Here is a 40,481-nt window from a genome sequence, read left to right on the forward strand (position 1 = left end):
GCCCCGGGGTCCGGGGGCCCGCCCCCACCCACCCCCGGAGGGTTTAGGGAAGGGGCGGGGTGGGGGAACTGACCGCCGACGCCACCGCACCCGCGTCGTCCAGCATCACCAGGTGCCCCGCCCCCTCAGCCACCCGCAGCACACCCCCCAGCACATCCGCCAGGTCCCGCTGGCGCGCCAGCCACCCCGCACCCCCCGCCCCGCCCGCCAGCACCGTCACCGGCACCCTGGGCAGCGGCACACGGTCGCGCAGGCAGAGGAGTTCCGCCGCGACCGGGCGGTAGCGGGCGTTCTCCAGGAGCACGCCCCGCCACACCCGCGAGGAGCGGTAGCAGCGGACCAGACGGGCCGCCGCCGGATCGCCCCCGCCCGTCCGCGACAGCCGTACCGCGGCGCGCCGCAGCAGCGGGCCCACGGCCGCCGGCAGGCCCAGCCCCGCCAGCACCGCCCCGCCCGCCCGCGCCGAGGCCACCCGCGCCCCCGCCGCCACCGGCACCCGTACGTCCGGCTCCACCGAGGAGTCCACCAGGACGAGCGCGGCCGTGCGCTCCGGGTGCAGCCGCGCGAACGCCTCCGCGTGGAAGCCCGCGATCGAGTGCCCCACCACCGTCACCGGTCCGGCCACCCCCACCGCGTCCAGCACGGCCGCGATCCGGTGCGCCTCCCCCGAGACCGTGGGCGGCGCCGGGAACGGGCCGGAGAGGCCGTGCCCGGGGCGGTCGAAGCGGACCACCGTGCAGTGCGGCGCCAGCAGCGCCACCACCTCGTCCCAGTCGAACCAGGCCATGCCCAGACCCGCGCTGAGCAGCACGGGCGGACCGCTCCCCTCGACCAGCACGTGGTGCGGGACCCCGTCGATGCGTACGAACGTCATACGCGATTCTCGCGCGCCACCGCGTACGCCAGCACCCCCAGCCACACCGCCACGCACAGCACCTGTGCCCGCTGCCCGGCCCCCAGCGCCCAGGTCCCGCGGCCGGCCTGGAACGCGGCGATCGCGGCCAGCGTCCAGGCGGTGGCGGCCAGTTCGAGGGCGGCCAGCACCGGCCCCACCCGGGCCAGCGCGGCCCAGCGGCGGTAGCGGCGGGCCGCGACCGTCAGACAGCCGACGGCCACCAGGGCGCCCGCCATCGCGAGGCTGCTGCTGACCGCGTGCGCGGTGTGCGTGGCCGGGACCAGGCCCGCCGTCTCGCGGGCCGCGCACTCGGGGTCGACGGTCGGCGCGCAGCTCAGCGGAAGCCGCGAGTCGGCCACGGTCGCCGCGCCGAACAGCACAAGCCCGGACCACCCGGCCAGCGACCAGGCCCGCCGCTCGCACCGCCACAGCGCCCACGCCGACCCGGCGAGCACCAGCACCCCGGCCGTCAGATCGGTGGCCCGGAAGAGCCCGCCGAGCGGCTGGTCGGCGGCGGCGAGCTCGCTGACGTACGTCCGGACGGGGTCGAGGCCGGTGTGCAGGAGCACTTCGAGCACCCAGGCGGTGTACGCGAGCGCGCCGAGCGCCAGCAGGACCACCGCGGGCCGGACGCGTGAACCAGCTAGGGGCATAGTGGCGCCAAGGGTACTTATGGCGTCCCCGCCGTCCGGCGCTCGCGGGGGGCCACGAGCTCTGCCACTTCGGTCGCGTCCGTGGTCGTCATGGGCTCATGCTCGCCGGGGCGCCCCGGCCCCGCACGTCGAGCCATACCGGGTGGGGGTAAGGTGCGGTCCATGGGGAGCGCGCGGAGGACCACGGCGTACGGGCAGTTGCTGCTCTGCGCCGCGCTGCTCTTCGGGATCTTTGCGATGCACACGCTCGGGCATCCGGCGGAGCACTCGGCACCAGCCGGGGAGCATGCCGCGAGGGCCGCCGGGGGGCACTCCCCCGCCACCGCCGGGGCGCACGCGCCGACGCCGGCCATGGAGGCGCCCGCCCCCGTCACGGCCGCTCTCCACGGAGCCGCCGCCGCTCCCCGCCATGAGCCGATGCGCGGGATGGACCCCGGGTCCGTGTGTCTCGCGGTGCTCGGTGCGTGGGGGCTCGCCCTGCTCGCCGTACGGCTGCTGGCGGTGCGCGGCCGCACCCCGGGAGCGGTGGTCGCCCGCGGCCGGACCCTGCGGCCGCTGTGGCCGAACCCGCCCCCTCCCTACGGGAGTTCCGTCGCCGCCTTGTCGGTACTGCGCCAGTAGGAGCGCGCGAAGCAGGAGACGCGCCCCTACTTCCGCATGCCCACACCACGAGGTGCATCCCGTCATGTCCGCACACCCCACCCGACGCGCCGTGCTCGGCGCCACCACCGCCGTCGCGGGCGGCACCCTGCTCGCCGCCTGCTCGTCCGGCTCCATGGACGGCACGGCCCACGGCTCCCGGCCTTCGGCCGCTCCCGGCGGCTTCGTCGACCCGGCCGGTCCGGAGGTCGCCGCCGCCGAGGCCCGGCGCGGCTCCGGGCCCGTCCGCGACGTCAGGCTGACCGCCACCGCGGCCCCGCTCGACCTGGGCGGCCCCACCGTCCGCTCCTGGGCGTACGGCGACCGGCTGCCCGGCCAGGAGGTGCGGGTGACCGCGGGCGACACGCTCGCGCTCACCCTCGCCAACCACCTTCCCGAGCCGACCTCGCTGCACTGGCACGGCCTCGCCCTGCGCAACGACATGGACGGCGTGCCGGGGCTCACCCAGCGGCCCGTCGCGCCGGGCGCGTCCTTCACGTACAAGTTCGCCGTCACCCGCCCCGGCACCTACTGGTTCCACCCGCACTCCGGCGTCCAGCAGGACCGGGGGCTGTACGCCCCGCTGATCGTCGAGGACCCCAAGGAGCCGCTGGCGTACGACCGGGAGTGGGTCGTGGTCCTGGACGACTGGGTCGACGGGGTGGACGGCTCGACCCCGGACGCGGTCCTCGCGGAGCTGCGGGCCGGGATGGGCGGCGGGTCCGGCGGCGGCATGGGCGACATGGCGGGCATGGACCACTCCGGCCACGACATGCCCGGCACGGCCTCGCCGAGCGCCACCGGCCGCGGCGGCCCCTCCCGGATGCTCATGGCCGCCACCAGCCCGCTGCTGGGCGGGGACGCGGGTGACGTCGCGTATCCGTACTACCTCATCAACGGCCGTACGCCCCAGGCCCCTTCCTCCTTCACGGCGAAGCCGGGCGAGCGCATCCGGCTGCGGATCGTCAACGCGGGCGGCGACACCGCCTTCCGGGTGGCGCTCGGCGGCCATGAGCTGACCGTGACCCACACGGACGGCTTCCCGGTCCGCCGCACCACGACCGACGCGCTGCTGCTCGGCATGGGCGAGCGGTACGACGTGCTCGTCACGGCGGGCGACGGGGTGTTCCCGCTGGTGGCCGAGGCCGAGGGGAAGAAGGCGGCGGCGCTCGCGGTGCTGCGCACCGGCGCCGGGTCCGCGCCCGACGCCTCGGTACGCCCCAAGGAGCTGGCCGGGCGGCTGCTGACGGCCGACCGGCTCTCCCCCGACGCGTCCGTGGCGCTGCCCCCGAAGGCGCCCGACCGGACCGTGAAACTGACGCTGACCGGCGGGATGGCGAAGTACGACTGGGCCTTCGACAAGCAGCCGTACCGGCCGGACCAGCGCCACCCGGTCCGGGCGGGCGAGCGGGTGCGGCTGGTCTTCGCCAACACCACCTCGATGTGGCACCCGGTGCATCTGCACGGCCACACCTTCGCGCTGGCGGGCGGCGCGGCCGGGGCCCGCAAGGACACCGCGCTGGTCCTGCCCGGCAGGACGCTGACCGTGGACTTCGACGCCGACAACCCCGGCCTGTGGATGGTCCACTGCCACAACGTCTACCACTCGGAGGCCGGGATGATGACGGTCCTGGGGTACCGGAAGTAGGCCGGTGAGGGGGTGGAGCCGGGCGCGGCGCGCCGCGCTCCACCCCCCATCGCGTCGCTTTGACGATTACACTGGCGGGGTGCCTCAACTACGTCTCGCTCTGAATCAGATCGACTCGACCGTCGGCGCCATCGCGGCCAACGCCGAGGCGATCGTGCACTGGACCCGGCACTGCGCCGAGCAGGGCGCGCACCTCGCCGCCTTCCCCGAGATGATGCTGACCGGCTACCCCGTCGAGGACCTGGCGCTGCGGTCCTCGTTCGTCGAGGCCTCCCGGCAGGCGCTCACCGACCTGGCGGCGCGGCTGGCCGCCGAGGGCCTGGGCGAGCTGCCGGTGGTCGTGGGCTACCTCGACCGCTCCGGCGACCGGCCCCGCTACGGCCAGCCCGCGGGCGCCCCGCGCAACGCGGGCGCCGTGCTGCACCGGGGCGAGGTCGTCCTCAGATACGCCAAGCACCATCTGCCCAACTACGGCGTCTTCGACGAGTTCCGGTACTTCGTGCCGGGGGAGACCCTGCCGGTGATCCGGGTCCACGGCGTCGACGTGGCCCTAGCCATCTGCGAGGACCTCTGGCAGGACGGCGGCCGCGTCCCGGCCACCCGCTCGGCCGGGGCCGGGCTGCTGCTCTCCATCAACGCCTCGCCGTACGAGCAGAACAAGGACGACACCCGGCTCGAACTGGTCCGCAAGCGCGCCCAGGAGGCCGGGTGCACCACCGCCTACTTGGCGATGACCGGCGGCCAGGACGACCTGGTCTTCGACGGCGACTCCATCGTCGTCGACCGGGACGGCGGGGTCGTCGCGCGCGCCCCGCAGTTCAGCGAGGGCTGTGTGCTGCTCGACCTGGAGCTGCCCGCGGCGGGCCCGGTCCCGTCCGGGACGGTCGACGACGGGCTGCGGATCGAGCACGTGACGCTCTCCGAGGACCCCGTCCCGGCGTACGAGCCGGAGCTCACCGGCGGGCAGGCGGAGCGGCTCGACGACGACGAGGAGGTCTACTCGGCGCTGGTCACGGGGCTGCGCGCGTATGTCGTCAAGAACGGCTTCCGGTCCGTCCTGATCGGCCTGTCCGGCGGCATCGACTCGGCGCTGGTCGCCGCGATCGCCTGCGACGCACTGGGCGCGGAGAACGTGTACGGCGTGTCGATGCCGTCCAAGTACTCCTCGGAGCACTCCAAGGAGGACGCGGCCGAGCTGGCCCGGCGCACCGGGCTGAACCTGCGCACGGTGAGCATCGAGCCGATGTTCAGCGCGTACATGGACTCGCTGGGCCTGACCGGGCTCGCCGAGGAGAACCTCCAGTCGCGGCTGCGCGGCACGACGCTGATGGCGATCTCCAACCAGGAGGGCCATCTGGTGCTGGCGCCGGGCAACAAGTCGGAGCTGGCGGTGGGGTACTCGACGCTGTACGGCGACTCGGTCGGCGCGTACGGCCCCATCAAGGACGTCTACAAGACGACCGTGTTCCGTCTCGCCAAGTGGCGCGACAAGGCGGCGGCCGAGCGCGGCGAGGTCCCGCCGATCCCGGAGAACTCGATCACCAAGCCGCCCAGCGCCGAGCTGCGCCCGGACCAGGTCGACACGGACTCGCTGCCGGACTACCCGGTCCTGGACGCGATCCTGGCGATGTACGTCGACCGCGACCAGGGCCGCGAGGCGATCGTGGCGGCCGGGTTCGACGCGGAGCTGGTGGCGCGGACGCTGCGGCTGGTGGACACCGCCGAGTACAAGCGGCGCCAGTACCCGCCGGGCACCAAGATCTCGGCGAAGGGCTTCGGCAAGGACCGGCGGCTGCCGATCACCAACCAGTGGCGCGAGTCGGTCTGACCCGCACCCGGCGGCCGGCGGCTCGGGTGCCGCCGGCCGCCGGGCCTTCGGCCTGTCGGGGTCAGATCTTCAGCCGTGCGGCGATCGGCAGGTGGTCACTGGGCGTGCGGCCCAGCGTCCACGACGACTTCGGCTCGACGCCCTTGACCATGATCTGGTCGATCCGGGCCATCGGGAAGGACGCGGGCCAGGTGAAGCCGAAGCCGTTGCCGGCCGCGCCCTGGGTGGAGCGCATCTGCGAGGTGATGTTGTTCAGGGCGCGGTCGTTCATGGTGCCGTTGAGGTCGCCGAGCAGGACCACCTTCCTGACCGGCTCGCTCGCGATCGCGTCGCCCAGGGCGTCCGCGCTGGCGTCCCGCTGGCGCGCGGTGAACCCGGCGCTCAGCTTCACCCGCACCGAGGGCATGTGCGCCACGTACACCTTGACCTGGCCCGCGGGGGTGCTCACGGTGGCCCGCATGGCGCGGGTCCAGCCCATCCGGATGTCGACCGGCTCGGCGTCGCTCAGCGGGTACTTCGACCACAGGCCCACCGTGCCCTGCACCGAGTGGTGCGGATAGGTCGCGGCCAGCGCCTTCTCGTACGCGTCGACGCTGCGGCCCGGCAGCTCCTCCAGGGCGAGGACGTCGGCGCCGGAGGCGATGAGGTCGCGGGCGGTGCCGGCCGGGTCGGGGTTGTCGGCGTTGACGTTGTGCGTGGCGACGACCAGGTTGCCGCCCTTGCTCTCCTTGTCGGTGAGCAGCCCGCCGAAGAGGTTGAGCCAGACGAGGGCCGGCAGCACCAGGGCGATCAGCGCGGTCGCCGAGCGCCGCCACAGGGCGAGGCCCAGGAGCACCGGAACGAACACGCCGAGCCACGGCAGGAAGGTTTCCGTGAGGCTGCCGAGGTTGCCGATCCGGTTGGGGATCTTCGCGTGGACCAGCATGACCAGCGCGATCAGCACCGCGAGCCCGGCCAGGACGAGGCCGCGCCGCCAGATGCCCGGATCGTTCTTCCAGCCGTCCAGCAGGCGTCGGACCCGGGATCCGGAGCGCTCGCCCTCCGCGCTGCCGTTCCCCGTCTCCGCCACGTACGCCCGCGTCATACCGCTGTCCTCACTGCCTTGCCTTCGCACACCGTCGCCCCGATGACCCTAGGCGATGGGGGGTGCCTTTCCCTGCTGTCGTACTGCCTGTCGTACTGCCTCGATGACGACGGGGCGCCGCGCCGGGTTCCAGCCGGTCACGGCCACGGCGCCTGCTGTGACAAAACGCGCATATTTGCGGCCCAGAGTGGTTTAAAGCTCATGTATTTGCGTGACTGAGGCACCCACTTCCCGTCGACGGGGGTGGGATGCCACCATGGAAGTGGTCCGGAGACGCCGTCAGGGCGCTTCGAGATGACGAACAGGAGCCGTTGCGATGACGCAACAGATCAAGGCTGCGCAGAATCCGCCCGCGGAACGTTCCGACAGCAGCAAGGCGCTGTACGGGGGCAAGTCCACGCGCCGCGTCACGGTCCACGACATCGCCGCCGCCAAGGCGCGGGGCGAGAAGTGGCCCATGCTCACCGCCTACGACGCGATGACCGCGTCCGTCTTCGACGAGGCCGGGATCCCGGTCCTCCTCGTGGGCGACTCGATGGGCAACTGCCACCTGGGCTACGAGACCACCGTCCCGGTCACGCTCGACGAGATCGCCATGCTGTCCGCCGCGGTCGTACGGGGCAGCAAGCGCGCCCTCGTCGTCGCGGACCTGCCGTTCGGCACCTACCAGGAGGGCCCGGTGCAGGCGCTGCGCAGCGCCACCCGCCTGATCAAGGAGGCCGGCGTCGGGGCCGTCAAGCTGGAGGGCGGCGAGCGCTCGCTGGCCCAGACCGAGCTGCTCGTGCAGTCCGGCATCCCGGTCATGTCCCACCTGGGCCTTACCCCGCAGTCCGTGAACGCCATGGGCTACCGGGTGCAGGGCCGCTCCGACGAGGCCGCGCACCGGCTGCTGCACGACGCGAAGGCGGCGGAGTCGGCGGGCGCGTTCGCGGTGGTGCTCGAACTCGTACCGGCCGAGGTGGCCGCCGAGATCACGCGCTCGCTGCACATCCCCACGGTGGGGATCGGGGCGGGCGTCTCGTGCGACGCGCAGGTGCTGGTGTACACGGACATGGTGGGGCTGACCGGCGGGAAGGTGCCGCGGTTCACGAAGCAGTACGCGGATATGCGCCGGGTCCTCGGTGACGCGGCCAAGGAGTTCGCGGGCGAGGTCGTGGACGGGGCGTTCCCGGCGGAGGAGCACACGTTCCACTAGGCCTGGTCGTTCGACTGCGGGCCGTCTTGGGCTGGTCGCGCAGTTCCCCGCGCCCCTAGGTACTCAGGGGCGCGGGGCTGTGACGTTGTGCGGCTCTGCCGCGTGGGCGCGCTCGGCCACCGACGGCCCGCAGCCGAAGCAGCGACCGGTCACCCAGGAACACACGGCCCAGCCGTGCCCGTGTCGGCGGGCTGTCGGCCCTTGTAGGCGGGCTGTCGGTGGATTGTCGGTGGCGGCTGGCACCTTTGGGGGCATGACGCGAATCGACGACAACCCCGAAGGCGGCGCGGCCAACGCCGTCACGGTGCGGGGGCTGGTGAAGCACTTCGGCGACACCAAGGCGCTGGACGGCGTGGACCTGGACGTACGCGAGGGCACGGTCCTCGGAGTCCTGGGTCCCAACGGCGCCGGCAAGACCACCCTCGTCCGCTGCCTGTCCACCCTGATCGTGCCGGACTCCGGCACCGCCACCGTCGCCGGGTACGACGTGGTGAAGCAGCCCCGCCAGCTGCGCCGCACCATAGGCCTCACCGGGCAGTACGCCTCGGTGGACGAGAAGCTGTCCGGCTGGGAGAACCTGTACATGATCGGGCGGCTGCTCGATCTGTCCCGCAAGGACGCCAGGGCCCGCGCCGACGAGCTGCTGGAGCGCTTCTCGCTGACCGAGGCCGCCAAGCGGCCCGCGATGAACTACTCCGGCGGTATGCGCCGCCGCCTCGACCTCGCCGCCTCGATGATCGGCAACCCGGCCGTCCTCTACCTGGACGAGCCCACCACCGGTCTCGACCCGCGCACCCGCAACGAGGTGTGGGACGAGGTCCAGCGGATGGTGGCCGAGGGCGCCACCGTCCTGCTCACCACGCAGTACATGGAAGAGGCCGAGCAGCTGGCCAACGAGCTGACGGTCATCGACCGCGGCAAGGTCATCGCCAACGGCGGCATCAACGAGCTGAAGGCGAAGGTCGGCGGGCGCACCCTGCAGATCCGGCCCGCCGACCCGGCCCAGCTGGGCGCCATGGCCCGGGCCATCACCGAGGCCGGTCTCGACGGGGTCTCCGGCACCCAGGCGATCCCCGACGAGGGCCTGCTGAACGTGCCGATCCTCAGCGACGAGCAGCTGACCGCCGTGGTCGGCCTGCTGGGCGCGCGCGGCTTCGGCATCGCCCACATCGGCACCCATCTGCCCAGCCTGGACGAGGTGTTCCTGGCCATCACCGGCCAGAAGCCCACCCACCAGGAGTCCGAGAGCGACGAGCACACCGAGGAGGTCGCGGCATGAGCACCGCCACCACCGCCAAGGCGGCCCCCACCAAGGCGCCGACCGGCATCCGCCCGCCCGCGGCCGACGCCGACGGCCGGATCGGCCCGCGCGCCAACCTGCGCCACATAGGCGCCCTGGTGCGCCGCAACGCACTCCAGATCAAGCAGGACCCGGAGTCGATGTTCGACGCCGTGTTCATGCCGATCATCTTCACCCTGCTGTTCGTGTACGTCTTCGGCGGCGCGGTCTCCGGCAAGGGCAACCAGGACGCGTACGTCAACTACCTGATCCCGGGCCTGATGGCGATGCAGGGCCTCAACATCGCGATGGCGGTGGGCACCGGCATCAACGACGACTTCAAGAAGGGCGTCATGGACCGGTTCCGGACCATGCCCATCGCCCGGTCGTCGGTGCTGATCGCCAAGATCGTGGTCGAGATCGGCCGGATGGTCGTGGCCACCACGATCCTGCTCACCATGGGCTTCATCCTCGGCTTCTCGGTCGAGACCTCGGTGTTCGAACTGCTCGCGGCGGTCGGCCTGTCGCTCCTTTTCGGCGCCTCGCTGATGTGGATCTTCATCCTGCTCGGTCTCACCATGAAGACGGCGCAAGCCGTCCAGGGAGTGGCGATGCTGGTGCTGATGCCGTTGCAGTTCGGCTCGTCGATCTTCGCCAAGCCGACCACGATGCCGGGCTGGCTCCAGACCTTCACGGACTACAACCCGCTCTCCAACCTCGCCGACGCGGCCCGCAACCTGGTCAACGGCGGCCCGGTCGCCCACTCGGCCCTGATGACGCTGGGCTGGGCGGTGGCGATCACCGTGATCACGGCGCCGCTCGCGGTGGCCAAGTTCCGCAAGCGGACCTGATCCTGACGTGTTGTCAGTCGCGTTCGCGCTGTGCCAGGGCGGCGGCCTCCTCCAGGGAGAGGCCGCCGCCCTCGGCGTACGCGGCGGCGTAGGCGGCGGGGTCGAGCAGCGGGCGGACCGCCGCCTCGACCCTGTCGCGCATCTCGACCTCCATCGGGGAGGCGAAGTGGACCGCCGGCAGCAGCGCGTCGTGCGCGCCGACCAGCCGGGCCGCGTCGGCGGCGGTCGCGCTGCCCGGCTCCACCAGCCCCGCCCACGCCCAGGCGACGGAGAGCAGATGCACCGGGACCATCTGCGGCGCGACCATCCGGGCCATCGGCTCCACGGACCGCCGCAGCGCGGCGCGGGCGTCCACCAGGCCCTTGTCGTAGGCGCCCTCCAGGTTCTCCAGCCAGGCCCGGATGCCGATCACGAAGCCCTCGAAGAGCGCGAGGTTGCTCGACTTGAACTCCTCCAGCATCAGCGCGAGCTGCTCCCGCGCCTCCGGGATCCGCTGGGTGCGGCCCAGCCACATCGCCAGGAACATCCGGGCGGCGGGCTGCGCCTCGTACCCCGCCGGGCGGCCCGCCGCGACGATCTCGCGCAGCATCGCCTCGCCGCGCTCGCCCTCGCCGGTCTCCAGGAGCACCGAGGCGAGCCGCGCCTTCAGGAGCGACACCTGGCTCTGGGCGCCCAGCCGTTCGGCGTACCGCACGGCCTCGCTGTAGTCCTCGCCGGCCAGGGCGTACTCGCCGCGCCGCTCGCGGGCCTCACCGCGTGCGGAGAGCGCCTCGGCGGCGCCCCAGTCGTCGCCCAGGCGCCGGAAGATGTCGAGCCCGGCCTCGGCGTCGAGGGTGGCCTCACCGGCCCAGTCGCTGCGGTTGGCGAGGACGTTGGCGCGCATCTGGAGGGCGTTGGCGAGCTCCCACTCGTAGCCGAACTCCTCGCAGGCCGAGACCGTGGCGTCCAGCAGCTCCTTGAGCGCCTCCGCGTCACTGGTCATGATCACCGGGAAGAACCAGAGCGCGCCGGGCATCTTGCAGGTCTGCGGCAGCCCGGGCCGGTAGACGTCCACGATGGTGCGCAGCCGCTCCTGGGCCTCGGGCGTCGTCCAGTCGTCGCCGGTGTGGTCCATGGAGGCGAGCAGGAACAGCCGCACCCCGCGCCGGGCCTCCTGGAGCACCTCGGGCTCCATGGGCGGCGGGCTGTCGGTACAGCGCGCGAAGACCGGGGGCGCGGGCTCGGCGGGCGGCGCGAACGGGTCGGGGCCGAGCTCCGCGACCGCCCCGGCCCAGCGGTGGGCCTCGCCGCGCAGATCGCGCATGTGCCAGTACGAGCCCAGCGCGTGCACCATGCAGAGCGCCTCCTGCTCGTCGGCGAGGTCCACGGCCCGGCGCAGCGCGGTGCGCAGGTTCTCGTACTCCCGCTCCAGGAGCGCGACCGCGGCGCGCTGCCCGGCGCCGCGCAGCAGCGGGTCGGTGGTCCTGGCCAGCTCGCGGTAGTGCACCAGGTGGCGGCGCTCGGTGGCGGCCCGGTCCCCGGCGTCGTCGAGGCGCTCCGCGGCGTACTCGGCGACGGTCTCCAGCAGCCGGTAGCGCATCTCGCCGCCGTCCCCGGGCGCGGCGACGACCAGCGACTTGTCGACGAGGGAGCCGAGTAGCGGGGCGACGTCGCGGGCGGCGACGCCCTCGCCGTCCGCGCACACCTCCTCCGCCGCCGCGAGCCCGCTGCCGCCCGCGAAGACGGAGAGGCGGCGCAGCACCGTACGCTCGGGGGCCTCCAGCAGCTCCCAGGACCAGTCGACGACCGCGCGCAGGGTCTGCTGGCGCGGCAGTACGGTACGGCTGCCGCTGGTCAGCAGGCGGAAGCGGTCGTCGAGCCGGTCCGCAATCTGACGCGGCGTCAACATCCGTAGCCGGGCGGCGGCGAGCTCCACCGCGAGCGGCAGCCCGTCCAGGCGGCGGCAGATCTCGGCGGCCGCCCCGGGGTCGTCCTCCACCCGGAAGCCCGGCCGCGCCGCCGCGCCCCGGTCCGCGAGCAGCCGCAGCGCCACCGGCCCCGGCAGCGGCTCCACCGGCCGCACCAGCTCGCCCGGCACCCCGAGCGGCTCCCGGCTGGTGGCGAGGATGGTCAGCCGCGGACAGCGGGCGAGCAGGTACTCGGCGAGCGCGGCGGCCGCGTCGATCACATGCTCGCAGTTGTCCAGGAGCAGCAGCATCCGGCGGCGCTCGCAGTGCGCGGCGAGGTGGACGAGCGGGTCGCCCACCGTGCGGTCGGCGGCCCTCAGCTCCTCGGCGCCGGCGCCGTGCAGCACGGTCTCGCGGGCGCCGACCGAGGTGAGGACGGCGGCGGGCACGGCCGCCGGGTCGGCCACCGGGGCCAGCTCGGCCAGCCACACCCCGTCGGGCCAGCCGTCGCCGGCCGCGCCGACGGCCTCGGCGGCCTCCTGGGAGAGCCGGGTCTTGCCCGCCCCGCCGGGCCCGAGCAGCGTCACCAGGCGCGCGGCGCCCAGGTCGCCCCGGATCGCCTCGATGTCGGCCTCGCGCCCCACGAAGGAGGTGAGCCGGGCACGCAGATTGCCCGGCGCGGCGGGGCGGGCGGCGGGCCCGGGGTCCGGGGCGGGCGCCGATGGCGCGTCGGGGGTGTGCAGCAACTCGCCGTGCAGTGCCCGCAGTTCGGGGCCCGGGTCGGCGCCGAGTCGGTCGGCGAGGGTGCGGCGGACGTCCTCGTACGCGGCGAGCGCCTCGGCGGTGCGGCCCGCCGCGCGCAGGGCGCGGATGCGCAGGGTGTGCAGCGGCTCGTCGAGCGGGTGGGCGGCGCAGAGCGCGGCGAGCTCGGGCAGCACCTCGTCGGCCCGGCCGAGGGCGAGCGCGGCGGCGAGCCGCGCGCGGCGGGCGTCCAGGCGGCGGGCCTCCCAGCGGGCCGCCTCGGCCGCGCGGTCGGGCAGGTCGGCGAGGACCGGGCCGGTCCACAGCGCCAGCGCGTCGTCCAGCCGGGACAGCGCCTTGGCCGGGTCGCCCTGCTCCAGGGCGCGGGTGCCCTCCCCGGCGAGCCGCTCGAAACGGAAGAGGTCGACGTCGTCCGGTTCGGCGTCCAGGCGGTAGCCGCCGCCCTCCACCGAGGCGATCGCGCCGTGCCCGGCGACCCGGCGCAGCCGCCCCACCAGCGCCTGGAGCGCGCCGGCCGCGTCGGCGGGCGGCTCGCCGTTCCACACCTCGTCGACCAGCAGGCCGACCGGGACCGTACGCCCGGGGCGCAGGGCGAGCACGGTCAGCAGGGCGCGCAGCCGCGCCCCGCCGACGGCCACGGCCGTTCCCTCGGGGTGGAGCAGTTGGGTGGTGCCGATAATCCGGTAGCGCACGGGCCCATTCTCCGTGACCGGCGGCGCGCCCGTGCCCCCGCCTGCCAACTCCCGGCCAAGGGCCGGTGGCCAGGGGTGGAACTCGTACGGGATCGCCGGACGTTGCCGGGGTATCAGATGTACGGTCGGGCCGTCCGACCGCACCTCCACCCCGGGAGCCCCGCACATGGCCACCGCCACCTCGCGCCGCAGCGACCGGAGGATCAGCCCGGTCTTCCTGGGGATCGTCGCCGTCACGGCGGTCGGCGGATGGGCGGTGTGGACCGGGTTCTCCACCGCCCCCGGCTTCGCCGTCTTCCTCTTCGTGACGGGCGCCTGGATCGTCTCCCTGTGCCTGCACGAGTACGCGCACGCCCGCACCGCCCTGCACGGCGGGGACATCACGGTGGGCGCCAAGGGCTATCTGACGCTCAACCCGCTGAAGTACACGCACGCGATGCTGTCGATCGTGCTGCCGGTCATCTTCGTGATCATGGGCGGCATCGGTCTGCCCGGCGGCGCGGTGTTCATCGAGCACCAGCGGATCCGGGGCCGCTGGAAGCACAGCCTGATCGCGGCGGCGGGCCCGCTCACCAACGTGCTCTTCGCCGTCGTGTGCACGGCGCCGTTCTGGCTGCACGCGCTGGACGGCGTGCCCGCCGAGTTCCGCTACGCGCTGGCGTTCCTGGCGCTGCTCCAGGTGACGGCGGCGATCTTGAACTCCCTGCCGGTCCCGGGCCTGGACGGGTACGGGGTGATCGAGCCCTGGCTGTCGCACGGCGTGCGCCGCCAGATCGAGCCGTTCGCGCCCTTCGGGCTGCTGGCGGTCTTCGCGTTCCTGTGGCTGCCGTCGGTGAACGACGTGTTCTTCGACGCCATCCACGCCGTCCTGCGCGCGCTCGGCGTCACCGAGTGGGACACCTACTGGGGCCAGCGCCTCTACCGGTTCTGGCAGGGCACGCCGGACATCCCCTCGCTCACCGGCTGACGGCCGCGGCCCGCTCGGCCTTCGCCCTGCGCAGGTAGTACCAGGCCATGTTGGAGGAGAGCCCGGCGAGCAGGATCCAGACGACGCCGGTCCAGTTGCCCTGGACGAAGGAGACCACGGCCGCGGCGACGGCGAGGACGCAGACGACGAGGGCGTACAGAGCGAGGCGGGGCATGGGGGTCGGCTCCTGTCCGGGTACGGCGCTGATGCCCGTCCAGTGTCCCCCATGCCCCGGGCGGACCTACACGTCGGTCACGCGCAGCCCGGCGTGCGCCTTGTAGCGACGGTTGACGGAGATCAGGTTGGCGACCAGCGACTCCACCTGGTGGGCGTTGCGCAGCCGACCGGCGAAGACGCCCCGCATCCCCGGGATCCGGGCGGCCAGCGCCTGCACCAGGTCGGTGTCGGCGCGGCTCTCGCCCAGCACCATCACATCGGTGTCGATCTCCTCGATGGAGGCGTCCTGGAGGAGCACGGCCGAGAGGTGGTGGAAGGCGGCGGTCACCCGCGAGTCCGGCAGTAGGGCGGCGGCCTGCTCGGCGGCGCTGCCCTCCTCGGGCTTCAGGGCGTACGCGCCCTTCTTGTCGAAGCCGAGCGGGTTGACGCAGTCCACGACCAGCTTGCCCGCGAGCTCCTCGCGCAGCGCCTGAAGGGTCTTGGCGTGCCCGTCCCACGGCACGGCGACGATCACGATGTCGCTGCGGCGCGCGCACTCGGCGTTGTCCGCGCCCTCGACCCCGAGGCCGAGCTCCTCGGCCGCCGCGCGCGCCCGCTCGGCGGCCCGCGAGCCGATGATCACCTTCTGGCCGGCCCGGGCCAGCCGGTAGGCGAGCCCGCGCCCCTGGTCCCCGGTGCCCCCGAGCACGCCGACGACCAGGCCGGAGACGTCGGGCAGCTCCCACGGGTCCCTGGCGGCGGGCTTCGGGGTGTTCTCAGCGCTGTCAGTGGAAGTCATGGGCCGACCTTACGCCGGGCATTACCGGGTGGTACGCGCCAGGTGCGGCCGGATGCGACCGGGTGCACCCCGGGGTGGCGGCGGCCCCCGTTCGGGTGAGGAGTGGCGGATGCGCCTCGCCGGGGCGCTTGGTGCGGCAGGATGCCGGGGCATGGATGCCGTACGCGTCGCACTGTTGCGGGAGGTCCTCGCGGGGACGGAGTGGCTGCGCGGGACCCGCCGTTTCGCCGGGGTGCTGCGGGGGTCGGTGGTGCCGAACGGCGGGGGCCTGCTGCTGGTGGGCACCGAGGCGTACGAGCCCTGGCACCTGGCCGCGCACCTCACCGACGAGGCCGCGTGGTCGGGCGTGCCCGAGCTCACCCCCACGCTGGTACGCCACCGGGTCGAGCCGGGCCGGGGCCCGCACCTCTCGGTCGGCCTCGGCCGCCTGGAGGCGGCGGGCCGGGGCGCGACCCTGCTGGTGGTGGCCCCCGACCGCCCGGACGGCGGCCTCCTGGAGCGCGTCCACGACGCCCGCCGGGCCGGGGCGCGGGTGCTGGCGCTGGACGCGGGCGACCCGGAGGTACGGGACCTGGTCCACGAGTCCCTGACGGTCCCGCCCGGGGCGGAGGTGGACCTGGACACGGTGCAGCATCTGGTGAGCGCGGCGGCGGGGGAGAACGGGGTGCCGGCGCAGCGGGCCCGCCGGGGTTTGCGCGACCGCCTCTCCCACTTGGCGGACCACCTGACGGCCCCACCCCGCCCCCGCTGGTAACCCGGCCCGGCGTTTGTCTGCGGCGGTGTGGGTGGTTGCTCGCGCAGTTCCCCGCGCCCCCTTTTCGGCCCGGGGTTTGTCTGCGGCGGTGTGGGTGGTTGCTCGCGCAGTTCCCCGCGCCCCTAGGGGGTCCGGTTCGTTCGGCGGGTTGCCCGTGCCCCTGGGTAGTCCGGGTCGTTCGGCGGGTTCCTCGTGCCCCTGGGTAGTCCGGGTCGTTCGGCGGGGTCCCGCGCCCCCTGGAAAGCCCTCGTTCGTCTGCGGGCCGTGGCCTCTTCTCGCGCAGTTCCCCGCGCCCCTAAAAGCCTGTGGCTGAGCCGGGTTCTCCGGCTGCAACCGACCCCCTAGGGGCGCGGGGAACTGCGCGAGCAACCCACCACTCAGCCGCAGACAAAGGCCGGGCACAAGAAGGGGCGCGGGGAACTGCGCGAGCAACCCACCACCGGGCCGCAGACAAACCCGCACCGGGGTGCAGGAGGGGCTCAGGACTCCTCGTCCGGGGACTTGTCGTGCCACTTCGGATCCGTCTCCCACTCAAGATTCCGCTCCTGAGCGGTCCGCATCGCATGCTCCGCCTCCTCCCGCGACGCATAAGGACCGAACCGGTCCTTCGCAGGACACTCCGGCCCCTCCTCCACCTTGGCGTGGACCAGGCAGTAGAACCACTCCCCCGGCTTGCCGACCGCACGCTTCTTGAACAGGGCCATGGCGACGCTCCTCACTCGGACCTTCTCGACCATGCTGCCCCAAGGCGGCTGGATAGACTCGCCGGTATGTCTGGCCAGTCGCTGCTCGTACCAGGGGAGCTCTCTCCCACCCGCTCCGTCCCGGGGAACATCCGCCGCCCCGAGTACGTCGGGAAGCCCATGCCCGCGCCGTACACCGGCCCCGAGGTGCAGACCGCCGAAACGATTGAGCTCATGCGGATCGCGGGCCGGATCGCCGCCCGCGCGATGGAGGAGGCCGCCAAGCTCATCGCGCCGGGCGTGACCACCGACGAGCTCGACCGGGTCGCGCACGAGTACATGTGCGACCACGGCGCGTACCCCTCGACGCTCGGCTACCGGGGCTTCCCCAAGTCCCTGTGCAGCTCGGTCAACGAGGTCATCTGCCACGGCATCCCGGACTCCACCGTCCTGAACGACGGCGACATCGTGAACCTCGACGTCACCGCGTACATCGGCGGCGTACACGGCGACAACAACGCCACCTACCTCTGCGGCGACGTCGACGAGGAGTCGAAGCTGCTGGTCGAGCGGACCCGCGAGTCGCTCAACCGCGCCATCAAGGCCGTGAAGCCGGGCCGCCAGATCAACATCATCGGACGCGTCATCGAGTCGTACGCCAAGCGCTTCGGCTACGGCGTCGTACGCGACTTCACCGGCCACGGCATCAGCACCGCCTTCCACTCCGGCCTGATCGTGCCGCACTACGACGCGCCGCACGCCACCACCGTGATCAAGCCGGGGATGACGTTCACCATCGAGCCGATGCTGACGCTGGGGACGCACGAGTACGACATGTGGGAGGACGGCTGGACGGTGGTCACCCGCGACCGCCGGCGGACGGCCCAGTTCGAGCACACGCTGGTGGTGACGGAGACGGGCGCGGAGATCCTCACGCTGCCCTGATCATCCGGGCGCGTTCCGGGGTACGCATCAGACGTACGCACTTACCGACAGGGCGTCGGGAACCATTTGACTTAGGTAAGCCTAAGTAGGACGATCATACTGGTTCCCGTACCCCTCGGTCCCCGGAGGCACGCCTTGGACACGCCCTTCTCCACCGTCATCCGCACGGCGTCGCACGAACAGCACACCGAGGCGGAGAACTCCGGTTTCATGAGCGCCCTGCTCGGCGGCCGGCTCGGCGTCGAGGCGTACGCCCGCTACACCGAGCAGCTGTGGTTCGTGTACCAGGCCCTGGAGGACGGCGCGGCGGCGCTGCGCGAGGACCCGGTGGCGGGGCCGTTCATACGGCCCGAGCTGATGCGTACGGCCTCGCTGGAGCGGGATCTGACGCATCTGCGGGGCGCGGGGTGGCAGCGGACGGCTTCCCCGCTGCCCTCGACGCGGGCGTACGCGGCGAGGGTGCGCGAGTGCGCGGTGACCTGGCCCGCCGGGTATGTGGCGCACCACTACACGCGCTACCTCGGGGACCTCTCCGGGGGCCAGATCATCCGCGACAGGGCGGAGAAGACGTGGGGGTTCGCCCGGAAGGGCGACGGTGTGCGGTTCTACGTGTTCGAGGGGATCCCGAATCCCGCCGCGTTCAAGCGGGGGTATCGGGAGCTGCTGGACGGGGTGGATGTGGACGACTTGGAGAAGCAGCGGGTGGTGGAGGAGTGCCGGCGGGCGTTCGCCCTGAACACGGCGGTGTTCCGCGACCTGGAATCGGAGTTCCCCCTCAGCGCGTAGCGCTCCGCGTGGTGCCCGGCCTTTGTCTGCGGCTGAGTGGTGGGTTGCTCGCGCAGTTCCCCGCGCCCCTTCTTGCGCCCGGCCTTCGTCTGCGGGTGTGTGGTGGGTTGCTCGCGCAGTTCCCCGCGCCCCTGAAAAACCTCGGTCGTCTGCGGACCGTGGATGGCTGGTCGCGCAGTTCCCCGCGCCCCTAGGGGGTCGGCCGCAGCCGGAGAAACCAGCTCAGCCACAGGCTTTTAGGGGCGCGGGGAACTGCGCGAGAAGAGGCCACGGCCCGCAGCCGAAAGAGGGTTTTCCAGGGGGCGCGGGACCCCGCCGAACGACCCGGACTACCCAGGGACACGGGTAACCCGCCGAACGACCCGGACTACCCAGGGGCGCGGGTACCCGCCGAACGACCCGGACTACCTAGGGGCGCGGGGAACTGCGCGAGCAACCACCCACCTACCCGCAGACAAAGGCCGGGCCGAAAAGGGGGCGTGGGGTCAGGGCGTGTGCTGGAGTCGGACCCGGCCCCCCAGTTCGATCGTCGCCCCCGGCCCCGGCGCCGTAAGCAACTGCGAACCCACCCCTTGGGTGATGTTCAGCGCCCGCCCCAGCAGCGACGTGAGCAGCAGCGCCGCCGCCCCCGTGGCCTCATCCTCCTCCACCCCGTCCCCCCGCCCCGGAAACCCCCGCGCCCGCACCCGCCCCGCCGCCTCGTCCTCCCAGGCCCACGCGTACACCCACTCCCCCGGCTCCGGCACCTCCAGCGCGTCGACCTCGGCGGCCGAGGCGTACTGGCGCAGGGTGCGCGGCGGGGCCCACTCCGCGCGGGCCGTGATCCAGGTGAACTCGCCGTCCTGGCGCGCGAACACGTCCCCGACGGGCAGTTCCAGTACGTCGATGTCGAGCAGCCACGCCGCCCCCACCAGCGGGTGCCCCGCGAACGGCAGCCGCAGGCCCGGCGTGTAGATGTCGACCGCGCCCCGCTCGGGGTCGTCCACGAACACCGTCTCGCTGAAGCCGAGTTCCTTGGCCAGCGCCTGCCGGGCCGCCTCGTCGGGCAGCGCGGAGCCCTCGCGCACCACCCCGAGCGCGTTGCCGTGGCGGCCGTCGGGCCCGCAGAAGACCCTGAGCACGTCGATCAGTACACCCGGTACGCCGTTTTCCCTCACCCCGGCATTCAACAACACCCACGACGCCCGCGGGGCCGCACCCGGCCAAAGGGTGCGGCCCCGCGGACGGCGGCGGGCCGCAGATCAGGCACGGCCCGGCGCGCTGCGGCGACGCGCCGCGTACACCGCGGCCGCCCCGGTCACCGCGATCGCACCCGCCGCACCGAGCAGCGGCCCGGTCGGGGCGGAGGACCCGGTGGCCGCGAGCGAGCCGCCTACCGCCGGGCCGCCGACCGTGACGCCGCCCACCGTCGCACCGCCCACCGTCGCACCGCCGACGTTCCCGCCCGCACCCCCACCACCGGTGGTCGCGGCGCCGGTCCCGCCGGCCGACCCCCCGGCCGTACTGCCGCCCGTGACCGCCGTACCGCCACCTTCCAGGTCCGCCCCCTCGCTCAGCCCCAGCGCGACCGTGACCGGGTCGATGGCCTCGCCCGCGCGGTACTGCGACTGCTCACCGGGCCGGGCGAAGACCGCGGCGCCGTCGGCGGTGAAGGCCGCCGGGACGGCGCTCAGCCGCACCACGTCCTTGCGGGGCGTGAAGTCGGCCCGGGAGAGGTCGAGCGAGGCGAACTCGACGTTCCGCTTGACCCCCTGGGGCGTGCTGACGTCGACGTACAGCGAGCCCTTGGTGCCGGACGCCTCGATCCGTACGGCACCGAACGCGATGTCCAGACCGCCGTGGGCCGCGTACGTGAACCGGACCTTGCCCCGGAAGGAGGCGTTCACCTTCCGGGCGTCGGTCTTCAACTCGGCCTTGTCGAGCGGGAACCCGAAGGCGGACTTGGCGGCGGTCGCCCCCTCGGAGACCGTGGTGCTGCCGCCGGAGGCGATGTACGTACGCCATGACTCCTTCAGCCCCCAGCTCAGCTTGGCCTTGACGACTTCGGCGGGAGCGGTGGTGGGCGCGGGGGTGGTCGGCCTGGGCTTGGCGGGGGTGGGCTTGGCCGGGTCCGGCTTGGCCGGGTCGGGCTTCGCCGGGTCCGGCTTCGTGGGATCCGGCTTGGTCGGGTCCGGCTTCGTCGCGTCGCTCATCGGGAACGTCAGCGTCGCCGGGTCCAGCTTCTCCCCTTTCTTGTAGTTGCCGTTGAACGCCGCCGCGCCCTGCTCGGTGAGCGTGGCCGGGATGTCCTTGAGGACCATCGCCGCGCCCTGCGACGGCTTCACCCCGGACACGTCGAGGTCGGCGAGCGGCACGTCGTCGGCCGTCCTGTCCTTGCCGCCCTCCTTGGTGGTCACATCGGCCGTGAGGACCCCGTTCGTCGTGGTCGTCGTCACCTTCAGGTCGGACAGTTTGATGTCGAGCACCCCGCCGTGCGCCGAGAACCGGACGCTGCCCTTGAAGGCGGTGGCAGTGGCGTGCGTGGACATGTCGTACGTGCCCGTGCCGTCGGTGAAGGTGAACACGCCGTTGCCGGGGGCCTGCCGGGCGCCGTCCGCGACCGCGATCCCGTCCGCGCCCACATACCGGCGGAAGCTGTCCTTGAAGCCCCAGTCGAGCGTGGCCCCCTTCAGCTCGATTTTCCGCGCGGCGCCCGCGCCGGGAGCGGCCAGGACGGGGGCGGCGGACAGGGCCGTGGCGGCGGTGGCCCCGCAGACGACGGCTATCGCCGCCGCACGGGCCGAGGGGCGGATCGGACGGGAGGTGACGGACATGGTCGGGTGGCTCCTTGGTGGATTCGGGAGTGGAGACGGTCGGTCAGGTGTGGCGGTCTAGGGGGTGGGGCGCGCGGGCTCACGGGCCCGGCGGCGCAGCACCGCGTACGCGAGCGCCGCCGCAGCCAGCACCCCCGCCCCCGCGAGCCCCAGGTACAGGCGGCCGTGGTCCGAGGGCGAGCCGGCGGCGGACTCCGGGCGGGCCGCCGCCTCCTGGGCGGCCGGCGCCTTCGGCGTCGGCGGCGTCCTCGCCCCGCTGCCCAGGTCCGGCAGCGCGGGCAGCCGGGCCGCCCGGTCCACGGTGACGGCCAGCGACACCGGGTCCATGGCGGTGCCCGCCGGATACCTTCCGCCGAAGACCTCCGCGCCCTCGGCGGTGAGCGTGGCGGGTGCCTCGGCGACGGCCACCAGGCCTTCGTGCGGGGCGAGTCGGCCCGTCGCGAAGGTGATCAGCGGCCGCCCGGCCGAGGAGAGCGTGCCCCGGCCGTCCGCGACCTTCACCGCGATCCGGCCGAGGGTGAGGTCGAGCCCGGTGCCCGCGAACCGCACGGCGCCCGCGAACTCGGCGTCGAGCGTGCCCTTCTCCGGGTCGTACGCGCCGTGGCCGCGCGGGAACCGGAACAGCGCGCCGCCGTCCTGGGCCCCGCCGGAGAGCGTCCAGCCGCCCTGCGCGACGGAGCCCGTGACGTACTCGCGGAAGGTCCGGCGCACCCCCCAGTCGACGGCCGCGTCCACGAGGGAGCCGGAGGGCGCACCCGGCGACGGGGGCGTGGGAGTCGGGCTCGCGGGCGCGTCCGGCGCCCTGGTGTCCACCGACAGGCTGACCGGGTCGAGCGCGGTCCCGGCCGGGTAGTACCCGGCGAAGGCCGCGGCTCCCTGCGGGGTCAGCGTCGCGGGTACGTCGGTGAGCGCCACCGGCGAGCCGCCGCCCCGCATGTCGACGCCGCCGAGGGACAGCGCGGCCAGCGGGACCCGGGTGGACGTGGTGACCTTGCCGGTGTCCTTCGCCCGGCTGGTCATGTCGGCGTAGAGGGTGCCCCGGCCACCGGAGATACGGACGGCGGGGCGGGCGATGGTCAGGTCGAGTTCGTAGGAGCCGTCGGCCTTGGCGTGTCCGGTGAACCGGACCCCGCCGAAGAAGGCGGCGTCGAGGGCGCCGCCGCCGGGGTCGTAGGAGCCGGCCGCCGAGTGGAAGCGGAACCGGCCACCACCGGTCGTGGCGGCCCCACCCAGCAGGCTCCAACTCCCCTTCGCCACCGGGCCGGTGACATAGCTCTGGAAGGAGGACCTGACGCCCCAGTCGAGGCGGCCGCCGCGCACGGTCCGGTCCGCCGCGTGCGCCGGGCCCATCGGGACGAGCAGGGCGCCGAGGACGGCCCCGAGCAGGGCGGCGGCGAGAGAGCGGGAGGGCAGCATGACGAACCCCTTCGAGGGCTGGCGACTTAGGTAAGGCTAACCTAAGCTATCCCTGCTCAACAGGGCCACAGCCCGAAGGCCGCATCCGGCGGCCTCGTCGGGGCGCGGCCCCAACGACCGCTCGCGCAGGCCCACTCACCCATGGACAGGACGGTGCACCCGGTGCGCACGACACGACTACTCGCGGGCGCGCTGGTCTCCCTGCTCGCCCTCACGGGCTGCGGCGCCGGCGCCGGAACGGACGGCGGCGGGCCCACTCCGGCCGCGTCCGCCGACCGGGCCGAGCCGCTGGCCGCACGGGACATCGCGGCGCCACGGCTGCCCTCCACCGTCGTCTCGGCCGACGGCAAACGGGTCGAAGTGGCCTCCGCCGACCGGATCGTGCCGCTCACCGGCTCGCTCAGCGAGATCGTCTTCTCCCTGGGCCTGGGCGGCCACGTCGTCGCCCGGGACATCACCGCCACCTTCGAACAGGCCGCGAGACTCCCGGTGGTGACGCGCGCTCACGACGTCTCGGCCGAGAGCGTGCTCTCCCTGAAGCCGACCCTCGTCCTCGCCGACACCGAGACCGGCCCCGCCGAGGCGATCGGGCAGATCCGTGCCGCCGGGATCCCGCTCGTGGTGGTCGCCCCCGCCAAGACCCTCGACGACGTGGGCCGCCGCATCACGGCCGTGGCCGACGCCCTCGGCGTACCGGGGGCGGGCCAGAAGCTCGTCAGCAGGACCGAGGAGCGGATCTCCGCCGTGCACAAGGGCGTTCCGGCCGCGCCCGGCGGGAAGAAGCCGCGCGTCGCCTTCCTCTATCTGCGCGGATCGGCCGCCGTCTATCTGCTCGGCGGGGCGGATTCCGGCGCGCCCTCGCTCCTGGCGGCGGCGGGCGCGGTCGACGCGGGCGCCGAGTCGGGCCTGCGGAAGGACTTCACCCCGCTCACCAGCGAGGCCCTGGTCAAGGCGGCGCCGTCCGCGATCCTCGTGATGCGCAAGGGACTGGAGTCGGTCGGCGGGGTCGACGGGCTGCTGAAGATCCCGGGCGTCGCCCAGACCCCGGCCGGGCTCGACCGCAGGGTCGTCTCCATCGACGACGGCGTCCTCCTCGCCTACGGCCCCCGTACGGACGAGGTGCTGAAGTCACTGGTGGAACAGCTGTACCGGGGGACCGAGTGACGGCGCTCTCCACCGCCCCGGCCGAGGCGCCCGCCGCCCGGCCCCGCCGGGCCACGGCCGCCTGGGCGCTCACCGTCGCCCTCGCCGCCGCCCTGCTGCTGCTCGCGCTGCTCTCGGCCGGGGTCGGGGCGTACCACATCCCCCTCCTGGAGGTGCTCGGCTCGGTGCGCCACCGGGCGGGGCTCGGCGGGCAGCCGCTGGACCGGGTCGGCGAGAGCGTGCTGTGGAACGTACGGCTGCCCAGGGTCGTCCTCGCCCTGCTCGTCGGCGCCTCGCTGGGCTGCGCGGGGGCGCTGACGCAGGGCGTGTTCGGCAATCCGCTGGCCGAGCCGGGCGTCATCGGGATCTCCTCGGGCGCGGCGGTCGGCGCGGCCGGCTCGATCGCGCTCGGGCTGAGCTTCCTCGGCACCTGGACGGTGACGCTCTGCGCGTTCGCCGCCGGTCTCGTCACCGTGCTGGTGGTGTACGCCCTCTCCCGCTCGGGCGGCCGTACGGAAGTGATCACCCTGATCCTCACGGGCATCGCCGTGAACGCCTTCGCGGGCGCCCTCATCGGCCTCTGCGTCTTCTTCGCCGACAGCGCGCGGCTCTCCCAGATCACCTTCTGGCAGCTCGGTTCGCTCGCCCAGGCCACCTGGCCCAAGGTGCTGGCGGTGCTGCCCTGCGCGGTGGCGGGTCTGGCGGTCGCCCCGCTGCACGCCCGCAGGCTGGATCTGCTGGCGCTGGGCGAGCGGCCGGCCCGCCACCTGGGCGTGGACGTGGAGCGGCTGCGGATCGTGCTGGTCCTGGTGATCGCGCTGCTGACGGCGGCGGCGGTCGCGGTGGCCGGGGTCATCACGTTCGTGGGGCTGCTGGTGCCGCATCTGCTGCGGATGGCGGCCGGGCCCGGGCACCGGTTCCTGGTGCCCGCGAGCGCGCTGGGCGGGGCGGTGGTGCTGGTCGCGGGCGACCTCGCGGCCAGGACCGCCGCCGCGCCCGCCGAACTCCCCCTCGGGGTGCTCACCGCGCTCATCGGCAGCCCGTTCTTCTTCTGGCTGCTGCGCAGGACCCGTCGTGGACAAGGCGGTTGGGCATGAGGTTCGTACGTCTCGCGGCGGCGCGCCGCCCGGCCCCGCCCGGCCCCGCCGCCCCGGGCGAGGTCCTGGCCGAGGCGCGCGGGCTGCGGGTGCGCCTGGGCGGGCGGGTGGTGCTCGACGGGGTGTCGGTGGCGGCCCGCGCCGGTCAGGTGCTCGCCCTGGTGGGTCCGAACGGCGCCGGCAAGTCGACCCTGCTCGGGGCGCTCGCCGGGGACCTCGCCGCCTCGGCGGGCGAGGTGCTGATCGCCGGGCGGCCGCTCGCCGACTGGGCCCCGGGCGAGCTGGCGCTGCGCCGCGCGGTGCTCCCGCAGGCCGCCGCGCTCTCCTTCCCCTTCCCGGTCGAGGAGGTGGTCCGGATGGGCCGGGCGCCCTGGGCGGGCGTCCGGGCGGCGCGGGGGGAGGACGCCGACGACGAGGTGGTCGCGGCCGCGATGGCGGCCACCGAGGTCGCCGCGTTCGCCGCCCGCCCGTACGCAGCGCTCTCCGGCGGCGAGCGCGCCCGGGTGGCGCTGGCCCGGGTGCTGGCCCAGCGGGCGCCGGTGCTGCTGCTCGACGAACCGACCGCCGCCCTCGACCTGCGCCACCAGGAGCTGGTGCTGCGGCTGTGCCGGGAGCGGGCCGGGGCCGGGGACGCCGTGGTGGTCGTCCTGCACGACCTGGGGCTCGCGGCGGCGTACGCGGACCGGGTCGCCGTCCTGCACGCCGGGGCGGTGGCGGTCGAGGGGGCGCCCGCGGCGGTGTTCGGGGAGGAGCTGCTGAGCCGGGTCTACCGGCAGCCGGTGGAGGTCTTCCCGCACCCGGAGACCGGGGTACCGCTTGTGGTGCCGAAACGGGAGCCCGTACGGAGTCACGGGGGCGCAAAGGAGCGTGCGGGGGCGCAAGAAATCAGCCAAGCGCAGGCGTGTGAGCCGGGGGCAGAACCGGTGGATCATGGTCCACGCAGCGCCGCTTGACCGCTCCTTGACCCTGTCATGGCCTTCTTGTGATTGGCCTGTTATCGACGGCGCTCACCCGGTACGAGGTGAGAGCTGAATCACTGACCCGATGGGTATCGGTCAGGTAAGCCTCGGTTAAGTTAGGTCCGCCTCACCCCCTGACCGAACCCAGCGTGGAGCCCACATGCGAGCCGTCCGTCTCTCCGTCGTCACCGCCGCCACGGCCGCGGCGGCTCTGGCCGCCGTCACGGGCTGCTCCTCCAAGAGCGACTCCAAGAGCGACGGCGCCATCAAGGTGACCGCGTCGGACAAGGCCTGCGAGGTCTCCAAGACCGAGTTCGCGGCCGGCCACGTGCAGTTCGCCATCGAGAACAAGGGCTCCAAGGTCACCGAGGTCTATCTGCTCTTCCCGGACGACCGGATCGTCGCCGAGCGCGAGAACATCGGCCCGGGCCTCAAGCAGAAGCTCACCGCCGAGGTGAAGGCCGGTTCGTACGAGATCGCCTGCAAGCCCGGTATGAAGGGCAACGGAATCCGTCAGAAGGTCACCGTGACCGGCGGCGGCCAGACCCCCAAGCGCGACCCCAAGCTGGACGCGGCCGTCGCCGCCTACCGCACCTATGTGCAGCAGCAGGCCGACGAGACCCTGCCCAGGCTGAAGACCTTCACCGACGCCGTCGCGGCCGGTGACGTCGAGGGCGCGAAGAAGGCGTACGCGCCCTCGCGCATCGGCTGGGAGCGCACCGAGCCGGTGGCCGAGTCCTTCGGCGACATCGACCCGAAGACGGACGTGCGCGAGGACGGCCTGGAGAAGGGCCAGACGTGGACCGGCTGGCACCGCCTGGAGAAGGCGCTGTGGACCGACGGCAGGATCGGCGACGAGGAGAAGAAGCTGGGCGTCCAGCTCTCCCAGGACATCGCCGACTGGCAGAAGCGCGTCGGCACCGCCGAGATCACCCCGACCTCCATGGCCAACGGCGCCAAGGAGCTCCTGGACGAGGTCGCCACCGGCAAGGTCACCGGCGAGGAGGAGCGCTACAGCCACACCGACCTGGTCGACTTCAAGGGCAACGTCGAGGGCGCCCAGAAGGCGTACGAGCTGCTCAAGCCGGTCGCGGCCAAGAACGACCCGAAGCTCACCGCCGAGCTCGACAAGCAGTTCGCCGCGATCGGCGCCCAGCTCGACAAGTACCGCACCGACAAGAACTCGTACGACTTCACCCCGTACGACAAGGTCGGCGCGGGCGACCGCAAGCAGCTCGCGGACGGGGTGAACGCGCTCGCCGAGCCGCTCTCCAAGCTCGCCGCGGCCGTCGCCAAGTAACACCGCACGCCGTCAGAACAGGAGGGATCCAGCCATGAGCGACACGACCGACACCGGCGCCGGCACCGCCGCCGAAACCGCCGGGGGCGCCACGTCCTCGGCCCCGTCCCGCCGTTCCCTGCTCGGCTGGGGCGGTGCGGGCCTGGCGCTCGGCGCCGCCGCGGCCGGCGGAGCCGTCGCCGCGGTGCGCGGTGACGGCGGCGACGCGGTGCCCGCCGCCGACAGCGGCGCGGCCGTGCCGTTCTACGGCGTCCACCAGGCCGGTATCGCCACCGCCGTGCAGGACCGGCTGCACTTCGCCGCGTTCGACGTCACCACCAAGGACCGCGGCGAGCTGATCAGGCTGCTCAAGGAGTGGACGGCCGCCGCGGCGCGGATGACCGCGGGTCAGACGGTCGGCGAGGGCGCCTACGGCGGGCTCGCCGAGGCGCCGCCGGACGACACCGGCGAGGCGCTCGGCCTCAAGCCGTCCCGGCTGACCCTGACGATCGGCTTCGGCCCCTCGCTCTTCGCCAAGGGCCGCTTCGGCCTGGAGGGCAAGCGGCCCGAGGCGCTGCTCGACATCGAGAAGTTCCCCGGCGACAACCTGGACCCCGCGCGCAGCGACGGCGACCTGTGCGTCCAGGCGTGCGCGGACGACCCGCAGGTCGCGGTGCACGCGATCCGCAACCTGGCCCGTATCGGCATGGGCCGCACCGCCATCCGTTGGTCGCAGCTGGGCTTCGGCAAGACGTCCTCGACGACGCCGGACGCCCAGACCCCGCGCAACATGATGGGCTTCAAGGACGGCACCCGGAACATCTCGGGCACCGACACCGCCGCCCTGGACAAGCACGTCTGGGTCGGCGAGAAGGACGGCTCGCCCTGGATGACCGGCGGCTCCTACCTGGTGGCCCGCCGCATCCGGATGCACATCGAGACCTGGGACCGCACCGGCCTCCAGGAGCAGGAGGACGTCTTCGGGCGCGACAAGGGCGAGGGCGCCCCGGTCGGCAAGGCCAAGGAGCGCGACGAGCCGTTCCTGAAGGCGATGAAGCCGAACGCGCACGTACGCCTGGCGCACCCCGACTCCAACGGCGGCGCCACCATCCTGCGCCGCGGCTACTCCTTCACGGACGGCACCGACGGCCTCGGCCGGCTGGAGGCGGGCCTGTTCTTCATCGCCTACCAGCGCGACGTCCGCAAGGGCTTCCTGCCGGTGCAGCGCAGCCTGGCACGCAACAAGGACGCGCTCAACGAGTACATCCAGCACGTGAGTTCGGCGATTTTCGCCGTCCCGCCGGGCGTCCGCGACAAGGACGACTGGTGGGGCCGGGCACTGTTCAGCTGATCGGCCGAGGGCTGAGGGGAAACGAATGTTCGGCAATTATCTGATCGGCCTGCGCGAGGGTCTTGAAGCCAGTCTGGTCGTCTGCATCCTCGTCGCGTATCTGGTCAAGACCGGCCACCGCGAGGCGCTGCGGCCCATCTGGATCGGCATCTCCGTCGCCGTCCTGGTCGCGCTGGGCTTCGGCGCGGGCCTGGAGTTCGGCTCGCAGGAGATGACCTTCAAGGCGCAGGAGGCGCTCGGCGGCTCGCTGTCGGTCGTCGCCGTCTGCCTGGTCACCTGGATGGTCTTCTGGATGCGGCGCACCGCGCGCTTCCTGAAGTCCGAGCTCCAGGGCAAGCTGGACGCGGCGCTGCGGCTCGGCACCGGCGCCCTGGTCGCCACCGCGTTCCTCGCGGTCGGCCGGGAGGGCCTGGAGACCTCGCTGTTCGTCTGGACCTCGGTGCACGCGGCCGGGTCCGACAGCGGCAACACCGACCCGCTGGTCGGCGCGCTCCTCGGGCTCGCCACGGCCGTCTTCCTGGGCTGGCTCTTCTACCGGGGCGCGCTCAAGATCAACCTGGCGAAGTTCTTCACCTGGACCGGCGCGATGCTGGTCGTGGTGGCGGCGGGCGTGCTGGCGTACGGCGTGCACGACCTCCAGGAGGCCGACTTCATCCCGGGCATCCGGAGCCTGGCGTTCGACATCAGCTCCACGATCCCGCCGGACAGCTGGTACGGCACGGTCCTCAAGGGCGTCTTCAACTTCCAGCCCGACCCGACCGTCCTCCAGGTCACGGTGTGGGCGCTGTACCTCATCCCCACGCTCGCGCTGTTCTTCGCCCCGGTAGGGTTCGCGAAGTCCGTGGGGAGCTCCGCTCCCGCGGCGGCGGCCAAGAAGGACGAGGGGCAGAAGGCAGTCCATGAGCAGGGTGAGTCGGCTGACGGCGGCGCTCGCGGCGGTGACCGTACTGACGGTGACGGCGAGCGGCTGCGTGACGGTGCACGGCGAGCGGGAAGTAGTACCGTCCGCGACCAGGGCTGAGGCCGCGCAGGCGCTCAGGGACTTCACGGACGCGTACAACAAGGCCGACAAGGCCTTCGACCCGGCCCTCGACGCGGGCCGGGTCACCGGTCCGCTCGGGGCGGTCAACCAGGCCGGGCTCAAGGCCCGCCACGTCACCGACCCGGGCGGCAACCCGCAGCATGTGCCGCTGGAGCTGACCGACGCGAAGTTCGCGATACCCAGGAAGGCGGGCTGGCCGCGCTGGTTCGTCGCCGACACCGACTCCAACCGCGACCGCGAGGGCGGGCCGGACGACACGCGCTGGCTGCTTGTGTTCGTACGCGGCGGTGCGGACGACGTCTGGAAGGCCGCCCACCTCTCGGTCCTCGCCCCCAAGGACGTGCCGGCCCTCGCCGTGGACCCGGACGGCTTCGCCGAGCCGGTACGTCCGGACGAGCCCGGCCTGGCGGTGGCCCCCAAGGACCTGAGCGAGTCCTACGTCTCCTACTTGCGCACCGGCCGCCCCGAGGCCTTCGCACCCGGCCCGCACACCACGCAGTGGCGCGACCAGCGCAAGAAGAACGCGGTGCTGCCGGGCATGTCCACCCAGTACGTGGACCAGCCCCTGGACACCGGCGACTTCGCCCCCCTGTCCCTGCGCACCCGCGACGGCGGCGCCCTCGCCTTCTTCGCCACGCGCCACTTCGAACGGCAGACGGCGGCGAAGGGGGTCCGTCTGAACATCAACGCGGATGTCCGGGCGCTGATGACGGGCGATGCGCGGTCGTCGGTGACGAAGGAGCGGGTCTCGGACGACGCGGCGGTGGTCCCGCCGGCGGGACGGGGACCGGTGCTCGTGATCAACCGCCTTCAGGGCCTGGTGTCGGCCAAGGGCGAATAGTTCTGACCCGGCCTTCGTCTGCGGCCCGGTGACCGGTTGCCCGCGCAGTTCCCCGCGCCCCTTTTTGTGCCCGGCCTTCGTCTGCGGCTGAGTGGTGGGCTGGCCGCGCAGTTCCCCGCGCCCCTAGGCAGTACGGCCCGCTCGGGCGGTCGTTCGCGCCCTTGGAACCCCGCTGTCGTCTGCGGGTCGTGGCCGGTTACTCGCGCAGTTCCCCGCGCCCCTAAAAGCGCCTGTGGCTGAGCTGAGTTCTCCGACTGCGGCCACCCCCTAGGGGCGCGGGGAACTGCGCGAGAAGCGGCCACGGCCCGCAGACAAAGGCGGGTTTAGGGGCGCGGGGAACTGCGCGAGCAACCCGCCACTCAGCCGCAGACAAAGGCCGGGCTCAAAACTCAGCGGCCCAGGGGCCAGGCCACCGCGTGGGGGTCGGCCGCTCCGTGGCGGGCGCAGGCGTCCGTGAGGGACTCGAGGAGCGTCAGCGGGTCGGGCAGAGCGTGCTCAGGACCCCGTACCCACGACACCTCATGCTCCCCCGGCAACCGCGCCGGCGGCACCAGCACATAGCTCCCCCGGCAGTGCCACCGCAGCCCGGGATGCTCGTCCATCGTCTCGGGATGGCAGTCCAGCTCGCACGGCCACCACTCGTCCTCGTCCTCCGGCGTCCCGCGCGTCGCGGTGAAGAACAGCATCCGGGCCTGGTCCCCCACGCCCCCGGACTCCGCCACCGGGCCGACGTCCACGCCCTCGGCGAGCAGCCGCTCCAACGCCTCGCGCCCCGCTTCGAGCGGCACGTCCAGGACGTCGTGGACCATCCCCGTCGCCGTGATGAAGTTCGCCTCGGGCTGCCCCAGCGCCCACCGCTCGATCTGGGCGCGGTCGGTGGTCGACTGCGTCTGCCAGGCGAACGAGACCGGGTGCCGCGCCGGGGTCGGACAGCCCACCCGCTCGCAGGAGCACCGATAGCCCACGGGATACGCGGCCGGAGCCAGCGGCAGCTTCGCGGCGGCGGTGGCGAGCAACTGGCCGAGGCGGCCCTCGTCCGCGCCGGGCGCGTCCTTGGGGCGCCTGCGCAGCCAGCGGGACAGCCTGCCTGCCGAGCTGTCGGAACGCCCGTACTCCGCGCCCATCTATCCCCTCACCTCACCGTTGCCCCGCGGGAACCTTCTCCCCATGCTCCCACCATCCTGCGCCCGCCGAGGCCGTACCCCCCAACCCGGGGCCCTCAGCGGGGGGCGAGTCCGCGCAGGGCGTAGTCGACGACGGTGTCCGCGTACGCGTGGGTGAGCGGCAGCGTGCGCAGCAGCCAGCGGTGCGAGAGCGGGCCGACCAGCAGCTCCAGGGCGGTGCGCGGGTCGACGTCGGCCCGTACCTCGCCCGCGTCCTGCGCGGCCCTCAGCCGGTCCACGTACAGCTTGAGCTGCGGCTCCAGGAGGTTCTGCACGAAGGCGGCGCCGAGCTCCGGATCGACCACGCCCTCCGCCGCGAGCGCCCGGTACGGGGCCTCGGTCGCGGTGTCGTTGAGCTCGTCCACGGTCGCGCGCAGCACCAGCTTGAGGTCGGCCGCCAGGTCCCCGGTGTCGGGCAGCGACACCTCGCCCTGGACGGCCTGGTGGCTGAGGTCGACGAACGCCTCCAGCAGGACCGCGGCCTTCGAGGGCCACCAGCGGTAGATGGTCTGCTTGCCGACCCCGGCGCGGGCGGCGATGCCCTCGATGGTCGTCTTGGCGTAGCCCGCCTCGCCGACGAGGGAGAGCGCCGCGTCGTAGATGGCGCGCCTGGAGCGCTCGCTGCGTCGGGTGGAGTCGGGTGCCTTCGCGGGCGCATGCCCCTTGTTCGCCATGCCGGGATCCTAGCGCCACCGAGGCGAAACGTATCGTCTCTGTCAAGGGCGCGCGCGGGGCAACGGCGTGTGAAGCGGCGAAAAACACCCGGACGGATCACTGCGCGAACGGCGGCCAGGCCGCACCATGGGCTGACCACCCCGCGCATGCGGCGCGTGCAGCCGAAGTCGTCCGAAGTCGTCCGTGAGGAGCCCTCATTGCTCAGTGAGCCCCGTGACCTCCGTGCACCCCGAGTCGCCAGACCCCGGCGCTATCTGATGTGCCCACCGGCACACTTCAAGGTCACGTACTCCATCAATCCCTGGATGGACCCCGCCAAGCCCGTCGACCTGCCGCTCGCCCTCGCCCAGTGGGAGGACCTGCGCGACCGCTACCGGGCGCTCGGCCACACCGTCGAGCTGCTCGACCCCCGCCCCGACCTGCCCGACATGGTCTTCGCCGCGAACGGGGCCACGGTGATCGACGGCCGCGTGCTCGGCGCCCGCTTCGCCCACCCGGAGCGGGAGGCGGAGGCGGAGGCCCATCTGGAGTGGTTCCGCGCGCACGGCTTCACGGAGATCCACGAGCCGGCCCACATCAACGAGGGCGAGGGCGACTTCGCCGTCACCGCGTCGTATGTACTGGCCGGGCGCGGCTTCCGGTCCAGTCCGCTCTCGCACGACGAGGCCCAGGAGTTCTTCGGGCGCCCGGTGATCGGGCTGGACCTCGTCGACCCGCGCTACTACCACCTGGACACGGCCCTGTGCGTCCTCGACGACTCGGCCGACGAGATCATGTACTACCCGGACGCGTTCTCCCCCGGCAGCCGGGCCGTGCTCGCGCGGCTCTTCCCGGACGCGGTGATCGCCTCACCGGAGGACGCGGCGGCGCTGGGGCTGAACGCGGTGAGCGACGGGCGCCATGTGCTGTTGCCGCAGGGCGCGTTGGGGCTCTTCTCGGCGCTGCGCGAACGCGGCTTCGAGCCGATCGGGATGGATCTGGGCGAGCTGCTCAAGGGGGGCGGCAGCGTGAAGTGCTGCACGCAGGAGCTCCGCCCCTGATGGGCCCGGCCTTCGGCTGCGGCTGAGTGGTGGGTTGCTCGCGCAGTTCCCCGCGCCCCTGGAAATGCCGCTGCGCGGCAATCCCCTGGGGCGCCCCGAAGGGGCGCATCTCAGGGGCGCGGGGAACTGCGCGACCAGTTGGGGACGGCCCGCACACGAAGAACGGCCTACCCGGCCGGAGGCCACGCGTCGCCCCAGGACGCGTCGCGGGCCGCCCGGTACAGCGCGCCGTGGCGCTTGGTCACGGTCTCGCGGCGCAGCGCCTCCTCCGCCGTGCACAGATCGAGCAGCACCTGCCCCTTGCGGATCTGCGGCCGCCGCACCACCCGGTTCGGCGCCGGGTCGGCGGGGACGCGGACCGCCGCGACATAGCTGAACTTCTCGTCCTCGTACGCCAGTGACCCGCCCTTCACCTGCCGGTGCAGGGACGACCGGCTGACCCGGACCGAGAAGTGGCACCAGTCCCTGCCGGGCTCGATGGGGCAGGCGGCGCTGTGCGGGCAGGGCGCGGCGACGGTGAAACCGGCCGCGATGAGCCGGTCCCGCGCCTCGATGACCCGCGCGTACCCGTCCGGCGTGCCGGGCTCCACGATGACCACGGCGCCGGTCGCGGCGGACGCGGCGGTGTCCACCAGGGCGGCGCGGTCCTCGGCGGTGAGCTCGTTGAGGACGTACGAGACGGTGACGAGGTCGGTCTCCGGCAGCGTCAGCGCCGTACCGATCCGGGCCCGCTCCCAGCGGATCCGGCGCAGACCCTCGACGCCCGAGGACTCGGCGAGCTCACGGCCGATCGCGAGCGCCGGCTCGGCCCAGTCCAGGACGGTCGTCGCGGTGTCCCACGCCTCCGCGACCGCCCAGCTCGCCGCGCCGGTGCCGCCGCCGACGTCGGTGTGGGTGGCCGGGGCCCAGTCCGGGACGGCGTCCTGGAGGGCGGCGAGGGCGGACCGTACCGCCTCGAAGGTCGCGGGCATCCGGTACGCGGCGTACGCGGCCACGTCGGAGCGGTCGCGCAGCACCGGGGCGTGCGTCTGGGTGGCCCCCCGGTAGTTGGCGATCAGCCGGTCGACGGCCCGCGCGGCCTGCGACGGCGGCAGCCCGTCGAGCAGCCCGGCGAGGGCGGAGCGCAGGGCCTGCGGGACGGGGACGTTCTCGTTCACCTGGGGATTCTACGGTCGCGGCGCGGCGGCGTCGGCGCGCCCGGGGCGGTTCAGAGCCCGGCCTCCTGCCGCTGCCACGGCCGGCACAGCAGCAGGAAGCAGAGCAGCGCGGCCACCCCGGAGACGAGCTGCACCACCGCCATCGGCACGGCCGTCCCCTCCCCCGCGATCCCCACCAGCGGCGATGCCACCGCGCCGATCAGGAACGAGGACGTGCCCAGCAGCGCGGACGCGGAGCCCGCCGCGTGCGGGGTGCGCATCAGGGCCTGGGCTGTGGTGTTGGGCGTGGCCATGCCCATCGCGGACATCAGCACGAACAGCCCGGCCGCGACCGGCGCGAGGCCGGGGTCGCCGAACACGCCGGACGTCATGACCAGCAGCGCCACCGCCGCCAGCACCACCGTGCTCAGCGAGCACACCAGCACCTTGTCCAGGCTGACCCGGCCGACCAGGAGCTTTCCGTTGATCTGCCCGGCGGCGACCAGGCCGACCGAGTTGAGCCCGAAGAGGAGCGAGAAGGTCTGCGGCGAGGCCCCGTAGATCTCCTGGATGACGAAGGGGGAGGCGGAGATGTACGAGAAGAGCGCGGCGAAGGCGAGCCCTCCGGCCAGCACATAGCCGGTGAAGACCCGGTCCTTGAGCAGTGAGCCCATGGTGCGCAGGGCCTCGCCGACCCCGCCCTCGTGGCGGCGCTCGGGCGGCAGCGTCTCGCCCAGGAAGCGCCACACGAACAGGGTGAGCAGCAGTCCGACGGCGGTGAGGACGACGAACACCCCGCGCCAGTCGGTCAGCCGCAGCACCTGGCCGCCGATCAGCGGCGCGACGACCGGGGCGGCGCCGGAGATCAGCATCAGGGTGGAGAAGAACCGGGCCATCTCCACGCCGTCGTACAGATCGCGCACCACCGCGCGGGCGATCACTATGCCCGCCGCGCCCGCCAGGCCCTGGAGCAGCCGGAAGGCGATGAGCAGCCCGGCCCCGGGCGCGAACGCGCAGACGGCGGTGGCCACCACGTACACGACCATGCCGACGAGCAGCGGTGTGCGGCGGCCCCACTTGTCGCTCATCGGCCCGACGACGAGCTGGCCGAGCGCCATGCCCGCCAGACACGCGGTGAGCGTGAGCTGCACGGTGGCGGCGGGCGCGTGCAGCGCGCCGGTGACCTCGGGCAGGGCGGGCAGGTACATGTCCATGGAGAGCGGCGGGAGCGCGGTGAGCCCGCCCAGCACCAGCGTGACCAGCAGACCGGCGCGGCGGGCGGCGACGGGGGCCGCGGCCGGTATCGGGGCCGGTGCGGTCCGGCTGGTCTCCGCCATGGGTGTCTCCGCTTCCGGCCGTACCGACCGTTGTAGTTTCAAGCATCCATGCTCTCAGGCCGGTGGGGGTGCTCGGGACCACATCCCGGACAGCGCGGCGCGGGGCCCGGACCGCTCCCGTACGCTCCGGACCATGAACGCATCCGCAGCGCGCAAGACCGCCGTCGTCACCGGCGCCGGCTCCGGCATCGGCCGCTCCGTGGCGCTCACCCTGGCCGCCGCGGGCTGGTCGGTGGCCCTGGCGGGCCGCCGCGCCGAGCCGCTGGAGGAGACGGCGGCGCTGGCCGGCCCGGACGCCGACGTCCTCGCGGTCCGTACGGACGTGACGTCACCGGAGGAGGTGGCGGCCCTGTTCGAGGCGGTACGGGAGCGGTACGGGCGGTTGGACCTGCTGTTCAACAACGCGGGGACGTTCGGTCCTGGCGGGGTCGCGGTGGAGGACCTGGCGTACGAGGCGTGGCGCCATGTCGTCGACACCAACCTCAACGGGGCGTTCCTGTGCGCGCAGGCGGCGTTCCGGCAGATGAAGGAGCAGGACCCGCGGGGCGGCCGGATCATCAACAACGGCTCGATCTCGGCGCATGTGCCGCGGCCGAACTCGGTGGCGTACACGGCGACCAAGCACGCGATGACGGGCCTGACCAAGGCGCTCTCCCTGGACGGCCGCCCGTACCGGATCGCCGTCGGCCAGATCGACATCGGCAACGCGGCGACGGATATGACGGCCCGGATGCGGACGGGCGTGCCGCAGGCGAACGGGGAGCTGGCGGTGGAGCCGGTGATGGACGCGGGGGATGTGGCGCGGACGGTGCTGCATATGGCGGAGCTGCCATTGGAGGCGAACGTGCAGTTCGCGACGGTGCTGGCGACGACGATGCCCTACATCGGCCGAGGCTGACCCTCGCCCTCGGGCCCCCTTTTGTGCCCGGACTTTGTCTGCGGGTGGGTGGGCGGCTGGTCGCGCAGTTCCCCGCGCCCCTTGTCTGCCCGGCCTTCGTCTGCGGGTGCGTGGGTGGCCGGTCGCGCAGTTCCCCGCGCCCCTTTTTGTGCCCGGTCTTTGGCTGCGGGTAAGTGGTGGGCTGGTCGCGCAGTTCCCCGCGCCCCTAGGGGGTTGGCCGCAGTCGGTGAACTCAGCTCAGCCACAGGCCTTTAGGGGCGCGGGGAACTGCGCGAGAAGCGGCCACCGGCCCGCAGACGAAAACGGGTTTCCCGGGACGCGGAGACCCGCCCGAACGGGCCGTCCTACCCAGGGGCGCGGGGAACTGCGCGAGCAACCACCCACTCACCCGCAGACAAAGACCGGGCACAACGGGGACACGCGGAATGCCAAGCCGTCGCGCGGAGTTGGCACCGGCATGACCGACGTGCTGCGTTACACCGCCTTCTCCTCCGACCCCACCGGCGGCAACCCCGCCGGCGTCGTCCTCGACGCCTCGGGGCTCGATGACGACGCCATGCTCGCCATCGCCGCCGAGCTCGGATACAGCGAGTCCGCGTTCCTGACCGACCCCCCGGAGGGGCTGGGCGAGAAGGAGCGGGCGTTCACCATCCGGTACTTCAGCCCCAAGGCCGAAGTACCGTTCTGCGGGCACGCCACCGTGGCCACGGCCGTGGCGCTCGCCGACCGGCTCGGCCCGGGCGACCTGGCCTTCGCGACCGCGGCCGGCACCGTCCCGGTGACCGTCACCGACGACGACGGCACCCTGCGGGCCACCCTCACCAGCGTCGACCCGCACACCGAGGCCATCGCGCCCGACGACCTCGCCGAGGCGCTGGCCGCGCTGGACTGGCCCGCCACCGACCTCGACCCGGCCTTCCCGCCGCGTATCGCCTACGCGGGCGCCCGCCACCTGGTCCTCGGCGCCGCCACCCGCGAGCGCCTGGCGGACCTCGACTACGAGTTCGACCGGCTCGCCACCCTGATGCGACGGCTCGACCTGACGACGGTCCAGCTGGTCTGGCGCGCCTCGGACACGGTCTTCCACGTCCGCGACCCGTTCCCGGTCGGCGGGGTCGTCGAGGACCCGGCGACGGGCGCGGCCGCGGCGGCCTTCGGCGCGTACGTACGCGAACTCGGCCTGGTCCCCGAGGAGTCGGTCCTCACGCTGCACCAGGGCGAGGACCTGGGGCGCCCGGGCGTGCTGACGGTGACGCTGCGGGCGGGCGACCCGAGGATACGGGTCGGGGGCGCCGGAACCGTGATCCCGGCCTAGCCGACCGCGCTCACGCCTGCCCCGTCTCGAAGCGGCTGACCTTCCCGTCCTCGACGGTGAAGCGCCAGGCCGTGCGCATCTCGCCCCAGGTGTCGTTGCGGTAGGAGGCGACGAGCGAACGACCGCCGTCGGCCTCCGACTCGACGTCCATGTGGCCGCCGCTGGAGAAGACCTCCCGCTCGGTCCAGTCGGCGACGTCCCGGTCGGACCCGTCGTCGGACATGGTCGCGCCGGGGGCGAGCGCGGCCTGGAAGGCGCTGCGGTCGCCCGCGTTCAGGGCGCCGACGAAGGCGCGGACGGCGGGGTCGGTCAGCTGGTCGACGGGAACGGACACGGGGGGCTCCTCGGGGTGCGGCGGGGCCCGGCCGTGGACGGCGGGCACGCCTCCCAGCTCACCCCACCCCCGGGGGTCCCGCCACCGGCCGGGGCCACGGGCATGAACGCGAACACCCCTCCGGCCGGAGCCGGAGGGGTGTGGCAGGACGAGCCGGGCTGTACGCCGGGTTCTGTCGCCCGGTCGCCTCGCGGCGGCCGGGGAGACGGCCATCCATCTAGGACCGGTGTTGCCACCGGCCTCGTGCGGTCTACCCGCGGACTCGGGCGGGCAGCCCTCGAACGTCCGCGCAGGAGCACCGAGGTGCTCCCTCTTGACCTTGCTCCGGGTGGGGTTTACCTAGCCGCCTGGGTCACCCCAGGCGCTGGTGGTCTCTTACACCACCGTTTCACCCTTACCGAGGACCGAGGTCCCCGGCGGTCTGTTTTCTGTGGCACTGTCCCGCGGGTCACCCCGGGTGGGCGTTACCCACCACCCTGCCCTGTGGAGCCCGGACGTTCCTCGGGAGGATCCGAGGATCCCCACGCGGCCGTCCGCCCGGCTCGTCTGCCGTGCCGACCATGCTACCTGCCGGGCGGGCCGCTCCTGTCTCAGGCGGGGCTGAACTCGACCTTCGCGGTGCCCGGGTCGGCCTGGGTGAGGCGGACCCGGAGCGGCTCGCCCAGAGGGAGGGGGGCGCTGCCCCTGACGGGCGCGACCACGGCCGGGTCGGTCAGATGGACCGTACCGGTGGCGGGTTCGTCGTCCTTGATGTCGACGACCATGGCGTCGAAGACGTCCCCGACGCGGTCCTTGAGCAGGGCCGCCTCCACCAGGTCCACGCACTCGCGCTCGACCGTGTTGGCCCGCCGGGTGCCCTCGGCCATCTCCTTGGGGAGGGCGTCGAGCGCGGCGAGCACCCACTCGGGCACGTCGGCGGCGGCGACCGCCGCGAGGCAGAGCTCGGCGGCGTAGCGGTCGACGAGGCGGCGCAGCGGGGCCGTGCAGTGGGCGTACTCGTCGGCGACGGCCGCGTGGATCGCGGGCCGGGGCACGTTCCCGCCGGTGAACACGGTGTACCCGGCGCCGCGCAGCAGCGTCGTGCACTCCTGGAGGAAGGCCGCGTGGTGCGGTTCGCTCGGGTCCAGGGAGCGGATGACCTGGGCGTACGGGACGTGGTGCGGCCAGTCGATGCCCAGTGCCCGGGCCGAGCGGCGCAGCCGGGCGACGGCGCCGTCGGGGGCGCTGGGGAGGGTGCGCAGCACGCCGGTCCCGTACGTCAGCATCAGATCGGCGGCGGCGATGCCGGTGAGCAGGGAGATCTGGGCGTTCCAGCCGTCGGCGGGCAGCGGGGCGCGGTATTCGAGCCCGTACCGGCCGTCGTGCTCGACGATCTCCTGCTCGGGGACGTTGAGGGAGATGCCTCCGCGCTTGACCTCCTGCTGTTCGCGCAGCTTCCCGATGTCCTTCAGGAGCGCGAGGGACGGCTCGGCGGTGCCGTCGTCGATCCGCCGCTGCGCCCCCTCGTAGTCGAGCTTGGCGCGGCTGCGGACGAGGGCGCGCTCGACGTGGGTGGCGGTGGTCGCCCCCTCGGCGTCCAGGTCGATGGTCCACAGGACGGCGGGGCGCACCCGGCCGGGCAGCAGGCTGGCGGCGTCCTCGCTGAGCACGGGCGGGTGGAGCGGGACGCGCTCGTCGGGGAAGTAGAGGGTGTTCACACGGCGGTGGGCCTCGGTGTCGACGGCGCCGCCCGGGGTGACGTACGCGGCGACGTCGGCGATGGCGTAGTGCACGCGGAACCCGCCGGTGCGGCGGGTCAGGTGCATGGCCTGGTCCAGGTCCAGGGAGGTGGGCGGGTCGATGGTGAAGAAGGGGAGGTCCGTGGCGTCCCTGACGGGCAGGCGGGGGTCGGCCGCGGACCGTTCCGCCTCGGCGAGTACGTCCGGGGGGAAGTCCTCGGGGATGTCGAGGGTGGCTCGGAGGTCGCGCAGGGCGGTCTTCAGGGGTTCGGCTGTGCCGGTCATTCTGAGGTGACGGCGGGGCATGTCCCGAGCGTAGGCCGGGGGCGGCGTCTCGGCCCGTTTTGGGGTGCCCCTCCCCGCCCCTTCCCTAAACCCTCCGGGGGTGGGTGGGGGGTGGAGGCTCGTCTCGCGGGGGGGGG

36 protein-coding genes and 1 other RNA gene are annotated in these 40,481 nt (G+C 73.5%); 20 read left to right on the top strand and 17 right to left on the bottom strand.

Annotation, left to right across the window (positions count from 1 at the left end):
• Window positions 1–43 precede the first annotated feature (43 nt).
• Both ABD236_RS17355 and ABD236_RS17360 read right to left on the bottom strand, forming a co-directional pair.
• Window positions 44–874 carry an alpha/beta fold hydrolase gene (locus ABD236_RS17355; RefSeq protein WP_344074641.1) on the bottom strand — a complete coding sequence of 277 codons (831 nt, stop codon included), beginning with the start codon at window positions 872–874 and terminating at the stop codon, window positions 44–46.
• The gene (locus ABD236_RS17360) at window positions 871–1,548 is read right to left on the bottom strand and encodes a DUF998 domain-containing protein (RefSeq protein WP_344074642.1); all 678 of its coding nucleotides are present in this window, start codon (window positions 1,546–1,548) and stop codon (window positions 871–873) included. Before ABD236_RS17360 ends, ABD236_RS17355 begins: the two co-directional genes overlap by 4 nt.
• Before the next feature lie 162 nt (window positions 1,549–1,710).
• Between ABD236_RS17360 and ABD236_RS17365 the strand changes: the two genes are divergently transcribed.
• From ABD236_RS17365 to ABD236_RS17375, 3 genes are all read left to right on the top strand, one after another.
• Window positions 1,711–2,169, top strand: a complete 459-nt coding sequence (locus ABD236_RS17365; protein WP_344074643.1) for a hypothetical protein — start codon at window positions 1,711–1,713, stop codon at window positions 2,167–2,169.
• Window positions 2,170–2,233: 64 nt separating this feature from the next.
• Complete coding sequence (locus ABD236_RS17370; protein WP_344074644.1) at window positions 2,234–3,835, top strand: multicopper oxidase family protein; 1,602 nt, start codon at window positions 2,234–2,236, stop codon at window positions 3,833–3,835.
• Between the two features lie 79 nt (window positions 3,836–3,914).
• Window positions 3,915–5,663: an NAD+ synthase gene (locus ABD236_RS17375; protein ID WP_344074645.1), complete on the top strand. Its 1,749-nt coding sequence runs from the start codon at window positions 3,915–3,917 to the stop codon at window positions 5,661–5,663.
• A gap of 61 nt (window positions 5,664–5,724) precedes the next feature.
• Here the strand turns inward: ABD236_RS17375 and ABD236_RS17380 are convergent, their stop codons facing one another.
• On the bottom strand, window positions 5,725–6,747 hold the full coding sequence (locus ABD236_RS17380; RefSeq protein WP_344074646.1) for an endonuclease/exonuclease/phosphatase family protein: 1,023 nt from the start codon (window positions 6,745–6,747) through the stop codon (window positions 5,725–5,727).
• A gap of 316 nt (window positions 6,748–7,063) precedes the next feature.
• Between ABD236_RS17380 and panB the strand changes: the two genes are divergently transcribed.
• The 3 genes from panB to ABD236_RS17395 all read left to right on the top strand — a co-directional run bounded on the left by panB (window position 7,064) and on the right by ABD236_RS17395 (window position 10,072).
• Window positions 7,064–7,942, top strand: a complete 879-nt coding sequence (gene panB / locus ABD236_RS17385; protein ID WP_344074647.1) for a 3-methyl-2-oxobutanoate hydroxymethyltransferase — start codon at window positions 7,064–7,066, stop codon at window positions 7,940–7,942.
• Between the two features lie 253 nt (window positions 7,943–8,195).
• Window positions 8,196–9,221, top strand: coding sequence for an ATP-binding cassette domain-containing protein (locus ABD236_RS17390; RefSeq protein ID WP_344074648.1), 1,026 nt, complete (start codon window positions 8,196–8,198; stop codon window positions 9,219–9,221).
• Complete coding sequence (locus ABD236_RS17395) at window positions 9,218–10,072, top strand: ABC transporter permease (protein WP_344074650.1); 855 nt, start codon at window positions 9,218–9,220, stop codon at window positions 10,070–10,072. The genes ABD236_RS17390 and ABD236_RS17395 overlap by 4 nt, the downstream gene beginning before the upstream one ends.
• Before the next feature lie 13 nt (window positions 10,073–10,085).
• On the opposite strand, the gene ABD236_RS17400 is transcribed toward ABD236_RS17395, so the two are convergent.
• A complete protein-coding gene (locus ABD236_RS17400; RefSeq protein ID WP_344074651.1) occupies window positions 10,086–13,412 on the bottom strand; it encodes an AfsR/SARP family transcriptional regulator in 3,327 nt (1,108 codons plus the stop codon).
• 166 nt (window positions 13,413–13,578) lie between these two features.
• Between ABD236_RS17400 and ABD236_RS17405 the strand changes: the two genes are divergently transcribed.
• Window positions 13,579–14,379, top strand: coding sequence for a site-2 protease family protein (locus ABD236_RS17405; RefSeq protein ID WP_344074652.1), 801 nt, complete (start codon window positions 13,579–13,581; stop codon window positions 14,377–14,379).
• On the opposite strand, the gene ABD236_RS17410 is transcribed toward ABD236_RS17405, so the two are convergent.
• Complete coding sequence (locus ABD236_RS17410) at window positions 14,369–14,554, bottom strand: hypothetical protein (RefSeq protein ID WP_344074653.1); 186 nt, start codon at window positions 14,552–14,554, stop codon at window positions 14,369–14,371. The genes ABD236_RS17405 and ABD236_RS17410 overlap by 11 nt on opposite strands.
• 66 nt (window positions 14,555–14,620) lie before the next feature.
• On the bottom strand, window positions 14,621–15,334 hold the full coding sequence (gene npdG / locus ABD236_RS17415) for an NADPH-dependent F420 reductase (RefSeq protein ID WP_344074654.1): 714 nt from the start codon (window positions 15,332–15,334) through the stop codon (window positions 14,621–14,623).
• A gap of 151 nt (window positions 15,335–15,485) precedes the next feature.
• Here npdG and ABD236_RS17420 point away from each other — a divergent pair, with 151 nt between their 5' ends.
• Complete coding sequence (locus tag ABD236_RS17420; protein ID WP_344074655.1) at window positions 15,486–16,088, top strand: hypothetical protein; 603 nt, start codon at window positions 15,486–15,488, stop codon at window positions 16,086–16,088.
• 479 nt (window positions 16,089–16,567) lie between these two features.
• Here ABD236_RS17420 and ABD236_RS17425 read toward each other — a convergent pair whose 3' ends face one another.
• Window positions 16,568–16,792 (bottom strand): hypothetical protein, encoded by a 225-nt coding sequence (locus ABD236_RS17425; protein ID WP_344074656.1) that lies wholly within the window; start codon window positions 16,790–16,792, stop codon window positions 16,568–16,570.
• A gap of 66 nt (window positions 16,793–16,858) precedes the next feature.
• On the opposite strand from ABD236_RS17425, the gene map reads away from it, so the two are divergent.
• Window positions 16,859–17,716 carry a type I methionyl aminopeptidase gene (map, locus tag ABD236_RS17430; RefSeq protein WP_344074657.1) on the top strand — a complete coding sequence of 286 codons (858 nt, stop codon included), beginning with the start codon at window positions 16,859–16,861 and terminating at the stop codon, window positions 17,714–17,716.
• Between the two features lie 135 nt (window positions 17,717–17,851).
• Window positions 17,852–18,502 (top strand): biliverdin-producing heme oxygenase, encoded by a 651-nt coding sequence (locus tag ABD236_RS17435; protein WP_344074658.1) that lies wholly within the window; start codon window positions 17,852–17,854, stop codon window positions 18,500–18,502.
• Between the two features lie 485 nt (window positions 18,503–18,987).
• On the opposite strand, the gene ABD236_RS17440 is transcribed toward ABD236_RS17435, so the two are convergent.
• The 3 genes from ABD236_RS17440 to ABD236_RS17450 all read right to left on the bottom strand — a co-directional run bounded on the left by ABD236_RS17440 (window position 18,988) and on the right by ABD236_RS17450 (window position 22,731).
• Window positions 18,988–19,659 (bottom strand): PhzF family phenazine biosynthesis protein, encoded by a 672-nt coding sequence (locus ABD236_RS17440; protein WP_344074660.1) that lies wholly within the window; start codon window positions 19,657–19,659, stop codon window positions 18,988–18,990.
• A gap of 84 nt (window positions 19,660–19,743) precedes the next feature.
• Complete coding sequence (locus ABD236_RS17445; protein ID WP_344074661.1) at window positions 19,744–21,315, bottom strand: HtaA domain-containing protein; 1,572 nt, start codon at window positions 21,313–21,315, stop codon at window positions 19,744–19,746.
• Window positions 21,316–21,372: 57 nt separating this feature from the next.
• Entirely contained in the window at window positions 21,373–22,731 is a 1,359-nt protein-coding gene (locus tag ABD236_RS17450) for an HtaA domain-containing protein (protein ID WP_344074663.1), read from the bottom strand.
• A 141-nt stretch (window positions 22,732–22,872) separates the two neighbouring features.
• On the opposite strand from ABD236_RS17450, the gene ABD236_RS17455 reads away from it, so the two are divergent.
• The 7 genes from ABD236_RS17455 to ABD236_RS17485 all read left to right on the top strand — a co-directional run bounded on the left by ABD236_RS17455 (window position 22,873) and on the right by ABD236_RS17485 (window position 30,443).
• On the top strand, window positions 22,873–23,895 hold the full coding sequence (locus tag ABD236_RS17455) for a heme/hemin ABC transporter substrate-binding protein (RefSeq protein WP_344074664.1): 1,023 nt from the start codon (window positions 22,873–22,875) through the stop codon (window positions 23,893–23,895).
• Window positions 23,892–24,971: a FecCD family ABC transporter permease gene (locus tag ABD236_RS17460; protein WP_344074665.1), complete on the top strand. Its 1,080-nt coding sequence runs from the start codon at window positions 23,892–23,894 to the stop codon at window positions 24,969–24,971. The genes ABD236_RS17455 and ABD236_RS17460 overlap by 4 nt, the downstream gene beginning before the upstream one ends.
• Window positions 24,968–25,924, top strand: coding sequence for a heme ABC transporter ATP-binding protein (locus ABD236_RS17465; protein WP_344074667.1), 957 nt, complete (start codon window positions 24,968–24,970; stop codon window positions 25,922–25,924). Before ABD236_RS17460 ends, ABD236_RS17465 begins: the two co-directional genes overlap by 4 nt.
• Before the next feature lie 166 nt (window positions 25,925–26,090).
• On the top strand, window positions 26,091–27,230 hold the full coding sequence (gene efeO, locus ABD236_RS17470; RefSeq protein ID WP_344074668.1) for an iron uptake system protein EfeO: 1,140 nt from the start codon (window positions 26,091–26,093) through the stop codon (window positions 27,228–27,230).
• Window positions 27,231–27,264: 34 nt separating this feature from the next.
• The gene (gene efeB / locus ABD236_RS17475) at window positions 27,265–28,560 is read left to right on the top strand and encodes an iron uptake transporter deferrochelatase/peroxidase subunit (protein ID WP_344074670.1); all 1,296 of its coding nucleotides are present in this window, start codon (window positions 27,265–27,267) and stop codon (window positions 28,558–28,560) included.
• Window positions 28,561–28,585: 25 nt separating this feature from the next.
• On the top strand, window positions 28,586–29,581 hold the full coding sequence (efeU, locus tag ABD236_RS17480; protein WP_344074671.1) for an iron uptake transporter permease EfeU: 996 nt from the start codon (window positions 28,586–28,588) through the stop codon (window positions 29,579–29,581).
• Entirely contained in the window at window positions 29,469–30,443 is a 975-nt protein-coding gene (locus ABD236_RS17485) for an SCO2278 family lipoprotein (protein WP_344074794.1), read from the top strand. Before efeU ends, ABD236_RS17485 begins: the two co-directional genes overlap by 113 nt.
• A gap of 389 nt (window positions 30,444–30,832) precedes the next feature.
• On the opposite strand, the gene ABD236_RS17490 is transcribed toward ABD236_RS17485, so the two are convergent.
• Window positions 30,833–31,567 carry a bifunctional DNA primase/polymerase gene (locus tag ABD236_RS17490; protein WP_344074672.1) on the bottom strand — a complete coding sequence of 245 codons (735 nt, stop codon included), beginning with the start codon at window positions 31,565–31,567 and terminating at the stop codon, window positions 30,833–30,835.
• 95 nt (window positions 31,568–31,662) lie between these two features.
• On the bottom strand, window positions 31,663–32,280 hold the full coding sequence (locus tag ABD236_RS17495; RefSeq protein WP_344074673.1) for a TetR/AcrR family transcriptional regulator: 618 nt from the start codon (window positions 32,278–32,280) through the stop codon (window positions 31,663–31,665).
• 147 nt (window positions 32,281–32,427) lie between these two features.
• On the opposite strand from ABD236_RS17495, the gene ddaH reads away from it, so the two are divergent.
• Window positions 32,428–33,321, top strand: a complete 894-nt coding sequence (ddaH, locus tag ABD236_RS17500) for a dimethylargininase (protein ID WP_425543893.1) — start codon at window positions 32,428–32,430, stop codon at window positions 33,319–33,321.
• A gap of 167 nt (window positions 33,322–33,488) precedes the next feature.
• On the opposite strand, the gene ABD236_RS17505 is transcribed toward ddaH, so the two are convergent.
• Both ABD236_RS17505 and ABD236_RS17510 read right to left on the bottom strand, forming a co-directional pair.
• Entirely contained in the window at window positions 33,489–34,478 is a 990-nt protein-coding gene (locus ABD236_RS17505; RefSeq protein WP_344074675.1) for a small ribosomal subunit Rsm22 family protein, read from the bottom strand.
• Between the two features lie 50 nt (window positions 34,479–34,528).
• On the bottom strand, window positions 34,529–35,794 hold the full coding sequence (locus ABD236_RS17510) for a multidrug effflux MFS transporter (protein WP_344074677.1): 1,266 nt from the start codon (window positions 35,792–35,794) through the stop codon (window positions 34,529–34,531).
• A 133-nt stretch (window positions 35,795–35,927) separates the two neighbouring features.
• On the opposite strand from ABD236_RS17510, the gene ABD236_RS17515 reads away from it, so the two are divergent.
• Together ABD236_RS17515 and ABD236_RS17520 are read left to right on the top strand one after the other, a co-directional pair.
• Window positions 35,928–36,692 carry an SDR family oxidoreductase gene (locus ABD236_RS17515; RefSeq protein ID WP_344074678.1) on the top strand — a complete coding sequence of 255 codons (765 nt, stop codon included), beginning with the start codon at window positions 35,928–35,930 and terminating at the stop codon, window positions 36,690–36,692.
• A 457-nt stretch (window positions 36,693–37,149) separates the two neighbouring features.
• Window positions 37,150–38,007 (top strand): PhzF family phenazine biosynthesis protein, encoded by an 858-nt coding sequence (locus tag ABD236_RS17520; RefSeq protein WP_344074679.1) that lies wholly within the window; start codon window positions 37,150–37,152, stop codon window positions 38,005–38,007.
• Between the two features lie 10 nt (window positions 38,008–38,017).
• Here ABD236_RS17520 and ABD236_RS17525 read toward each other — a convergent pair whose 3' ends face one another.
• From ABD236_RS17525 to ABD236_RS17535, 3 genes are all read right to left on the bottom strand, one after another.
• Window positions 38,018–38,341 carry a nuclear transport factor 2-like protein gene (locus ABD236_RS17525; RefSeq protein WP_344074680.1) on the bottom strand — a complete coding sequence of 108 codons (324 nt, stop codon included), beginning with the start codon at window positions 38,339–38,341 and terminating at the stop codon, window positions 38,018–38,020.
• Between the two features lie 145 nt (window positions 38,342–38,486).
• An RNA gene (gene rnpB, locus ABD236_RS17530) (RNase P RNA component class A) lies at window positions 38,487–38,886 on the bottom strand.
• A 45-nt stretch (window positions 38,887–38,931) separates the two neighbouring features.
• The gene (locus tag ABD236_RS17535) at window positions 38,932–40,365 is read right to left on the bottom strand and encodes an RNB domain-containing ribonuclease (protein WP_344074681.1); all 1,434 of its coding nucleotides are present in this window, start codon (window positions 40,363–40,365) and stop codon (window positions 38,932–38,934) included.
• Window positions 40,366–40,481: the final 116 nt, after the last annotated feature.

Origin of the sequence: Streptomyces crystallinus (assembly GCF_039521265.1) — a bacterium.
GTDB lineage: Bacteria > Actinomycetota > Actinomycetes > Streptomycetales > Streptomycetaceae > Streptomyces > Streptomyces crystallinus.

What these genes read in the sequence shown, in the direction of transcription:
- ABD236_RS17420 (WP_344074655.1), top strand. Translation starts at nt 15,486, where the DNA reads ATGGATGCCGTACGCGTCGCACTGTTGCGGGAGGTCCTCGCGGGGACG.
- ABD236_RS17490 (WP_344074672.1), bottom strand. Translation starts at nt 31,567, where the DNA reads ATGGGCGCGGAGTACGGGCGTTCCGACAGCTCGGCAGGCAGGCTGTCC.
- ABD236_RS17365 (WP_344074643.1), top strand. Translation starts at nt 1,711, where the DNA reads ATGGGGAGCGCGCGGAGGACCACGGCGTACGGGCAGTTGCTGCTCTGC.
- efeO (WP_344074668.1), top strand. Translation starts at nt 26,091, where the DNA reads ATGCGAGCCGTCCGTCTCTCCGTCGTCACCGCCGCCACGGCCGCGGCG.
- ABD236_RS17410 (WP_344074653.1), bottom strand. Translation starts at nt 14,554, where the DNA reads ATGCCCCGCCTCGCTCTGTACGCCCTCGTCGTCTGCGTCCTCGCCGTC.
- ABD236_RS17370 (WP_344074644.1), top strand. Translation starts at nt 2,234, where the DNA reads ATGTCCGCACACCCCACCCGACGCGCCGTGCTCGGCGCCACCACCGCC.
- ABD236_RS17355 (WP_344074641.1), bottom strand. Translation starts at nt 874, where the DNA reads ATGACGTTCGTACGCATCGACGGGGTCCCGCACCACGTGCTGGTCGAG.
- panB (WP_344074647.1), top strand. Translation starts at nt 7,064, where the DNA reads ATGACGCAACAGATCAAGGCTGCGCAGAATCCGCCCGCGGAACGTTCC.
- ABD236_RS17515 (WP_344074678.1), top strand. Translation starts at nt 35,928, where the DNA reads ATGAACGCATCCGCAGCGCGCAAGACCGCCGTCGTCACCGGCGCCGGC.
- ABD236_RS17455 (WP_344074664.1), top strand. Translation starts at nt 22,873, where the DNA reads ATGGACAGGACGGTGCACCCGGTGCGCACGACACGACTACTCGCGGGC.
- ABD236_RS17510 (WP_344074677.1), bottom strand. Translation starts at nt 35,794, where the DNA reads ATGGCGGAGACCAGCCGGACCGCACCGGCCCCGATACCGGCCGCGGCC.
- ABD236_RS17535 (WP_344074681.1), bottom strand. Translation starts at nt 40,365, where the DNA reads ATGCCCCGCCGTCACCTCAGAATGACCGGCACAGCCGAACCCCTGAAG.
- map (WP_344074657.1), top strand. Translation starts at nt 16,859, where the DNA reads ATGTCTGGCCAGTCGCTGCTCGTACCAGGGGAGCTCTCTCCCACCCGC.
- ddaH (WP_425543893.1), top strand. Translation starts at nt 32,428, where the DNA reads ATGCGGCGCGTGCAGCCGAAGTCGTCCGAAGTCGTCCGTGAGGAGCCC.
- npdG (WP_344074654.1), bottom strand. Translation starts at nt 15,334, where the DNA reads ATGACTTCCACTGACAGCGCTGAGAACACCCCGAAGCCCGCCGCCAGG.
- ABD236_RS17395 (WP_344074650.1), top strand. Translation starts at nt 9,218, where the DNA reads ATGAGCACCGCCACCACCGCCAAGGCGGCCCCCACCAAGGCGCCGACC.
- ABD236_RS17380 (WP_344074646.1), bottom strand. Translation starts at nt 6,747, where the DNA reads ATGACGCGGGCGTACGTGGCGGAGACGGGGAACGGCAGCGCGGAGGGC.
- ABD236_RS17425 (WP_344074656.1), bottom strand. Translation starts at nt 16,792, where the DNA reads ATGGCCCTGTTCAAGAAGCGTGCGGTCGGCAAGCCGGGGGAGTGGTTC.
- ABD236_RS17360 (WP_344074642.1), bottom strand. Translation starts at nt 1,548, where the DNA reads ATGCCCCTAGCTGGTTCACGCGTCCGGCCCGCGGTGGTCCTGCTGGCG.
- ABD236_RS17390 (WP_344074648.1), top strand. Translation starts at nt 8,196, where the DNA reads ATGACGCGAATCGACGACAACCCCGAAGGCGGCGCGGCCAACGCCGTC.
- ABD236_RS17520 (WP_344074679.1), top strand. Translation starts at nt 37,150, where the DNA reads ATGACCGACGTGCTGCGTTACACCGCCTTCTCCTCCGACCCCACCGGC.
- ABD236_RS17405 (WP_344074652.1), top strand. Translation starts at nt 13,579, where the DNA reads ATGGCCACCGCCACCTCGCGCCGCAGCGACCGGAGGATCAGCCCGGTC.
- efeU (WP_344074671.1), top strand. Translation starts at nt 28,586, where the DNA reads ATGTTCGGCAATTATCTGATCGGCCTGCGCGAGGGTCTTGAAGCCAGT.
- efeB (WP_344074670.1), top strand. Translation starts at nt 27,265, where the DNA reads ATGAGCGACACGACCGACACCGGCGCCGGCACCGCCGCCGAAACCGCC.
- ABD236_RS17465 (WP_344074667.1), top strand. Translation starts at nt 24,968, where the DNA reads ATGAGGTTCGTACGTCTCGCGGCGGCGCGCCGCCCGGCCCCGCCCGGC.
- ABD236_RS17445 (WP_344074661.1), bottom strand. Translation starts at nt 21,315, where the DNA reads ATGTCCGTCACCTCCCGTCCGATCCGCCCCTCGGCCCGTGCGGCGGCG.
- ABD236_RS17450 (WP_344074663.1), bottom strand. Translation starts at nt 22,731, where the DNA reads ATGCTGCCCTCCCGCTCTCTCGCCGCCGCCCTGCTCGGGGCCGTCCTC.
- ABD236_RS17495 (WP_344074673.1), bottom strand. Translation starts at nt 32,280, where the DNA reads ATGGCGAACAAGGGGCATGCGCCCGCGAAGGCACCCGACTCCACCCGA.